The following is a 55,862-nucleotide window of genomic DNA, read 5'->3' as shown; positions in this document are numbered from 1 at the left end:
GCAGCTGATCATGGTGGACGCGCTCAAGCGGGCGAGCGCGAAGCGGATCACCGTGGTGATGCCGTTCTACCCGTACGCGCGCCAGGACAAGAAGCACAAGGGCCGCGAGCCGATCTCGGCGCGGCTGATCGCGGACCTGTTCAAGACCGCGGGCGCCGACCGGATCATGACGGTCGACCTGCACACCGCGCAGATCCAGGGCTTCTTCGACGGCCCGGTCGACCACCTGATGGCGCAGACCGTGCTGGCCGACCACATCAAGGCCACCTACGGCGACGCGGACATCACGGTCGTCTCCCCGGATTCGGGCCGCGTGCGGCTGGCCGAGAAGTGGGCCGCCCAGCTCGGTGACCGCCCGATCGCGTTCATCCACAAGACGCGCGACCCGGACAAGCCGAACCAGGCGGTGGCCAACCGCGTGGTCGGCAAGGTCGAGGGCAAGCTCTGCGTCCTGATCGACGACATGATCGACACCGGCGGCACGATCGTGAAGGCCACCGAGGCCCTGATCGACGAGGGCGCGGCGGACGTGGTCATCGCGACGACGCACGGCATCCTGTCCGACCCGGCCACCCAGCGGCTCTCGTCGTGCAAGGCGCGCGAGGTCATCGTGACGAACTCGCTGCCGATCCCCGAGGAGAAGCGGTTCCCGGGGCTGACGGTGCTGTCGATCGCCCCGATGCTGGCGGAGGCCATCCAGCAGGTCTTCGAAGACGGCTCGGTGACGTCGCTCTTCGACGGCAACGCCTGAGGTTCGAAGCGGAAAGCCCGCCTTCCCCGGCTTGGGGAGGGCGGGCTTTCCGCTGCGAACCTCAGTAAGCGACGGTGAAGCGCGCGCGGCGGTGCTTCGGCTGCTCGATCTCGTCGACGTAGGCGATCGCGAAGTCGTCGCCGCCGATGTGGGACTTGCCGTTCTCGTCGGTCAGCAGGACGTCGCCACCGATGCGGAACTCGCCCTTGCGCTCCCCGGGAGTCCACGCGCCGAACTCGGCCGCGGGGCTGACGTAGAACCAGTCGAGGCTCTCGGGCTGCTCGCGCAGCAGGCCGAGGACCTCGGCGTGGCTGCCGGCCTCGTCCTTGTACTCGGCCGGGAACTCCGGGGTGTCGAACAGCCGCGGGCCGCCCTCGGCCACGTGCAGGCTCGCCGCGCCGCCGACGAACGACAGCCGGACGCCGTTCTCGCTCGCGATCCGCGCCAGGGCCGGCACCGCGTCGATCAGCTTCTTGCCGTCGATCTCGCGGGCCGGGGTGGCCACCACGATGACGTCGGCGTCCTTCGCCAAGCCCGCCACGAACTCCTCGTCGTGCAGCGAGCCCTGCCGCTCGTCGACGCCCTCGGGCACCGAGCCGGCGTGGCGCGCCACCCCGACGACCTCGTGGCCGCGACGCAGCGCTTCGGCGCCGATCCTGCCCCCGGCGTACCCCGTCGCCCCGAAAACCACCAGCTTGGCCATGGAATCTCCTCGTCAGTCATCAGTCTGCACGACCGATGCTAGGAACGGGAGATCACCTACTTCAACGGAAGCAACACACCCGGGGGTAGGTGTCCAGGTCAGCCGCCGAGGCCGGCGAACTCCGCGGCCACCTTCTGCTTGACGGCGTCGACGTCCAGGCCCGCGCGGACCTCCGCCGTCGCGGTCGGCTTCGACAGCACCTGGTAGCTGGCCGTGCGGTTGGGCAGCTTGAACTTCACCCCGCAGGACAGCTGGATCGTCTTGTACGGCTCCGCGTCCCCGGCCGCCGTGCACGTCTGCGCACCGAGCGACTCGGCGCTGACCTCGACCGAAAGGGTGATGTGGATGACGCTCTTCTCCCCCGACGCCGGCGTGCCGACGACGCTGTTGGAGACGTCGACCGTCGTCGTGCAGGAGCCGACGAAGTCCTTGCAGTCGAGGTGGTCGTTGGTGACGAGGGCGCTGGCCTGCACCAGCCCCTCGAACGGCTGCCCCAGCCCGCCGACGGCGGCGTCGAAGTCGGTGTGGAACGTCTTCACCGCGTCCCCGGTGAGCGCGGCGACTCCGAACTCGGCGCCGTACTTCGGGCCGGCCTGCGGGTCGAGCAGCGCCGGGGCGAAGCTGACGACGCGGTTCGGCTTGGCCGTCGTGACGCGCAGGACGCTGGGCGCGGCGCCGAGCTGGTAGACCTCGGTGCCGTCCGGCAGCTTCGCCTTGACCGGCTCACTCGGCCGGTCGAGCCCGGTCAGCGCCTTGCGCAGCCCCGCGGCGAGGGCCGGCGGGGTGAGCCGGGCCGCCGGGTCGAAGGGCAGTTCGGAGCCGAGCGAGCGCACCCAGCTCGTGCCGAACTGCGTGCCCTCGTCGATGGCGTGCGCCTTCCAGTAGTCGGCGTCGGCCTGCAGGTAGAACTGGGCGGCGGCGGCCGTCACCTGGATGAAGCGGCCGTCCAGCGGCAGCCCGCCGATGGCGTAACCGCCGCGGGTGATCCGGAACTGCTGCTCGGCTCCCTGCACCGTGGACTTCAGCGCGATCGCCGGTGCTTGACCCAGCGCCGTGAGGGCCGCGTCGACCGCCGCGCGCTCCTCGGCGCGCCGGTCCGCCGTCGCCTGGTCGGCCGCGGAGACACCGGCGGTGCCCGCGACCGCCACCTGGCAGCCCGCCAGCAATCCACCCAGCAGCAGCACCGCTGCCACCTTGCTCCCTCGAGCCCGCATTTCCGCCCCCTGCTCTCCCGCTACCGAGCACACCTCGGCCGGCGTTGTCCCGCCACCGGATTTGTGTCGTCACGTACCGGGTTCCAGGAGGGTTCTAGCCTGGGCCGGGCCCCCGCCGCAACCCACCGTGATGAGGTTGGTTTACACTCTTGAGGTTGTCTCGGCGAGGTGGGGCCCTTCTGGGGTGCCCGGCGTGATCGACGCGGCGGCTCGAGTAGCCCCTGTCGTCGTGCACGCCCGGAAACTCGCCGCCGAAACTTCCTTGAACAGAACACATCGGCTTCCCCCGCCGCAGCATGCTGTCGTTGATTTGAAGGAGTGCCACACCGTGTCCGAGGTACGTCTGTCCGTCGAGCCGCGCACCGAGTTCGGCAAGGGCGCCGCGCGCCGCACGCGTCGCGCCGGCAAGATCCCCGCCGTCCTCTACGGCCACGGGTCGGACCCGCGGCACTTCGCGCTGCCGGCGATCGAGTTCGCCCGCGTCGTCCGCGAGAACGGCTCGAACGCCGTCATCACGCTGGATCTGGAGGGCGCGGTCGAGCTGGCGCTGACCAAGACCATCGTGGTCCACCCGCTGAAGAACTACATCGAGCACGTCGACCTGCTGGTCGTGAAGCGCGGCGAGAAGATCGTCGTCGACGTCCCCGTCGTCGTGACCGGCAACCCCGGCCCGGGCGGCCTGGTCAACCAGGACGTCGACACCCTGCAGGTCGAGGTCGAGGCGCTGCACATCCCGGAGCAGTTCGAGGTCTCGATCGAGGGCCTCGAGATCGGTTCCCAGGTGCTGGCCGGCCAGGTCGAGCTGCCCCAGGGCGCCACCCTGGTCACCGACCCGGAGTCGCTCGTCGTGGCCGTCAACGAGCCGCAGCGTGAAGAGGCCGGCGACGAAGCCGAAGCGGGCGAAGAGTCGGCCGAAGCCGCCGAATAACATCACCGCATGACCGAAGACCTGCCTGGGGCCGGCGAGCTGATCCTGCTCGCCGGCCTCGGCAATCCCGGACCCCAGTACGCCGGAAACCGGCACAACGTCGGGTTCATGGTGCTGGACGAGCTGGCCGCCCGCGTCGGCGGCAAGTTCAAGACGCACAAGACCGGCGGCGAAGTGCTCGAGGGCCGGCTGGCCGGCCGCCGCGTGGTGCTCGTGAAGCCGCGCTCGTACATGAACCTCTCCGGCGGTCCGGTGGCCGGCGCGGCGCGGTTCTACAAGGTCGAGCCGTCCGGCATCGTCGTGGTGCACGACGAGCTCGACGTCGACTTCGGCGCGCTGAAGCTGAAGCTCGGCGGCGGCGACAACGGCCACAACGGACTCCGCTCGATCACGAAGTCGCTGGGCACCCGCGACTACTACCGGGTGCGGTTCGGCATCGGCCGCCCGCCCGGCCGCCAGGACCCGGCGGACTTCGTGCTGAAGGACTTTTCGACGGTCGAGCGCAAGGAACTCCCGTTGGAGGTGGACCGGTGCGCGGACGCGACCGAAGCGCTGATCGGCACCGGCCTCGCGGCCGCGCAGAACTCCTTCCACGCGGGCTGACATGGGTGGCGAGGTGAAGCCATGACTCCGGACGAAGCCCGGTCGATCGCCTTCGGCAAACCCCGGTTCGGCCGTCGCGGCTACAACGAGGACGAGGTGGACGCCTTCCTCGACCTCATCGCGGAGGCGCTGGCCGGGCGGAACATCCTGACACCGGACGACATCCACTACGTCGAGTTCACGATCATGCCGGTCGGCATGCGCAGCTACGACCAGGCCCAGGTCGACCTGTTCCTCGACGAGGCCGAGGCCGCCCTGGTGGAGCTGCGCAACCCGCGGCCGGCGGCGGTCGAGGAGGAGCGGCGGCCGCAGGGCCCCCGGAAGTGGTTCGGGCGCAGCTGACGCTTCAGGTGGCGCGGGCGAAGAACCCGGATGTCACCCTGTGAACCCGGCCACACAGCGCTGCGTAGCGCAAGCTCACCCGAAGGCGGGCGTGAGGCCGCCCGTCGGGGTGAGGTTGGGGGCAGCCCCTTTCGGGCAGCCTGTTCACGGGTTAGGACGGTGTACGGGAGTTCGCACCCGCCCCATCCCGGAATCGGAGAGTTCCATGTCGTTCACCGTCGAAGACCTCGCCGACGTCACCTTCGGCAACGCCCCGATCGGCCGCCGTGGTTACGCGAAGCACGAGGTGGACGCGTTCGTCCGGCGCATCGCCAAGACGCTCGCCGACGAGGACGACCTGACCGCCGCCGAAGTGCACCACGTGATGTTCGCGAAGCCGCTGATCGGCAAGCGCGGCTACGACGAGCGAGAGGTCGACGAGTTCCTCGACGCGGTGGAGCACCAGCTCGCCGCCCGCACCGGCCAGGCCCCGGACCTGCCCGGCGCCCGCACGGCCCCGGAGGCCACGGCCGAGCGCGCCACCCCGCCGACGCTCCGCGCGGTGCGCGTCCAGCAGCGCTGACCCTCGATCAGGCGTCGGCGTTCTTCTTGATGCGGTCGGCGAACTGCTGGGCCGTCGCCGCGCGCTTGACTTTGCCCGACGGCGTCTTCGGCAGGCTGCCCGCCGGGAGCACGACCACCGCGTACGGCCGCATGTCGACGGCGTCCCGGACGCGGGCCGACACCTGCTTCATCAGGTTCTTCTCGGCCTCGGCGTCCCCCGCCAGCTTCGACTCGACGACCACCGCGAACCGCTCGCGGCGGCTGCCCGCGTCCAGCCGGACCGCCACCGCGTTGCCCGCGCGCACGCCCTCGACCGAGGTCGCCGCGCGCTCGATGTCCGTCGGGTACAGGTTGCGGCCGCCCATGATGATCACGTCCTTGCGGCGGCCGCAGATCACGATCTGGCCGTCCACCAGGTAGCCGAGGTCGCCGGTGTTCAGCCACCCCTCGGCGTCCTGCGTGTCGAGCGGCCCGTCCATGGTCAGGTAGCCGGGCGTCACGGCCTCGCCGCGCAGCCGGATCTCGCCGACCTCGCGCTCGCCGACCCGCTCGCCCGCGTCGTTGACGATCTCCGCTTCCAGCCCGTCGAGGGGCCGGCCGAGCAGCGCGAACGACCGGACGCCGTCGGTGCCGCGCCGCGGGTCGCCTTCGGGGACGGGCACCGCGCGGTTGTCCGCCTCGAGCGCGTCGGCCTCGACGACGTCGAGGGTGAGCCCGGTGAACAGCGGCGCGAACGACACGGCGAGCGTCGCTTCGGCCATGCCGTAGGCCGGGAAGACGCACTCCGCCGGCATCTTGAACCGGGCTCCGGCGTCCACGAAGGTCTGGACAGCGGTCTCGTCGATGGGCTCGGCGCCGTTCAGCGCGATGCGCAGCTTCGAGAGGTCGTAGGCGTCATCGGAGTCGACGCGGGCCATCCGGCGCCCGACGATGGCGTACGCGAAGTTCGGCGCCGCCGTTGTGGTGCCGTGGTACTTCGTGATCAGCTCCGGCCAGATCAGCGGCCCGGACAGGAATTCGACCGGCGTGATCTTGACCAGCTCGACGCCGAAGGTCATCGGCACGGTCAGGAAGCCGACCATCCCCATGTCGTGGAACGTCGGCAGCCACGACACCATCACGTCGACGTCGAAGTCGAACTCCGCGCGCTCGACCATGGCCTTGACGTTGGAGTACAGGTTCCCGTAGGTGATCCGCACGGCCTTGGGGTCGGCGGTCGAGCCGCTCGTCAGCTGCAGCAGCGCGGTGTCGCCCTCGTCGGTGGTGACGACGTCCGGCAGCGGTTCGGCGGCGGCCAGCTCGGTGATGAGCTTGAACCCGATGCCCTTCTGCTCCAGCACGGGCGCCAGCTGGTCGAACGGCTCGCCCAGCAGCACGAGGCCGGAGCCGATCATCCCGAGCACCCGCACGGTGTCCTCGGCCCATTCGGCGAGATCGGTGCGCGGGGTCGGCTGGTGCAGCATGGTGACGCTGCCACCGGCCAGCCAGACGGCCTGCACGGTCGGCGCGATCAGCACCGGCGCGGCGGCCAGCACCCCGACCGCCGTCCCGCGCTCGAACCCGCCCGCGACGAGCCCGCCGGCGATCCGCCGGGCTTCTTCGTGCACCTCGGCCCAGGTCCGCCGGACCGGCTCCTTCGGCTCCCCGGTGACCATGCCACGCTGCTGACCTCGCTCCGTCGCGGTGGCGACGAGCGTGTCCACGAACCTGCTCATGGCTGGAACATTACTGTCTCGGCGTCAACGTCCGCCGAGCAAAGCGGAAACCGGCCCCCGCAGCCAGCTGTCCACCTGGCGTTGCACGGGGGTGGTCGAGCCACACGAGCACGTCGAGGCGGGCTGTCATCCGTTCCCGGACTTCTTCGCCCTGCCACTCGATGGCCCAGACGTCGCCGTCCAGGAAGCCGAGCACCTCGGCTTCCCACGTCTCCCGCACGGTCCAGCCGGGCCCGAGGTAGAAGGATTCGAGTGACACGTACGGCACCCCAAGCGCTCGCACAGGGTCGGCACCAGGGTGGACTTGCCCGATCCCGCGGGCCCGGCCACCGCGATCCGCCGGAGCTGCCGCACGCCGAGGGGCTCGTCCGGCCCGAGGAGCCTGGTCACTCCAGCAGCTCGGACGTTTCCAGCCAGCGGCCCTCGACGTCCTCGATCTCGCCCTGGACGCCCTTCAGCTGCGCGTTGAGCTCCATCAGCTTCGCCGGGTCCGTCGCCGCTTCCAGCAGGGCCGAGTGGAGCTTCTCCTCCTTCGCGTGCAGCTGGTCGAGCTTGCGCTCCAACCGGCCGAGTTCCTTCTGCGCCGCCCGCAGATCCGCCGCCGACTTCTTCGCCTCGGTCTTGGCCGCCGTCGGGGCCGTCGCGGCCGCCGGTTCCTTGGCGAGGGCGCGGCGGTTCAGGTACTCCTCGATGCCGCCCGGGAGGTGGGTGATGCGGCCGTCGCCGAACAACGCGACGATCGTGTCGCACACCCTTTCCACCAGGTAGCGGTCGTGGGACACCACGACCATCGTGCCCGGCCAGCCGTCGAGGAGGTCCTCCAGCTGCTGCAGCGTGTCGATGTCCAGGTCGTTCGTCGGCTCGTCGAGCAGCAGCACGTTCGGCTCGGCCATCAGCAGCCGGCACAGCTGGAGCCGGCGCCGCTCGCCGCCGGAGAGGTCCGCGACCGGGGTCCACTGGCGTGCCTGCGGGAACCCGAGCTTCTCGCCCAGCTGCGACGCCGTCATCTCCTGCTTGCCGAACACCACGCGCCCGGCCACCTGCTCGATCGCCTGCAGCACGCGCAGGTCGCCGGGCAGGTCGTCGAGCTCCTGGCGCAGGTGCGCGAGCGCGACCGTCTTGCCCTCGACCCGGCGGCCGGTCGAGCCCTCGACGTCCCCGCCGAGCAGCTTCAGCAGCGACGTCTTGCCCGAGCCGTTGATGCCCACCAGGCCGATCCGGTCGCCCGGGCCGATCCGCCAGGTGACGTGGTCGAGCAGCGTCCGCTCGCCGACCCGGTAGGTCGTGTCTTCCAGCTCCAGCACGGTCTTCCCGAGCCGCCGCTTCGCGAACGCCTGCAGTTCGACGGAATCCCGCGGCGGCGGGACGTCGGCGATCAGCGCTTCGGCCGCCTCGATGCGGTAACGCGGCTTCGACGAACGCGCCTGCGGGCCGCGGCGCAGCCACGCCAGCTCCTTGCGGGCCAGGTTCTGCCGCTTCTCCTCGGCCGTCGCGGCCAGCCGCGCCCGCTCGGCGCGCGCGAAGATCCAGTCGGCGTAACCACCTTCGTACTGCTCGACGCGGCCGTTCGCGACCTCCCACGTCAGGGTGGCGACGGTGTCGAGGAACCACCGGTCGTGCGTGACGACCACGACCGCGATCCGCCGGTTCAGCAGGTGGTCGGCCAGCCACTGGACACCTTCGACGTCCAGGTGGTTGGTCGGCTCGTCGAGGACGACGAGGTCGAGCTCGCCGGTCAGCGCGGCGGCCAGGGACACTCGGCGCCGCTCACCGCCGGAGAGGTTCGCGGTGGGCGTTTCGAGCCCGATCGCGGTGATGCCCAATCCGTCCACAATGGATCGGACGCGCGCGTCGGCGGCCCATTCGTGCTCGGCTCCGTAGCGTTCGAGCACCACTTCGCCGACCGTGCTGCCGTCCGGGAGCTCGGTCCGCTGGGTGACCACGGCCATCCGCAGTCCGCCGACGTGGCTCACCCGCCCGGAATCCGGCTCGGCGAGTCCGGAAAGGACTTCCAGCAGGGTGGTCTTGCCGCCGCCGTTGAGGCCGACGACGCCGATGCGCTGCCCGGCCGCGACGCCGAGGGAAACGCCGTCCAGCAGTGGCTTCACCCCGTAGGACTTGCTCACCGACTCGAGATTGACCAGGTTGGCCATCCGTTCAGCCGATCCTCTCCACGATGACGAACCGGGTCGCCACGACCATGGTCGTGTCGTCCACGGTGAATTCCGGATCTTCCAGCGCGGCCCGCATTTCGGCGCTCTGCCAGTACTGCGTGTGGCCGGCTCGCCACTCGGCGACGCTCTTGTCGCCTTCGCCCTCGTCGAGCGCGTGCTGCAAGTCCACTTCGGACAGCGGCAGCACGCGCACCTCGGTGGTCTCGAGGATCGCGACCCCGACGCCCGCCGAGTCGATCATCAGCTCGCGCTCGCCGACGACGGGCAGTTCTTCGCCGTACTTCTCGTATTCGGCGACCAGGCCGGTGGTCGACGTCTTCTCCCCGCGCAGGATCGCCGCGACCAGCTTGTCGCGCAGCGGACCGGGGAACGCGAACTCGGCGTGCTTCACGCGTGCACCCGCGGCGGTGCCGGGCGCGGCGCGTCGTCCCCGCCGACGACGCGGGCGCCGGGGACCGGGCCGTGGGCCACGCGGACCGTCCGGCACACGCCCGCGCCCGACAGCTCGGCCGCGACCTCCACCGCCGACTGCGCGTCTTCGCAGAGGAACGCGCACGTCGGGCCGGAGCCGGACACCGTGCCCGCGAGCGCGCCCGCGTTGACGCCCGCCCGGAGCGTGCGGCGCAGGTCGGGCCGCAGCGAAACGGCGGCCGCCTGGAGGTCGTTGCCCAGCAGCAGGGCCAGCTGGCGCGGGTCACCGGAGGCCAGCGCCTCGACGACCGGCGTGTGCGAGCCGATGCGGGGCGGGTTGCCGGCCGCGCGCAGGCGGTCCAGTTCGCCGAACACCTTCGGCGTCGACAGCCCTTCGGCGGCGAAGGCCAGCACCCAGTGGAACGTGTGCCGCGAAAGCACCGGGACCAGCTGCTCACCGCGGCCGGTGCCCAGCGCGGTGCCGCCGTAGAGCGCGAACGGGACGTCGCTGCCCAGCCCGGCGGCGATTTCGGCCAGCTCGTCGCGGGTGACGTCGAGGTTCCAGAGGCTCGCCAGCCCGACGAGCGTCGCCGCCGCGTCGGCGCTGCCGCCCGCCATGCCGCCGGCCATCGGGATGCCCTTGCGCAGCACCACCCGGACCTTCGGTTCACCGGTGCGGCCGACGTGCTCGGCCAGCGCTTCGACGGCCCGCCAGGCCAGGTTCTCGGGGCCGGTCGGGACCGAACCCTCCCCCTCGCCGTAGACCTCGATGCCGGGCTCTTCGGTGACCGCGACGGTCACCTCGTCGGTCAGCGACAGCGCCTGGAACACGGTCACCAGCTCGTGGTAACCGTCTTCGCGCAGGTCGTCGACCGACAGGTGCAGGTTCACCTTGGCCGGGACCCGGACGGTGACTGGGGGCGGAACTACGGCGAGCACCCGACCAGCCTACGTGCCCACGGAAACGCCCCGATGCGACCTGCGCATCGGGGCGCTGCTGTGGCAGCCGTGGCTTCGCCCCGGGCCGGGGGCTCCGCCACCCGGAACCCCCGAAAACCCGGTCAGTCAAGCAGCCGCGACACCCTGCGGACCGCGGGCGGTGTACGTCACATGGCCACCGCGCTCGGCGACCCACGCCAGCGCCGCGTCGGCCCGCTCGCCGCGGACGCCGAGGCGGAAGCGGCCGACCGGGGTGTCGCCGATGCGGGTCAGGCCGCCGCCGATGGTGGCGAACTCGACGTCGAAGCGGCCCGCGGCCTCGGGCAGCAGCGCGCCGACCGAGGCGAAGCCGACCAGCACGACGTCGGCCGAGCGGTCGTAGCGCGCCGCCTGCGAGCGGACGGTCTCGATGGCCGGCAGCAGCGCCTGCGCGGTGCGGCTGGCCGGGTTCGAGATCAGGTCGAGAACCGTGCCGCGCTCGACGACCGTGCCGTCCTCCAGCACCGCGACGTCGTCGCAGACCCGGCGGACCACGCCCGCGTCCGGCGTCGTGATGACGACGGTGGTGCCCAGCTCGGAGCGCGCCCGGTCGAGAACGGCGAGCACCGCGCCGGCCTCCTCCGGGTCGACGCCGGCGGTCGGGTCGTCGGCGAGCAGCACGGCGGGAGCCGCCGCCAGGGCCTTCGCGACCGCGACGCGGCGCAGCTGACCGGCGGACAGCTCGCCGGGACGCTGCGCGGCGCGCGGGGTCAGGCCGACGAGGTCCAGCAGCGAGCCGACCCGGCTGCGGCGCTGCGGGCCGTCGACGCCGAGCTGCTCGAGCGGGGAGGCGATGTTGCCGGCGATGGTGCGCTCGGCGATCAGCTCCGGCTTCGTCGAGACGACGCCGAGCTGGCGGCGGATCTCGCGGAGGCGGCGGCCGTCGAGGGTTCCGGTGTTGAGGCCGTCGAGGCGGACGACGCCGCGGTCGGGGCGCTCCTGCAGCGCGATGCACCGGGCGAGGACGGACTTGCCGGACCCGGCGGGGCCGACCACGCCGAAGAGCGAGCCGGCCTGGACGTCGACGCTCACGTCCCGGAGCGCGATGACGGAGTTTCCGTTGGTGGCAAAGGTTTTGGACAGGTTTTCGACGGTGATCACGAAGGCTCCAGAAAACGGGGTGCGCGCATGGCGGCACCCGGCCGCAAGCAAGTTCCGTCCTGTTCGGACGGTGCGTGAAGAAGAGGTGGACCGGCTACGACAAGCTCAGTTGGAGCGTCGACATGCGGTCACGGAGCGGCGGCCTTCGTCGACAACGCGACGCTTGGTCAGGAGCAGGGGGCGAGCTACCCTCTTCATCGAAAACGGCCTCCATCGGTCCTGGCGGTAGCACCTGCCCTGTGGAGGGTGGTTGCTGCGACTTCGGCGAGCCAGGTCTCTCAGTCGCTCGGGATGGACGTACTGAGTAAAACCGATCCCGAGGAGCGAACGCAAGCCTGTTGGCCCAGATCACACGAGTGGCGGTGTCCGAATGGCGGGATCGGGGCCGATGGGGGCCTTTTTCACCCTTCCACTGTGGAGTTTGAACGCTGTGGATCGCTAACGCGCGGCGGCGATCCGGGCGAAGTCGTGCACGCCGAGCTGTTCACCGCGGGTCCGGGGGTCGATCCCGGCCGCCGTCAGCAGCTCGCCGGCGCGCTCGGCCGAACCCGCCCAGCCCGCGAGCGCGGCCCGGAGCGTCTTCCTGCGTTGTGAGAACGCGGCGTCCACCAGGCCGAAGAGCAGGTCCCGGTCCTCGGACGCCGTCGTGTCGCCGCGTTCGAACGCGACGAGCGCGGAATCGACGTTCGGCACCGGCCAGAACACCGAGCGTGGCACGGCGGCGACCTTGCGCGCGGAGCCGTACCAGGCGAGCTTGACGCTCGGCACGCCGTAGATCCGGCTGCCGGGGCCGGCGGCCATCCGGTCGGCGACCTCGGTCTGCACCATGACGAGCCCGGACTTCAGCGAAGGCACTTCGGCCAGCAGGTGCAGCACGACGGGCACGGCGACGTTGTACGGCAGGTTGGCGACGAGCGCGGTCGGCTCACCCAGTTCCTCCCGGGTGACGCGCATGGCGTCGGCGCCGACGACGGTGAGGTTCCCCGCGGCCTCGGGCCCGCGTTCGGCGACGGTCTTGGGCAGCCGCTCGGCGAGCTTGGGATCGATCTCGACGGCGACGACGCGGGCGCCGGTGGCGAGCAGCCCGAGGGTCAGCGACCCGAGCCCCGGCCCGACTTCGAGGACGACGTCACCGGGGGCGACGTCCGCCAGCTCGACGATCCGGCGGACGGTGTTGGGATCGTGCACGAAGTTCTGCCCGAGCTTCTTCGTCGGCCGCACGTCGAGTTCGGCCGCCAGCCCGCGGATCTCGGCAGGTCCCAGCAGTTCAACCACCGGGCGAGCCTACTTGACCGCGGAACTCGCGTGATCGGCGGCGGAACTCGCGTGATCGAGCGCGGAACTCGCGTGATTGAAGGCGGAACTCGCGTGACTGGAGGGACGACACGCGTGATGGGGAGGACGACACGCGAAACGGCCCCCGTCCACGTGGGACGGGGGCCGTTCGGGAAAGCGTCAGGCCTTCTTGCCGCAGACCGGCCAGGCGCTGTAGCTGCCGCCGCGGCCGGCCTTGACCTTCTCCGCGACCGCGATCTGCTGCTCACGCGAGGCCTGGTTCGGCAGCGCGGCGTACTCGTCGCCGCCGTAGGCGTCCCACGTGCGCTTGTCGAACTGGAGGCCGCCGTAGTAGCCGTTGCCGGTGTTGATGGCCCAGTTGCCGCCCGACTCGCACTGGGCGATGCGGTCCCACGCGGAGCCGTCGCCGATCTCCGGGTTCGGGGCCTGCTTGGAGCCGACGTGGACGATCTTCGGCTTCGGCTGGGTGATGACCTTCTCGGAGATGCTCTCCCGGCCGACCTCTTTGCCGTTCTTCTGCGTGACCTTGTAGGTCACTTCCTTTTCGCCGGGCGTGCCGGGGTCCTCGACCTGCGTCTTGCCCTTGGCCAGGTCGGGGTCGTCGACGCGCTGCTCGGGCGGGTCGATGCTCTCCTTCTGCTTGACCGTCGAGACGCCGGTGCGGCTGATGTGCACCTCGGCGCCGTCGGTCAGCTTGACGTCCAGGCCACCCTCGGCCTGGTCCTCCGGGCCCAGGGTGAGCTTGTACTCGCCCAGGAACTCCTTCGTCGTGACCGCGGTCGTCTTCACCTGCTTCGGCGCGTTGGCACCGTCGTACAGGGTGATGTTCTTCAGGGTCTTGATCTCGACGGTCGCGCCCTGCAGGGGCAGCTCACCGTCCTTCGGCATCGACATCCACGTGCCGGGCTTGTCCATGCCGGCCATGCCGAGCTGGGACAGCGCGTCGCCGAGGTGGGTCGCGCGGACCCAGGAGGTGTGCTCCGCGCCGTCGACGATCATCTTCAGCTGGCGGCCGCGCTCGAGCTTGATGACCCCGCCGTCGCCGACCTCCGCCTGCGGGGACGGGGACAGCGAGTCGTGCGCGCCGACGGACAGGCCCGCGTCCTCGAGCACCTCGCCGACGGTGTCGCCGAAGGAGTGCACGGTCTGCTGGTGGCCGTCGACGTCGACGGTGATGCTCTTGTTCATCGCCAGCGCGGCCGCGCCGCCGCCGGCGACGCTGATCATGACGCTGAGGACGGCGCCCTTGAGGAACCGGCGCTTCCAGATCTTGGTGGTCTCGCGCAGACCCTCGTCCAGCGAGGCCCGTTTGGCCTGCGGGGACATGGTCCGGTCCTCGTCGAGCCCGTCCGGGATGACGATCGGCGGCAGGAACGTCGTCTCGGCGTTGATGAGCCGGATCAGTTCGTCGACGTCGACGTCGATCTCGGCCATCATCGCGTCGGCGTCCGGGCCGAGCGCGGCGAGGATGTCCTGCTGCGTGATGTTCGGGTCGTCGGAGAAGTCGAGCTGGCCGTACGCAGTGTTCTCGAAATCGCGCTCGAGGACGGCCGCGGAGCGCGCTCCAGCCTGTCTGCTACCTGTCACCGGGTCGTTCCCTTTCCCAAGACATCGTTCGGGGCGACGTCTTTACGTCTGGGCCCGCAGCCGGCGCCATCGTCACGGTTCCGGGCCGTACCGCTCCCGGTTCCGCTTCCCCGACGTGCACTGACGTGACTGTGGGCGTAACAGTCGGCAACTGCATGCGCAGTACCGACCGGCACGATCACGGGACAGTAACGGGTCGCGGCGGGTTGCGCAAACACCCCCCGGAGTGTCGTGATCTGGGTCACTCCATCAGGTGGACGAGCGGGGAACCCGGTTGTCGCAATGCGTTCAACCCGTTGTGACACTGGGGAGTCGGTAGATCCGCTCCGCGGTGGTCCGGACCGATTCGGCGACTTCGTGGACAGCTTCGCCCCTGAGCGCCGCGAGGTGACGGACGGTGTAGGCGGCGCCGAACGGCTCGTTCGGCCGCCCACGGAACGGGTGGGGGGTCAGAAACGGCGCGTCGGTCTCGACGAGGTACTGCCCGGATGGGCAGAGGCGGGCCGCGTCGTGGAGGCCTTTCGCGTTCTTGAACGTGACGGTGCCCGCGAAGGAAAGGACATATCCCGCGTCGACGCACTTGCGGGCCATTTCCGCGTCCCCGGAAAAACAATGGAAGATTACGGCATTCGGCGCACCCTCTTCGGCCAAGATGCGCAGCACGTCGTCGTGGGCCTCGCGGTCGTGGATCATCAGCGGCTTGCCCAGCCGCTTCGCGAGGTCGATGTGCCAGCGGAACGCCTCCTGCTGGGCGTCGTGCGGCGAGTAGTCCCAGTAGTAGTCGAGGCCGGTCTCGCCGACGGCGACCACGCGGTCGCCGGCCGCCAGGCGTTCCACCTCGGCCCGCTCGGCCTCGCCGAACCCCTTGGTCCGGGTCGGGTGGATCGCGACCGCGGCGAAGACGCGCCGGTCCCAGCCCGCCGCCTCGACGGCCCAGCGGGCCGAGGCGAGGTCGTCCGCGACCGTGACGACGCGGGCGACGCCGGCGCGCTCGGCGCGGTCGACCATGGCCGTGACATCGGCCGCGGTGACCGCGCCGCACGCGTCGAGATGGGTGTGCGCGTCCACCACCGACACCGGGAGCCGGTCCGGGACCGGCGGCAGCTCGCGCTTCTCGTCACCCATGCATACCTCTTACTCCTTGATGATCGGCGCCCACTCCGGACCGGTCTCGCCGAGCGCCGGGTCGAGCTTGGTGAACAACGGCGACGGCTTGGCCAGTGGCTTGCCGACCTCGATCGGCGTCGACGCCCACTTCGCCTGCTCGGCCGCGTAGTCGCCGGTGAGGATCGGGTTGACCCGGCCGTCGATGTCGAGGTCGTCGACCTCCTTGAGCTCCGGCTGGGCGGCCCAGACGCCGGTGCCGCCGAGGGCCTCGTGCACCTTCTGCGCCGAGTGCGGCAGGAACGGCGTCAGCAGCGTGTTCGCGTCGCTGACGACCTGCAGCGCGGTGTGCAGCACGGTGTCGCGCCGCGTGGGGTCGTCCTTCAGCTTCCACGGCTCCTGGTCGGAGATGTACTTGTTCGCCGCGGTGACGACCTTCATCGCCTCGGCCGCGGCCAGCTTGAACCGGGACCGGGCCAGGTGCGCGCCGGCGGTGTCGAACGCCTTGCGGGACAACGCCTTCAGGTCCTCGTCGGCCGCCGTCGGGGCCTCCGGGCGCGGGATGGCGCCGACGTTCTTGTGCGCCATCGAGATGGACCGGTTGACCAGGTTGCCCCACTCGTTGGCCAGCTCGAAGTTGGTCCGGCGGACGAACTCGTCCCAGGTGAAGTCGGTGTCCTGGGTCTCCGGACCGGCGACCGAGATGAAGTACCGCAGCGTGTCCGGGCCGAAGTCGCGCAGGAAGTCCTCGACGTAGATGACGCGCCCGCGCGAGGTCGAGAACTTCGAGCCGCTCATGGTGAGGAACTCGCTCGAGACGATCTCGTCCGGCAGGTGCAGCTTGCCGTACTTGCCCGGCTCGCCACCCTTGTCGCCCTCGCCGTTGTGCCCGAACAGCAGCGCCGGCCAGATCTGGGCGTGGAAGGTGATGTTGTCCTTGCCCATGAAGTAGTAGGACCGGGCGTCGGCGTTGTTCCACCACTCCTGCCACGCGTCCGGGTTGCCGGAGCGCCGCGCCCACTCGACGCTGGCCGAGAAGTAGCCGATCACCGCGTCGAACCAGACGTAGAACCGCTTCAGCGGCTGGTCGCGCCAGCCGTCGAGGGGGATCTTGACGCCCCAGTCGAGGTCGCGGGTGATCGGCCGGGGCCGCATGTCGTCGATCAGGTTCTTGGTGAAGTTGAGGACGTTCGGGCGCCAGTCGTTCTTGGTGCCCAGCCAGTCGCCGAGGGTCTTGGTGAACGCCGGCAGGTCGAGGAAGTAGTGCTCGGTCTCGACGAACTTCGGAGTCTCGCCGTTGATCCGCGACTTCGGGTTGATCAGCTCCGCGGCGTCGAGCTGGTTGCCGCAGTTGTCGCACTGGTCGCCGCGCGCGCCGTCGTACCCGCAGATCGGGCAGGTGCCCTCGACGTAGCGGTCGGGCAGCGTGCGGCCGGTGGACGGGCTGATCGCGCCGCGCGTGGTCTTCGGCACGACGTAGCCGTTGCGGTGCAGCGCCAGGAAGATCTGCTGCGTCACCTCGGCGTGGTTGCCGGTGGAGGTCCGCGTGAACAGGTCGTAGGACAGCCCGAGGCCCTGCAGGTCGTTGCCGATCTGGCGGGTGTACTTGTCCGCGGTCTCCTGCGGGGTCGAGTTCTCGTTGTCCGCCTGGACGGTGATCGGGGTGCCGTGTTCGTCGGTCCCGGAGACCATGAGCACCCGGTTGCCGGCCATTCGCTGGTAGCGGGAGAAGACGTCGGACGGGACGCCGAATCCGGACACGTGGCCGATGTGGCGGGGGCCGTTGGCGTAGGGCCAGGCCACCGCGGTCAACACAGGGGTGCTCATACCTTATTAGCCTACGGAGGGCGTCACACGCTTTGTCGAGAGGGAGGCCCGGTTGTCGGCGACACGGCTGCTCGTGCTCGGGGTGGTGCGCATGTACGGCCGCGCGCACGGCTACCAGGTGCGGCGCGAGCTGCTGACCTGGTCGGCGGACAAGTGGGCGAACGTCCAGCCCGGGTCGATCTACCACGCCCTGAAGAAGATGACCGCCGAGGACCTGCTGGAGCAGGTCGACGTCGAACCGGGCGAGGGCGGCCCGGACCGGATCGCCTACCGGCTCACCGGCGAGGGCGAGCAGGAGTACCAGGTGCTGCTGTCGAAGGCGCTGTCGGACCCCCAGCTCAACCACCCCGACCTGTCGGCCGCGATCTCGCTGATGACCACCCTGCCCCGGGCGCGCGTGATCAACCTGCTCCGGCACCGGCTGGTGCACCTGGAAGCCGAGCAGCGGCAGGCGGAGCTGATGCTCGAGGAGCTGAAGGTCAACATGGGCCTCGGGACGCCTGAGCACGTGGGCGAGCTGTACCGGTTGTGGGGCGGGATCACCGACGCGAGCCTCACCTGGCTGGCGGCGCTGATCGCCCGGCTGGAGGCGGGCGAGTACGTGATGGCCGACGAGTCCGCCGAGGCGTTCGGCGAGCCACCCACCCGGTAATCAAGTTTGACTAGTGCACTCTTCTGAGGCACAGTGTGCGGCTCAGCTAGTCAAGCTTGACTACTTTTCGGGAGGGGTTCTCATGATCACGGCACGCGGTCTCGAGCGGCGGTTCCGCCGCAAGGGCCGCACTGGGGGCGAAGTCCACGCGGTGAAGGGCGTCGACCTCGACGTCGAAGCGGGCGAGCTGGTCGGCTTCCTCGGGCCCAACGGCGCCGGGAAGACGACCACACTGCGCATGCTGACCACGCTGCTGAAGCCGACCGCGGGCACCGCGACCGTCGGCGGCTGCGACCTGCTGTCCGACCCGCTGGGCGTGCGCAAGCGCATCGGGTACGTCGCCCAGGGCGGCGGCAGCGCACCGGAGAGCAAGGTCGCCGACGAGCTGGAACTGCAGGGCAGGCTCTACCGGATGAGCAAGGCCGACGCGATCGCGCGCGGCGCCGAACTCGCCGAGCAGCTCGACCTGACCGGGCTGGACCAGCGGCTGACCAAGACGCTGTCGGGCGGGCAGCGGCGGCGGCTCGACATCGCGCTCGGGCTGATCCACTCGCCGGCCCTGGTGTTCCTCGACGAGCCGTCGACCGGCCTCGACCCGCAGAGCCGCGCCAACCTGTGGGAGCACATCCGCCGGCTGCGCGCCGACCAGGGCGTCACGGTGTTCCTCACCACCCACTACCTCGACGAGGCGGACGCGCTGTCGGACCGGCTGATCGTGATCGACGACGGCCGGATCGTCGCCGAGGGGACGCCGGACGCGCTGAAGGCGCGGGTCAACGGCGACCGCGTCGAAGTGGGTGTCGACCCCGGGCAGGCCACCGACGCCGCCGAGATCGCCGGGCGGCTCACCGGCGCGCAGGAGCTGTCCACCGACGGCGGGGAGGTCCGGTTCCGGGTGCCGCGCGGCGACGTCGCACTGCCGGAGCTGCTGCGCGCCCTGGACGCCAAGGGCATCACGATGCTGTCGGTCCAGGTCCACCGGCCGACGCTCGACGACGTTTTCCTGACCCTGACCGGGCGTTCGCTGCGGGAAGCGGAGGAGGCCGGCCGTGCTGCGTGACACCTGGCTGATCTTCCGCCGCGACATGACCGCGGCGCTGCGCAATCCGACCTGGGTGCTGATCGGCATCATGCAGCCGCTGCTGTACCTGTTCCTCTTCGGGCCGCTGATGGTGCAGGCCATGCAGGGCCAGGGCCTGACCGAAGTGCAGGGCTGGATGCTGCTGACCCCGGCGCTGATCGCCCAGCTGGCCCTGTTCGGCAGCTCGTTCGTCGGCTTCGGGCTGCTGGCCGAATACCGCTCCGGCGTCGTCGAGCGGTTCCGGGTGACGCCGGTCAGCCGGATCGCGCTGCTGCTGGGCAAGGTACTGGCCAACGCGCTGCAGGCCGTGGTGCAGGCCGTGTTGATCATCGCGCTGGCCGCGCTGGTGTTTCCCCTCGACGCACCCGTCGGCGGCGTGCTGCTGTGCCTGGTGATCGTGTTCCTGCTCGCGGTGTCGCTGGCATCGTGCTCCTACGCGCTGGCGTTGACGCTGAAGAGCGAGGAGACGTTCCCCGCCCTGCTCAACGCGGTGCTCATCCCGCTGCTGCTGCTCTCCGGGATCCTGCTGCCGATCACCGCCGGGAAGGCGCCGGACTGGCTCTACACGGTCTCGCGGATCAACCCGTTCCGGCACGTCGTCGACGTCGAGCGGAACAGCTTCGGCGGTGACTTCACGATGGATGCGCTGTTCACGGGCAGTGTCGTGGTGCTGGTGATGGCGGTGTTGTCCCTGTGGTGGGGAACACGGACCTTCCAGAAGGAAAACGCCTGATCAAACCCGCGGGTGCGTTCACTGCGGGTCCGCCTCCGGCGACGTATGGTGTGCTCTCCACCGACGCGCCGGGGGCGGGACCGTGACAGAGCCGGAGAGTGAACTCGGCATCTCGCTGTCCCACCGCGAGCACGTGACCGACTGGCAGGCCGTGCGCGCCGCGCAGACCCGGTTCGTCTCGGTGACGATCAGCGAGAACGTCAACTGGAGCAACCCCGCCGCGGAGCGCAACCTGGCCGGCGCGCAGGAAGCCGGGCTGCACGCCGGCGGACGGCACTACGCCCGGCCCGGTGCGGTGCACGACCAGGCCGACTTCTTCGTGCGGACGGCGAGCAGGCTCGGCGCGTTCGCCCCCGGGTCGCTGGCGCCGGCGCTGGAGGTGGCGGCGCCGAGCGTCGACGACCGGTTCGTCAAGGCGTGGATCAAGCACGTCCGGCACGCGGCGCGCATCGAACGGGTGCTGGTCTACGCCGACCACGACTGCTGGCAGCACCGGCTGCACCCGGACCGCTGGGCCGACAGCGAGGTCGTGCTGTGGCTGGTCCGGCACAACGGCATCCCGGGGCGCGCGGGCTGGTTCCACTCGCGGCTCGGCGTGCACCAGCACGCGTACGCCCCGGACGTGCCCGGCATCGCCGCGCCGGTGGAGCAGAACGCCGTCGTGTACCCGTTCACATTGGGCGACCTGCTGCTCTGACGTGTGGTGGTATGTCGCCATGCGCGTGACGAGCAGGCCGCTCCGGACGAACCTGACGCCGTCGCGCGCTTTCTCGGTACTCGCCCACCACGCCGCCGCACGCGGCTTGCCGCCGCCCGCGATGCTGTCCGGCGAGTGGTTTTCTTCCCGGGCGGTGATCGCGCCGTCGCCGGACCTGTCGCCCGGCGCTTTTCCGGCTCTCACCGAGCAGGCCGACGCCGAGCCGGGCGTGGTCGGCGGCGGCTGGTTCGGGTACCTGGCCTACGACCTGGCCGACCCCTCGCACCGGACCGGTTCGCTGCCCGCTTCGGCGTGGAGCTGGGCGGACCACGTGCTGCGGTGGTCCGCCTCGGGCACCTGTTACCTGGAATCCCTGGACGGCGGCGGCCCCTCGCTGTCCACAATGGAGTCACTGCTGGCCGCGGCTGTTCCGGCCCGTTCGTGGACGGCGGGGCCACTGCGGCGTCCGCTGCCGTCGGAGCACCGGGACGCGGTCAAGGCGTGCGTGCACGCGATCGAGGCCGGCGAGCTGTTCCAGGCCAACATCTGCGCGCGGTTCACGGGCACGTTCTCCGGCTCGCCGTCGGCGTTGTTCGCGGCCGGAGTCCGGTCGCTGGCCCCCCGCCGCGCGGCCTTCCTGTCCGGCTCGTGGGGATCGGTGGTCTCGTTCTCTCCGGAGCTGTTCCTCGCGCGCCACGGACGTTCGGTGCGGTCGACGCCGATCAAGGGGACCCTCCCCCGCCGCGGGCCGGAGGACGACGGGAACGCCGCGTTGCTGCGCCGGTCCACCAAGGACGTCGCGGAGAACGTGATGATCACGGACCTGGTGCGCAACGACCTCGGCCGGGTGTGCGAGGTCGGCTCGGTGACGGTGCCCTCGCTGCTGGAGGTCCGGCCGGCGCCGGGGGTCTGGCACCTGGACTCGACGGTGACGGGAGTGCTGCGGCCTTCGGTCCCGGACTCCGAACTGCTCGACGCGACGTTCCCGCCGGGGTCGGTGACGGGCGCGCCGAAGATCCGCGCGCTGGACCTGATCGCCGCGCTGGAGAGCCGCGGCCGTGGGGTCTACACGGGCGCGATCGGGCTGGTGTCACCGGTGGCGGGACTGGAGCTGAACGTCGCGATCCGGACGTTCGAGATTTCCGGAGGGACGATCGCCCTCGGCGTGGGCGGCGGCATCACGGCGGATTCGGACCCGGAGGCGGAGTGGCAGGAGTGCCTCCACAAGGCGGCACCCCTGGAACACCTCCTGGCGAACCCGCTACTTGCCGGGGTCGAGCAGTAGCTTGCCGACGGTCTTGCGGGAACGCAGGGCCTCGTGCGCGCCCCGGGCGTCCGAGAGCGCGTACTCGCCGCCCGTGATCGCCTTGAGCTTGCCCGCCAGCACCAGGTCGAACAGCTCGGTGAGGGCCGTCGCGAAGACGTTGCCCGGCAGCCGGAAGACGTGCGGCAGCCACATCCCGCTGATCGTGGTGCTGTGGCCGAGGATGTTGCGCAGCTCGACCGGCTTCGGGTTCTCGCGCCCGGCCATGCCGTAGAAGGCCAGCCGGCCGAACGGGGCGAGCGCGTCGATGCTCTGGTCGGTCGTCGTGCCGCCGACCATGTCGAGCACGATGTCGACGCGGCGGCCGTTGGCGTCGAGCAGGGCCTCGGTCATGTCCCCGGCACGGGAGTCGACGGCGACGTCGGCCCCGAGCTCGAGGGCGAGCGCGCGCTTCTCGTCACTGCTCGCGGTGGCGATGACGCGCCCGGCACCCCAGGCCTTGGCGAGCTGCACGGCGACGGTCCCCACCCCACCGGCAGCCGCGTGCACCACGACCGACTCGCCGGGCTCGAGGTGGGCGTTCTTGCGGAGCAGGACCCAGGCGGTCGTGCCCTGGACCAGCATGGACAGCGCGGTGAGGTCGTCGATGCCGTCGGGAACCGGGAAGGTGGTCGCCGCCGGGGCGACGGCCTTCTCGGCGTACCCGCCACCGCCGTTGAGCAGGGCGACGACCCGCTTGCCGTCGTGGGTCCCGACGACCTCACCACCGGGAACGAGCGGCAGCTGGGACGGCGCGAGGTAGGAGTTCTCGGCCTGGTGGGTGTCGGCGTAGTTGACCCCGATGCGTTCGACGTCGATGAGCACCTCGCCGGGGCCGGCCACCGGGTCGGGCAGCTCGACGGGGGTGAGCACCTCGGGTCCGCCGAACTCGGTCACCTGCACTGCGCGCATGTCGCGTTCCCTCTCCGTCGTGGTTGTGAGACATTCTGGCATATGTCTCAGGAGTTCGAGGTGGCCCGTGAGTGGTTCCTGTCCGGCCGCCGGCTGGACATGGGCGAGCTGGCCCAGGAGCTGTCGATCAGCCGGGCGACGCTGCACCGCCGCATCGGCGGCCGCGACCGGCTGCTGGGCGAGATCCTGTGGTCCCTGTCATCGGCATCGATCACCCGGCTCTGGCCGGCCTGCGCCGGCCGCGGCGCCGCGGGGGTGGCGGACTTCGTGAGCGGCTACGTCCGGCTGGCGAACGACTCCCCGCCGTTCCGCGACTTCCTGCGCCGCGAGCCGGAGCGGGCTCTGCGGCTGCTGACGACCCGCGCAAGCGTTTGCCAGCGACGCACCACGGAGAAGCTGACCGAGCTGGTGGCCGGCGAAGTCGCCGCAGGCCGCCTGGAGCCGCCGCTGCCGGTGCCGGACCTGGCTTACCTGCTGGTGCGCATCGGCGAGTCGTTCGTCTACACGGACGTGATCACCGGCGACGCCCCGGACGCGGCGAAGGCGCATGCCGCGGTCACGGCGCTGCTCACTTGACCCCGCCGGTCAGTCGAGGTACGCGGTCACAGCTTCGGCCTCCGGCTCCGAGAAACCGGACAACTCCGCCGCGACCTCGGCCAGTTCCCCGGTCGGGTCCTCCTCCACCGGCACCTGCGTCGCGGTCGAGTCCGCCGAAACCGCCGCCATCTCGGCAGTCAGGACCGCGGACAGCTCCAGCGGAACGGACGGCCCTTCGAACGACTGGAGCGCCCGCGCCCGCGCCAGCACCGGCGCCGGAATGTCCGCGACCGGTACCGCCAACACCCGGACGCACCCGAGCACGGCGAGCGCCGCCTCATGCGGAGTAGCTACCTCGAGCCAGGCCGCGAGGTCGTCGCCGGCACCGGTCGCGAGCGGGTGGAAGGCGGGCTCGATGTCCTCCTCACCAAGCAGGTGCAGCAAGCCGCAGGCCTCCGCCAGATCCCATTCCGACTCCGGGCCCACGGTTTCTTCCAGGAACCCGCGGACTTCGGCCGCCACCGACGACGCGAGGTCGGGAGCGACCTGCGCGACGTCGAACAACATGCGCAGGGCCGCGTGCTGGTCGCGCCGGCCGGGAAAGGTCCGGAGCGCCGCTTTCTCGAACAGGAACCGGAACACGCTCCGGCCGAAGTGGGAGCCGGCCTGGACGCCGATCCGGTGCAGCACGAAAGGAACGTTGCGGAGGTCGAAGAGCTGAGCGTCGGCTACCCGGCCCTGGCAAAGCAGCAGCAGCCGCCGCCGCTCCGCCCGCGCACCGTCCGAAGCGTCGCCGTTGAGCTCGGCGTACCGGATGAGCCCGATCTGCAGTACCCGCACCGGCATGCCGACCCGCATCCAGTCGTCGAGGAGCCCGGGCGGGGCGGCCGCGATGGCCGCCCGGCGGAGGGCGAAGGGGAACCGCTGGAGCAGGACGAGCCGGTTGCCCACGAAACGGACTCGGCCATTCGCGCCCGACCACAGTGCTCCGACGAACTTTTCCCGGACCTTGGGCGAGCGAGCGATCTCCTCCGTGACGCTGCGGAACAGGGCCGCGTTGGCAGTGGCTATCCCGGTCAGGTACCGCGCGGCGAAGTGCGAGTTGCGCCGGGAGAGCAGCTCGATGACGCTCTCCGCATCCGCCGGGTGCATGACGTTCAGCACCTGACCGTAGCCCGTGAGGCCAATGCCACGCACGGCGTTGGCCAGCTTCACCGCGCCTTTCGTCGAGCTCCACGCGCACCCGAGCAGGATCGAGTGGAAGTCGTCGCGGATCGCCGATCGCAGCGGTTCCAGCGGCAGGCCCGCCTTGCGGACGAGGATGACCAGCTCGGCGATGGTCCGCAGCGAGCCGAGCGTCACGATGTGGCGGTAGAGCGGGGCAGGCTCGGCGAGCAGCGCTGCCCGCTCGGCCCGCCCGAGCTTCGCCAGCACGGTCACCAGCACTCGCGCCTTGACCGTGTGCCAATGCTCGCCCAGCCAGTCGACGTCGAGTACCGGGACTTTCCCGTACTTCAGGCTCGTGGGACGCCGCTGCAACGCCTCGGTGAAGGACACGAGCGTCGCCAGCGACTGGGTCGCCGTCAGCTCGTCCGCGCCCGCGTGCAGCGAGAAGTGCGCTCCCCAGTTCCGGAGCCGCCGCGCGTGGTGAGCCACGCCCCGACCGCTCAACGACATCGTGTCCGGCGGCAGGATCCCGCGCTGGGCCGCCGTCTTGATGAGCCGCCCGAGTTCGAGACCACCGACCGTCGACGGCTCCATTCCCCGTTCGACGAGCGTCGCCTTCAGCACGCCTTCCGCCATGCGACCGGCCAGCGCGATCACGGCCGTCCACAAGCCGGCGCCCTCCGCGGCCCACAGCTCTGCCAGGTTGCGGTCGAGCTGCACCAGGCCGGCCTGCGGGAAGTGGTAGTCCTCGAGCCGGTACCGGGCCCGTACCTGTCGGCGGATCTCGGCGTAAGCCTCGCCCGGTTCCACGTTCCACCTCCTCGGCGGGATCTTCCGCGGGGCGGAGGATCACCACTCACCAAGGTCGGCGGGTGACGCGCCGCTGTTACGCGGTCACGAGTCAGCTGCCGAGGTCACGGCGCTGCTCACTTGACCCGGGACGCCAGCACGGCGTCGTAGAGCTCCTTTTTGGACACTCCGGTCGCCTCGGCGACCTCGGCCGCCGCTGACTTCAAGCGCTCGCCGGCGGCCACCCGGGCCGCGACCTCGTCCACCAGGTCCACCACCGAAACCGCCCGCGGCTCGGCACCCGAGAGCACCACTGTGATCTCGCCGCGCACCCCGTCCGCGGCCCACGAAGCCAGCTCCGCGAGCGTTCCCCGCTTCACCTCTTCATACGTCTTCGTCAGCTCCCGGCAGACCGCGGCGGGGCGGTCCGGGCCCAGCACCGCGGCCGCATCGGACAAAAGGGATGCCAGCCGGTGCGGGGACTCGAAGAACACCGCGGTCCGGGGTTCGGCGCGCAACGACGTCAGCCACTTCGTCCGCTCGCCCGGCTTGCGTGGCGCGAACCCCTCGAAACAGAACCGGTCACACGGCAATCCGGACAACGCGAGCGCCGTCGTCACCGCGGACGGGCCCGGCAGGCACGTCACCGGCAGGTCTTCCGCCACACAGGCCGCGACCAGGCGGAAGCCCGGGTCGGACACGCTCGGCATCCCGGCGTCCGTCACCAGGACCACCGTCTCGCCCGCGTGCAGCGCCTCGAGCAGCTTGGGCAGGCGCGCCGTTTCCACGTCCTCGTAGAAGCTCACCACCCGGCCGCGCGGGGTCACTTCCAGCGCGGAAGCCAGCGATCGCAGCCGCCGCGTGTCCTCCGCCGCGATGACGTCGGCTTCCGCCAGTGCGGAAACCAGGCGCGGTGAAGCGTCGCGGACGTCGCCGAGCGGGGTGGCGGCGAGGATGAGGCGGCCCGAAGTCACCCGGCCAGCCTAGGCTGATCAGCGGATCCGGACGACGGACGCCCCGTCCCGCCCGTAGGATCGCCCCGTGACCGCCGTGCTGACCCGTCCCGACGACGAAAGCGTCCGGCCGGACCCGGTCGAGGCGCTCCGGCCGCCCACCGACCGCGAGCTGACCCTGCTCGGCCGAGGCATGCCGGCCGACCGGCTGCGCGGCTGGGTCGTCACCCTCGTGCTGACCGTGATCGGCGGCATCGTCCGGCTGCAGAACCTCGGCGTGCCGACCGACAAGGGCAGTCCCGTCTTCGACGAGAAGCACTACGTGCCGCAGGCGTGGCAGGTGCTGCGCAACGGCGGTTACGAGGACAACTACGGCTACGAACTGGTCGTCCACCCGCCGCTGGCGAAGCAGCTGATCGCGATCGGCGAATGGCTGTTCGGCTACAACGGCTGGGGCTGGCGCATCATGCCCGCGCTGGCCGGCACGCTGATGGTGCTGCTGGTCGTCCGCATCGCCCGCCGCCTGACGCGCTCGACGCTGCTCGGCGGCATCGCCGGCATCCTGGTGATCAGCGACGGCGTCCTGCACCTGCAGTCGCGCATGGGCATGCTCGACATCTTCATCGCGCTGTTCGTGCTCGCCGCGTTCGCCTGCCTGCTCGCCGACCGCGACCAGGTGCGCGAGCGGCTCGCGACGGCGGTCCGCGAGGGCTGGGTCAACGAGTCCGTCTGGGGCCCCAAGCTCGGGTTCCGCTGGTGGCGGTTCGCGACCGGCCTGATGATCGGGCTCACCTTCGGCGTCAAGTGGTCGGCGCTGTACTACATCGTCGCGTTCGGGCTGCTCTGCGTCGGCTTCGACGTCGCCGCCCGGCGCGCGGCCGGCGTCGAACGGCCCTGGCTGGGCACGATCCGCCGGGACGTGCTGCCCGCGCTGTGGGCGATCCTGATCATCCCGTTCCTGATGTACTTCGCCGCGTACTGGGCCTGGTTCGCCAGCGAGACCGCCACCGACCGGCACTACACCGAGATCAAGGACATCGCCCCGGGCTTCTGGTCGTGGGTGCCGCCGGCGCTGCGCTCGCTCGGCGACTACACGGGCAACGTCCTGCACTTCCACGAAACGCTGGTCACGCCCAAGGACAACCCGCACCCGTGGGAGTCGAAGCCGTGGACGTGGCCGATGGGCCTGCGCCCGATGCTCTACAGCTACAACGGCGAAGTCACCGGCTGCGGCGAGGCCCGCTGCATCAGCGCGACGATGCTGATCGGCACCCCGGCGATGTGGTGGCTGGCGATCCCGATGCTCGGCTGGGCGGCGTGGCGCTCGATCTTCCGCGCGGACTGGCGCTACGCGGCCGTGCTGGTCGGCTACCTCGGCGGGTACGTCTTCTGGTTCACCAACATCGACCGCCAGATGTACTTCTTCTACGCGACGCCGCTGGCGGCGTTCCTGGTGCTGGGGCTGACGTTGTGCCTGGGCCAGATCCTCGGCAGCGCCCGGCGCGGCTTCGAGAGACGCGGCACGGGCCTGCTGGTGGTGTCGCTGTACGTCGGGCTGGTGGTGGCGAACTTCGCCTGGCTGTGGCCGATCCTGAACGGCATCGCGATCACGAACGGCCAGTGGGAGGCCGAGCGCTGGCTGCCGTCCTGGCGCTAGTCAGCCCGCGAAGTACGCCCCGGGCGTGACCCCGACGGCCCGCCGGAAGGCCGCGACGAACGCGCTCGCCGAGCTGTACCCGACGCGGCAGGCCACCGTCTCCAACGGCGTCGCCTCGGCCAGCAGCGGCAACGCCGCACGCAGCCGCGCCTGGGTGCGCCAGGTCCCGAACGGCATCCGGCACTCGCGGACGAAGATCCGCGCCAGCGTCCGTTCCGCGGCCCCGACGTCGCGGCCGAACTCGGCCAGGGTCCGCGGATCGGCCGGGTTCGCGAACACGGCCGCCGCCACGTCGAGCGCGCGCGGGTCGGACGGCGACGGCACCACGATCGGCACCACGTCCAGGGGCTCCAGCAGGTCGAAGGCCACGGCTTCGGCACGCAGCCGGGCCGCGGGCGCGACGCCGTCGCCGGTCAGGTACTCCAGCAGTTCCCGCAGCAGCGGCCGGACGACGACCATCCGCGGCTCCGGCCACGACACCGGCGAGCGCGCCGGGTCGGCATAGATGCCGCGCAGGGCCGCCCGCCCGAGCGCGCCGGTGCGGTGCCGGACGCCGGCGGGCATCCAGAGGGCCCGCGTCGGCGGCAGCACCCAGCCGGCGTCGCCCGCCTTGACCGCGACGACGCCGCGGGCCGACCAGACCAGCTGGTGCGCCGGGTGCTCGTGCCAGGGGAACCAGGTGCCGGCGGGCAGGTCGAACGCGCCGAGCAGCATGGCTTGACCGGTTCGCGACATCAGTTGGCAGCGTATCGGCTACCGGTCACCGGCGTACCGAAATACCGTCAGAGGCATGCCGATGAACCTCATCCACCGCAAGATCTGCAGCTCCCCCAAGTGGGCGGACACCGTCGAGGAACGCCTGACGCCCTGGCTGGCCCGCCACGACCTCGGCGACGACGTCCTCGAGCTCGGCCCCGGCTTCGGCGCGACGACGAAGGTGCTGCTCGACGTGGTGCCGAAGCTGACGGTCCTCGAGATCGACCCGGCCTCGACCGAGCTCCTGCGCGCGAAGTTCGGCACCCGCGCCGACGTCGTGGCGGGCAGCGGCGCGGAGATGCCGTTCGAAGCCGGCCGTTTCTCGGCGGTCGTCTGCTTCACGATGCTGCACCACGTCCCGACGGTGCCGTTGCAGGACGCGATCTTCGCCGAAGCCGCCCGGGTGCTGCGCCCGGGCGGGCGGTTCTGCGGGACCGACAGCCAGCTCAGCTTCCGCTTCCGGCTCCTGCACATCGGCGACACGATGAACGTGGTCGACGCGTCGACGCTGCCGGAACGCCTGGTGAAGGCCGGCTTCGAGCAGGTCGAGGTGAAGGCGCGGCCGAAGGAGATCGTGACCTTCTCGGCGACCAAGCCCGGTCAGCGGCGGGGCAGCCCGCTCCCCGGCTGACGCGGCACGACCCGCGTCACCGGGCCGTCCGCAGACTTGCCCGCCCGCGACAGCCAGCCCTCGACCTCGCGCCGCACCGCGTTCAACGTCGGGCGGCGGCGGGGTTCCGGGTCCAGTGAGGCCGCCAGCAAGCGGGCGTGCGCGCTGCGCTGGGGCAGCCGCGACACCGGCTCGGCCCGGGCCGCCGCCATCAGGGCCGCCATCGGCGTCTCCCGCGTTCCGCGCGGCGGCTGGCCGGACAGCGCGTAGCTGATCGTCGCCGCCAGCTGCCACGCGTCGGACGCCGGGGACGCCGCCGACCCCATTGCCTGCTCCGGGGCGACGAAGTCGGGCGTGCCGATCATCATCCCGGTGGCCGTCATCTTCGAATCGCCCTGGCTGCGGGCGATGCCGAAGTCGATCAGGTGGGCCAGGCCGCTGCGGTCGAGGACGACGTTCGACGGCTTGATGTCGCGGTGCAGGACACCCTTCTCGTGCGCCGCCGCCAGGGCACCCGCCATCGTCGCCCACAGGCGGCCCGCCGCGACGTCGTCGAGCGGGCCCTGGCCGTCGACCAGCTCGGCCAGCGGACGGCCTTCGAGGTACTCCATCACCAGCGCGAGGCCGTCCGGCTCCTCGGCGAGGTCGTACACCTTGACGCAGTTCGGGTGGCTGACCACGGCCAGCGCGCGGGCCTCGCGCTGCATGCGCTCGGCCGTGTCGCGGTCCGGCGCGTGCGCGATCTTCAGCGCGACCGTGCGGTTCAGCTGCGTGTCGACGGCCTGCCAGACCGTGCCGAAGCCGCCCGCGCCGAGCTGCTTGACGCGGCGGTAGCGGCTGCCGCCGGCGTTGCGGGAGCCGGGCGGCGGCGGGATCGGGCCCGGCGCCGCGGCCAGCGCGCCGAGCGGCGGGGACGGCGGCTCGGGCGCGGAAGCCAGCGCCGTCTTCGGGTACGGCCGGTTGACCGGCGGCGGCGGGGGCGGCGGGGTGGGGCGCGGCTGGACCTGCGAGGGCGGCGGCCCCTGGGGCTCCTGCTGGCGGCGCGGCGGCGGCTCGTCCGACCGGTCGGATCGGTTGATCACCGACCACGGCGGCGGCCCGACCATCGCGACCGGGATCAGGCCCAGCACGCTGAACGGCAGGAAGCCGAGGAAGAAGTGCAGCGCGGTGTTCGCCTCCATGCCGACGCTGAACACGAGCATCGCGGCGAACGGGATCCAGAAGAACCGCGACGGCCACTTCGGGCCGCGGCGGAAGGCCGTGCGGCCCTGCAGCATCACGAAGAACAGCGAGCCCGCGCCCAGGACGGCGAACGCCAGCAGGTAGACGAAGAACGGGATCTCCTTGCCGTGCTGCGAGGACAGCACGTCGAAGACGGTCTGACCGCCGCCCAGGTACTCCCGCTGGTTGTCCACCCAGCAGCCGCCGGCGCCGTTGAGCGTCTTGAGCTCGTCCGCCGACAGCCCGGTCTTCCTGTTGCCGAACGCCGCCTGGAAGACGCCCGAGACGCCGATGGCCAGCAGCCACGGCAGCACCAGCGTGCTGAACAGGCCGATCACCCCGAAGACGCCCAGCGTCGTGGCGTCGTAGCGGTTGCCGGTGCCCTTCCGGATGATCGACACGGCGACCGCGCCGATCGGCGGAAGCAGCGCGACGAGCGCGCCGGCCGCACTCGTGGCCCATACCCAGTCGCCGGGGCAGAAGCCCGGGCCGAACAAGGAATGGGCTAGCGAGAGCAACGCGCTCGCGAGTCCGTTCACCGCCGGGCTCCCCTCACTGTCCGTGTTCACTTCGTGGCCGTCACGCGGCGTTTTCCCGCGGTCCAGCTTAGGACGCTCCCGGGCTCCGTGAGGTTGCCGGGTCTTTCCGCGGTGGAATCCGGCGCGGCCGCCGCTCCCGCGCCATGATGGGGAACGGCGGAACCTCCGACCCGAAGGAGCGGAGCATGGGCGCGTACTCCGAAGCCTACCGGCGCAGCCTGGCCGAGCCGGACGCGTTCTGGCTGGCCGCGGCGGAGTCGATCAGCTGGACCAGGCGGCCGGAGCGGGCCCTGGACGACTCGAACCCGCCCTTCCACCGGTGGTTCCCGGACGCCGAGCTGAACACCTCGTACAACGCGCTGGACCGGCACGTCGAGGCCGGCCGCGGCGGCCAGGCCGCGCTGATCTGGGACTCTCCCGTGACCGGACGGAAACGCACGTACTCGTACGAGGAGCTGCGGGACACGGTCGCCCGCTTCGCCGGCGCGCTCAGCTCGCTGGGGGTCACGAAGGGTGACCGGGTGATCGTCTACCTCCCGATGGTGCCGGAGGCCGCGATCGCGATGCTGGCCTGCGCGCGGATCGGCGCCGTGCACTCGGTGGTCTTCGGCGGGTTCGCGCCGAAGGAGCTGGCCGCGCGGATCGAAGACGCGAAGCCGAAGGTCATCCTGGCGGCGTCCTGCGGCATCGAGCCGACGCGGGTGGTCGAGTACCAGCCGATCATCGAAGCCGCGCTGGGGATGACCGAGCACCAGCCCGACCACGTCGTCGTGCTGCAGCGCGAGCAGGCACCGGCCGTGCTGACCGGCCGCGACCTCGACTGGCGCGAGCTGGCGGTGGGCGCCGACCCGGCCGACCCGGTCCCGGTCGCGGCCACCGATCCGCTGTACATCCTCTACACGTCCGGGACGACCGGAAAGCCGAAGGGCGTCGTGCGCGACACCGGCGGTCACGCCGTCGCGCTCGCCTACTCGATGGAAGCCGTCTACGACGTCCACGCCGGTGACGTCTGGTGGACGGCGTCCGACGTCGGCTGGGTCGTCGGGCACTCCTACATCGTGTACGCGCCGCTGCTGGTCGGCGCGACGACGGTGATGTACGAAGGCAAGCCGGTCGGCACACCGGATGCGGGCGCGTTCTGGCGGGTCATCGCCGAGCACGAGGTCCAGGCGCTGTTCACCGCGCCGACCGCGCTGCGGGCCGTCAAGAAGGTCGACCCGGACGCCCGTGAGCTGGAGAAGTACGAGCTGAAGCAGTTCCGGACGCTGTTCATGGCCGGCGAGCGGCTCGACCCGGAGACCTACCACTGGGCGCACGAGAAGCTCGGGGTGCCGGTCGTCGACCACTGGTGGCAGACCGAGACCGGCTGGCCGATCGCCGCCAACCCGCGCGGCCTGGAGCCGATGGACGTCAAGGCGGGGTCGGCGACCAAGCCCGTCCCCGGCTGGGACGTCCGGATCCTCGACCAGGCGGGCGAGGAGCTGCCGGCCGGGCGCGAAGGCGCCATCACCGTGAAGCTGCCGCTGCCGCCGGGATCGCTGCCGACGCTGTGGGGTGACGACGAGCGGTACCGCGAGGCCTACCTCTCGCGCTACGAAGGTCATTACCTGACCGGCGACTCCGGCTACTTCGACGAAGACGGCTACCTGTTCGTCATGGGCCGGACCGACGACGTCATCAACGTCGCCGGGCACCGGCTGTCCACCGGGTCGATGGAGGCCGTGCTGGCTTCGCACCCGGCGGTCGCCGAGTGCGCCGTGATCGGCGTGGCCGACCAGCTCAAGGGCCAGCTGCCGCGCGGGTTCGTGGTGCTCAAGGCGGGCGTGGACGTCCCGGCGGACCAGCTTCGGGACGAACTCGTGGCGCTGGTCCGGCGGGACATCGGCCCGGTCGCCGCGTTCCGCGATGTGTCCATTGTGGACGCCCTGCCGAAGACGCGGTCGGGGAAGATCCTGCGCAAGACGATGCGCGCGATCGCCGACGGCCGCGACGAGGCGGTGCCCTCGACGATCGAGGACCCGAGCGTCCTGGAGGCGATCCGGAAAGCCCTTCGTTAAGAAATGTTCCAAATGCTCCGGCTGGTCTGTACCTTTGCAGGGAGTCCCCCGACCGGAGGTGCTTCGATGCGCTTGTCCAGAGCCGTCCTGACCGCGGCCGTCGTGAGTCTCACGGCCGCCGGCCTGCCCGCGTCCGCGGTGGCCGCCGCGGACGCTCCCGAACGGAGCGTGACCGACCTCGTCCCGGCGCCCGTCTCGGCGAAGGCCGACCCGCGCGGCGAATTCCGGCTCACGCCGTCGACCGTGATCGCCGCCGACCGCGGGGCCGGCCAGGTCGCGGACTACCTGCGCGGCCTGCTCCGCCCGGCCACCGGCTTCCCGCTGCCGGTCGTGCCGCACGCCGCCGGCCTGCCCGCGCTCTCGCTGAAGCTGGGCCACGACCCGCGGATCGGCACCGAGGGTTACGAACTGAGGGTCGCGCGCGACGGCGTCACGGTGAAAGCCAACACCGCCGACGGGCTCTTCGAAGGCGTGCAGTCGCTGCGGCAGCTGCTGCCGTCGGCGATCGACGCCCAGCGCGTCCAGCACCGGACCTGGACCGTCGCCGGCGGCACGATCCTCGACTACCCGCGCTTCGCCGAGCGTGGCGCGATGCTCGACGTCGCCCGGCACTTCTTCAAGCCGGACCAGGTGAAGACCTACATCGACCAGATCGCCCAGTACAAGGTCAACACGCTGCACCTGCACCTGGCCGACGACCAGGGCTGGCGGATCGAGATCAAGAGCTGGCCGAAGCTGGCGACGGTCGGCGGCAAGACCGCGGTCGACGGCGACCCGGGCGGCTACTACACGCAGGCGCAGTACCGGGACATCGTCGCGTACGCGGCTTCGCGGCACATCACGGTGATCCCGGAGATCGACATGCCGGGCCACACGAACGCGGCGCAGTCGACGTACGCCGAGCTGAACTGCGACGGGAAGGCCGTCCCGCCACGCACGGACACCGAGGTCGGCTACAGCTCGCTGTGCATCTCCTCGCCGATCACGTATAAGTTCGTCGAGGACGTCGTGCGCGAGCTGGCGGCCCTCACGCCGGGCCCGTACCTGCACATCGGGGGCGACGAAGCCCATTCGACGCCGCCCGCGGACTACCTCACCTTCGAGCACAAGGTGCAGCCGATCGTCGCGAAGTACGGCAAGAAGGTCACCGGCTGGCACGAGATCGCCAAGTCGGTCCCGCCGGTGTCGGCGGTCCCGCAGTACTGGGACTTCGGCGGCGACAACCCGGACGTCGCGGCGGCCGCGGCGCGCGGCAACAAGATCTTGATGTCGCCGGCGAACTACGCCTACCTCGACATGAAGTACACCCCGCAGACGCCGCTCGGCCAGGACTGGGCCGCGTTGATCGAGGTTCGCGACGGGTACGGCTGGGACCCGGCGACGCTGGTCAAGGGCGTCGGCGAGAGCCAGGTCGCGGGCGTCGAAGCGCCGCTGTGGACCGAGACCATCCGCACCAGCGACGACATCGAGTACATGGCGTTCCCGCGGCTGCCGGGGATCGCGGAGATCGGCTGGTCCCCGAAGTCGACGCACAACTGGGACGCCTACCGCGCGCGGCTGGCGAAGCAGGCCCCGCGCTGGGTGGCGCAGGGCATCGACTTCTACCGCTCCCCGCAGGTCGACTGGAAGTGACGTGTCCGGGGCGGGCATCCCTCCGCGCCGAACGGCGGGTCGTACGGCCCGACCGCCCGTCCGCCGATGGTCCCCGACCCGGCATACGGCCGGTCGGGTTCCTCGCCACACCCGGCCAGCATCAGCGCAGCCGCCACCACGGCGACGATCGGTACTCTCACGCGTTCCCCTCAAGCCCGCGCGACGGCCCCAAGCCGGGCGCGGATCGCCCGCCTGGCCAGTTCGTAGGCCCAGGTTCCGCCGTGGAGGACGGCGTCCGCGTTGGCCGCGCGGCCCAGCGCGTGGAGTTCGAACGCCAGGACCTCGGCGTCCGCGTCGACTTCGCCACGGGCCACCGCGTCGGACGCCGTTTCCCGGAGGAAGGCGGCGAACGAGCCGCTCGCCGCCGCCACCGCGTCGTGCACGCGGCCCGGGCGCGCGTCGAACTCCGCGCCGACGTTGAAGAAGAAGCAGCCGCCCGGGAAGACCCGCCGTTCCGAGTAATCCAGCCACTTCTCGCACACCGCGCGCAGCCGGGGCAGGCCGGGCGCCACCGCCCGCGCCGGCGTCACGACGTGCGACCGGAAGATCTCCAGCGCGGCGTCGATCGTCGCGAGCTGCAGTTCCTCCTTGGAACCGAACAGCGCGAACACCCCGCTCTTGCTCAGCTCCAGCTCGGTGGCCAGCCGGCCGAGGGACAGCCCCGCGAGGCCGTCGACCGAAGCGACGTCCACGGCCCGGCGCAGCACCAGGCGCCGGGTCGCGTCGCCGCGGGCGATCCGGCCGTCACCCGGCACGCCGCGCCCGCCAGCGGTCCACTGTGGACTGGACGCCGTCGCGGTAGGAGGCCGAAAGCGCGGGCGTGGCCAGCACCCGGTCGGCGAGGTCCAGCGCCGCCTCGACCTTGTCCTCCGGCAGCTGCCCGTAGTTGGCGAAGGAGACCAGGTACACCTCGGTGATCGTCGGGCCGTCCGCGCGCTCGGCCAGCTCGATCGGCCCGGACGTCGGCACCGTGCCGGGCCGCAGCACGCGCAGGTACCAACCGCACCGCCCGCTGTCGATCATCAGCGGCGTGACGTCCTTGCGGCCGGTCTTCATGGCCAGCTTGAAGCACGGCTGCCGCGGCTGGGACACCTGGACCAGCGCCGTGCCCCAGGACCAGACGTCCCCGATCCGGACGTCGTCCTCGGTGACGCCGGTCAGCGAGACGTTCTCGCCGAAGCCGCCCGGCTCGGCCTCGAGACCGTCGGCCGCCCACGCCGGGTAGTGCTCGGCCGGGTAGACGTAGACCGCTTTGTCGACGCCGCCGTGCACGGTGAGGTCGGCCTGCCGGTCACCGTCGAGGTTCAGCTCGGTCAGGGTCAGCTCCGGCGCCGTGACCCGCGCCTTCGTGATCGCGCTCCGCACCGGCCGGTCCCGCCGGTACCCCAGGACGCTCGGTTCCCCCACAAACACGCCGTCGACGTTCATGAGGCCGAAGGTAGCACGATCGTTCGTACAGTTCGGGGCCTTTAGCCTGGCGGTCATGGAACTGCTCGACAAGGCCCGCACCCACGTCGACTCCGGCGCCCTCTTCGCCGAACTGGCCGGGCTGGTCGCCTACCGCACGGTCAGCGACGCTCCCGAAGGCCGCGCCGCGATCCAGGCGTACCTGGACGAGGTCCTGACGCCCGCGCTGACCGGACTCGGCTGCGAAGTCACCCAGCACGCGAACCCCGATCCGGCGGGCGGGCCGTTCCTCGTCGGCGTCCGCACCGAGTCGGCCGAGCTGCCGACACTGCTCTGCTACGGCCACGCCGACGTCGTCGGGGAAGCCGGCCGGTGGGGCGACGGCCGGGACCCGTGGACGCTCACCGCGGACGGCGATCGCTGGTACGGCCGCGGGACCGCGGACAACAAGGGCCAGCACCTGATCAACCTGACCGCGTTGCGGCTGGTGCTGGCCGAGCGCGGGCGGCTGGGCTTCAACCTCGCGTTCCTGTTCGAGACCGGCGAGGAGATCGGCTCACCGGGGCTCGCGGAGTTCGCCGCGCGGGAGAAGGCCTTGCTGCGGGCGGACGTCCTGATCGCCTCCGACGGCCCGCGCCTCGACGCGGCGACCCCGACGTTGTTCCTCGGCGCGCGCGGCGGCGTCCGGATCGACCTGGACGTCGACCTCCGTCCGGGCGGCCACCACTCCGGCAACTGGGGCGGCATCCTGCGCAACCCGGCCACGACGCTGGCCGGCGCGATCGCGAGCCTGGTCGACGGCCACGGCCGCATCCGGGTCCCGGAACTGCTGCCGCCGGAGCTGCCGGAGTCCGTGCGCGCGGCCTTGGCGGACGTCGTCGTCGGCGCCACGCCGGGCGACCCGGACCTCGACGAGACGTGGGGCGACCCGCGGCTGACGCCCGCCGAGCGGCTCTACGGCTGGAACACCCTGGAGGTGCTCTCACTCGGCGCGGCGGACGTCGACCGCCCGGTCAACGCGATCCCCGGCCGCGCGCGAGCGGTGCTGCAGCTGCGGTACGTGGCGGGAACGGACGTCGAGGGCGTCGCTCCGGTCATTCGCAAACATCTTGCCGCACAAGGGTTTCCGATGGTTTCGGTGCGCACGGAAGCCAGTTTCCCGGCGAGCCGCACACCGGTCGGCGACCCGTGGGTGAGCTGGGCGCGGGCGAGGCTGAACTCGGTCTCGGACCGCCCGGTGGCGGTGCTGCCGAACTTCGGCGGCGGCCTGCCGAACCACGTGTTCACCGACATCCTCGGGCTGGCGACGCTGTGGCTGCCGCACTCGTACCCGGGTTGCCACCAGCACGCGCCGGACGAGCACCTGCTCGCCCCGGTCGCCCGGGACGGGCTGGTGCTCGCCACGGCGCTGTTCGACGCCCTCGGTTCGACGCCGCCCACGGCTTGAGACCTCAGGGTTCGAGGTCGGTCACGCCCCGGCCGCTCGCCACGTCGAACGGCACGGACGCCTGGTCGTGGACGATCACCCAGCCGTCGCCGCGGTACCGGAAGACGAAGGTGGCCCGGACCCACATGCCGGTCACGGCTTCCCCGCTCGGCAGCGTGCCGCTGATCCGGCCGAAGCCGTGGCCGACGGCCAAGCCGGCGCTCACGGTGACGGTCAGGTCGCGCAGCTCGTAGTCCACCTTTTCGAAGATGGTGAACACCTTCGCCCAGTTCTTCAGCTTCGCTTCGACCCCGGCGTGCTGCAGCGGCGGTTCGACGTCGAAGGACACCACGTCCGGCGCGTAGACCCCGCGCAGGGCCTCGAGATCCTTGGCCCGGAGCGCCTCGACGACCTCGTCGAGCCGGCACCTGATCGCGGCTTCCGCCTCCCCGCCCCGCAGCGGCGCCAGCGCGGTGCTCCAGGCGACGACGTGGTCGAGCAGCGTGTCCAGGGCGGCGAGCTGGTGGTCGCCCGGCGCGAAGACCGTGCGGTTCTCGAACTCGGTCGCCAGCGGGAGCGTGACCTGCGGGGAAACGTCGGCGAGCTGCAGTGCCCCGCAGACGAGCCGCAGCTGCTCGACCGAGCGGGCGCCGCCCGCACCGCCGTACGAGACGAACCCGGCCGCCTTGGTGTTCCATTCGATGTGGACGTGGTCCATGGCGTTCTTGAGCACGCCGGGAACGGAGTGGTTGTACTCCGGCGTGACGAAGACGAACCCGTCGCACGACGCGACGAGGGCGGCGAAGGCCCGGGTGCGCTCGTCCTGGTACTGCCCCGAGAAGCCCGGCGGCTCCTCGAGGTGGGGCAGCGGGTGGTCACGCAGGTCGATCACGGCGAACTCGGCGTCACCCCGGCGCGCGGCCCGCTCGTGTACCCAGCGGGCCACCTGGTCTCCGACGCGGCCCGGGCGGGTGCTGCCGAGCACGATTCCGATCTTCATCGTCGTTCTCCCCTGTTCGGTTGGCTTCGAGCAGTACGACGAAGCAGGCCACGGGAATGTCAGGCCTGACGTTCGGGCAGGCTGTGTCGTCGGAGGAGTCATGACGACGCCATCGGAACTTCCCGTCGCCGAACGGCGGCACCTGGTCAACCTCGCCTACCGGCTGCTCGGCTCGCTGACCGAAGCCGAGGACGCCGTCCAGGAGACCTACACCCGCTGGTACGCCTTGTCCCCGGCTCAGCAGGACGCGATCTCCTCGCCCGGCGCCTGGCTGACGACGGTGGCCGGCCGCATCTGCCTGGACGTCCTGGGCTCGGCGCGGGTGCGGCGGGAGCGGTACGTGGGCCAGTGGCTGCCCGAGCCGCTGCCCGACCAGCCCGACCCGGCCGACCGGATCACCCTGGACGAGTCGGTGAGCATGGCCTTCCTCGTCGCGCTCGAAGCGATGACCCCGCCGCAGCGCGTGGCACTCGTCCTGCACGACGTCTTCGGGTACTCCTTCGCCGAGGTCGCCGAAATCACCGGCCGGACGCCGGCCGCGTGCCGGGAACTGGCGTCCGCGGCCCGCCGCCGGATCCGCGCCGCCCGGCCCGCCGCGCCGGCCGCCCGGCAGGCCGCCCTGGTGCGGGACTTCAAGGAGGCTTGGGCCGCCGGGGACATCGGCACCCTGATCGGGCTGCTCGACCCCGGCGCGACCTTGACCGCGGACGGCGGCGGCCGGGTCCGCGCCGCGATCGCGCCGATCGAAGGCGCCGAACCCGTCGCCCGGTACGTGGCCGAGCTGGCCGCGTTCGGTGCGCTGACGCTCGAAGAGCGCACCGTCAACGGCCTGCCCGGCCTGGTCCTGCGCCGCGGGGACGAGCTGGCCGCCGTCTACGCCTTCGCCGTCGCGGACGACCGGATCACGCACCTGTGGGCCGTCCGGAACCCCGACAAGCTCGGCCCCTGGCTCGGGTGAACCCCGAAGTAGACACCGTCTACAGAAGTTTGATAGACAGTGTCCACAAGGTGAACCACGGGTTACGGAGATCGGGATGAGCTACCACCGTTTCGTCGTCCTCGGCGACAGCTGTGCCGAAGGCCTCGACGACCCGTACCCGGACCAGCGCCACTACCGCGGCTGGGCCGACTTCGTCGCCGCTCGCCTGGCGGAGGACGAGCCCGGCTTCCGCTACGCCAACCTCGCCGTCCGCGGGCGCCGGCTCGACCAGATCGTGCCCGAGCAGATCCCGGCGGCCACCCGGCTCGAACCCGACCTGGTCGCCCTCTTCGGCGGCGGCAACGACATCATGAGCCGCGGCTGGGACGCCCGGACCGTCGCCCGCCGGGTCGACGCCGCCATCCGCGCCTGCACCGAGATCTCGCCGGTGGTCGTCACGTTCACACTCAGCGACGTCTCCCGCCGGATGCCGCTGGGCGGCCGGATGCGGCCGCGGATCGTCGCGCTCAACGAAGCCATCCGCGAAGCGGCCGTCAGCTACGGGGCCCAGCTCATCGACCTGTGGCCCGACCCGGCCGTCACCGATTCACGCTACTTCGGCGCCGACCGGCTCCACCTGTCCGCCCACGGCCACCGCCGGCTCGCCGCCCACGTCCTCGCCCGGCTCGGCCTCGGCCACGACCCGGCCTGGCTCGAGCCGCTGCCCGGCACCGCGGCGCCCGGCAGCCGGCGCGCCGACCTGCAGTGGCTGCTCCGGGAGGTGCTGCCGGTCGCCGTGACCCGCACGCGCAACCGGCTGATCGGCCGCGAGCCCGGCGACGGCTTCTTCCCGAAGCGCCCCGACCTGCTCCCGATGGCACTGGACGAGGCGTGGGCACCCGGCAACGCCTGATCACGACGGCGTCGGAACTGCTGGCCGGCGAAGGCGTCGGCGCGGTCACGCTGCGCGGGATCGCCAAGGCCGCCGGGGTTTCGCACGGCGCGCCGCTGCGGCACTTCTCGGGCCGCGCCGAACTCCTCTCGGCCGTGGCCACCCAGGGCTTCACCGAGCTGCTGGAACGCCGCACTCGCCTGCCGGACGGCGGCCCGCGGGAGCGGCTCACGGCGGCGTGTCACAGCTACGTCGACTTCGCGCTGCAGAACCCGGCGATGTTCGAGCTGATGTTCCGCCGCGACCTGATCGACCCGGGCGAGCCGGCGCTCGCGGCGGCGTCCAGCGCGGTGTTCGACGAGTTCGCGGCACTGGTCGCGGCGGCCGGCACCCACCGCGCCGACCCGCGGCTGGTCGCCGCGTCGCTGTGGGCGGCCCTGCACGGCCTCGCCCAGTTGTGGCTGTGGGGCGGTCTGGCCGGGGCGAGCTTCGCGCCGTCACCCGAAGCGGCGCTGGCCGTCACGCTCGACGCGTACCTCGACACGCCGACCCGGTCCACGCGCCCGAACACCTGATCGAATACCCTCTCGGCATGACCGAGTCAGACCCGCAGCTCGAGCGCATCCGCAAGCTGCTGGCCAAGGCCGAAGACCCGGCGGTCACCGAGGCGGAAGCCGAGGCGTACAACCAGAAGGCCGCCGAACTCGTCGCGCGGTACGGCATCGACCAGGCGATGCTCGCCGCGTCCGGGGCCGGCACCGACGAGATCGGCACGCTCAAGATCCCCATCGCCGACCCGTACAGCCGCGAGAAGGCGAGCCTGCTCACCTCGGTCGCGTACCCGCTGCGCTGCCGGACACTGCTGCACCGCCTCGGCCAGAAGGTCGAGAGCGTCACGGTGTTCGGGTTCCGCTCCGACCTCGGCCGGGTGGAACTGCTGTTCACCAGCCTCCTGCTGCAGGCGAGCACGCAGCTGACCCGCGTCCGGCCGGGCGGGTTCTTCCCCGGCGAATCCCTGGCCGCGTACCGGCGAACGTGGCTGCACGGCTTCGCCCGCGCGGTCCACGAACGGCTTTCCCACGCCGAACAGGAAGCCGTCCGCACAGCGGTGCCCGGCGAGCGGTCGGCGGCCCTGGTGGTCCGCGACCGCGCGCAGATGGTGCAGCACGCGTTCGACTCGGAGTACGGCGACCTGCGCGCCGCTTCGCCCCGGCGGCTGTCCGGCAGCGGCTACCTCGACGGCCACGACGCCGGCACCCGGGCGAACCTCGACCCGGCCGCGCTGACCCGCCGCCGGAAAGCCCTGCGCTGAGCGCGAATTCCCTCCCGGGCGGCACGTCTGGCCCGAACCTCCCGATGTGATCTCGGGGAGCACCCCGATGGCCATCCGGGCCGATACCTGCTAACTTTTGTTTGCATGTGGACGACCGGCGACGAGCTCCTGCGGCAGCTGGGCGCCCTCGGCAACCCGCACCGGCTGCGGATCGTCGCGGCCCTGCACGCGGAACGCACCTACGTCAGCAAGCTGGCCCGCGAGCTGCGGATCAGCCGGGCGCTGCTGCAGGTCCACCTGCGCAAGCTGGAAGCCGCCGGCCTCGTCACCGCCAGCTCCGAGGTCGGCGAAGACGGCAAGACTATGCGGTTCTACGAGGTCACGCCGTTCTCCACCGTGCTGACGCCGCAGGCGATCGCGGCCGCCGTGCCGACGCTCACCACACCGGAATCCGTCCAGGGGGACGGCGAGGAGGGACGGAAATGAACTGGCACCAGTGGCAGGAGATCATCGGCGTGACCGGGGTCTTCGTCCTGATCACCGTCGTGCTGTCGATCGCGATCGTGCAGCTGGCTTCGACCTGGCGCGCCAAGGCGAAGCTGGCGCGGGAGGACGAATACCGGTCGCTGGCCGAGAAAGCCGTCCGGACCCAGGAAGAGACCGAGCGGCAGCTCAAGGACGTCCAGGACCGGCTGCGGTCCATCGAACGCGTGCTCAAGGAGGTCGACTGAGCTGTGACACCGGGGCTCCGCCACCCGGAACCCCCAAACGCAGTTGAGGCCCTGGACCGCCGAGCGGCAACTCGGCGGCCCAGGAGGAAGAAGCAACCACCTCGCCCGAGGGCGAGTTCTCATCGGATCACCCCTTCACGAAAAGGACCTTAGTTCATGCTGCCTGCAGGCACCCCGGCTCACCGGCGGGGACCGGTGGTCGAAGCCGTCACGAACTGGTCGCTGCGGCACCGCGCCGCCGCGATCCTCGGCTGGCTGGCGCTCGTCGCGCTGGCCTGGGCCGTCGGCACGTTCGCCCCCGGCACCGACGCACGGTCGAGCCCCGCCGGTGACGCCGGTACCGGCCAAGCCGTCCTCGACCGCCAGCACACCCGCGAACCCTTCTGGGAGAACGTCCTCGTCCAGCCCCTGTCCCGAGCGGCCGCGGCCGACCTGGTGACCACGCTGACGACGTCGGGCGCGGCCGCGGACATCCGCTCCCAGGTCTCCGCCGACAGCCGGTCGGAACTGGTCACCTTCCGGATCACCGGCACCGGCACCGAAATCCGGTCGAGCCTGGCGACGGCGACCGCGGCCGTCGACGCGGTCGCCGGCCGGCACCCGGACGTCCGCCTGGCCCAGGCCGGCGACCTCACCGTGTCCGGTGCGGTCGACAAGAGCATCAAGGAGGACATCGGGCGGTCGGAAGCCCGCTCGCTCCCGATCACCGTGCTGATCCTGCTGGTGGTGTTCGGCTCGCTGGTCGCCGCCGCGGTCCCGGTCCTGCTGGCGGGCACGGCGGTGTTCGCCACCTTCGGCTTCCTGTCCGTTGTGGACAACTGGATCCCGGTCAACAGCGCGACTTCCGCGATCACGCTGCTGATCGGGATGGCCGTCGGCGTCGACTACTCGCTGTTCTTCCTGCGCCGGGTCCGGGAGGAACGCGCCCACGGCGTCGACGAGTCGATCCGGATCGCCGCGCGGACGTCGGGGCACGTGATCGTCGTGTCGGGACTGACCGTCCTGCTGTGCGTGACCGGCCTGCTGTTCACCGGTCTCGACAACCTCCAAGGCCTGACCGCGGGCACGATCATCGTCGTCGCCCTGGCCGTGCTGGCGGCGGTGACCGTGCTTCCCGCGACGCTTTCCCTGCTCGGCTCCCGGGTGGACCGCGGCCGCATCCCGTGGCTGGGCCGCCGTTCGACGCGCTCCCGCTTCTGGGCCGCCGTGGCGACCGTCGTCACCCGGCGGCCCGCACTGTGGAGCGGGCTCGCCACCGCACTGCTCGTGCTGCTCACCCTGCCCGCGCTGGGCATGCGGCTGCAGGACCCGGCGCCGGCCGAAAGCCTGCCGCGCAGCATCCCGGTGATCGACGCGGCCGTGCGCGTCCAGGAAGCGTTTCCCGGCCTGACCATGCCCGCGCACGTCGTCCTCTGGAACACCCGCGGCGGCCCGGTCGACACGCCCGCGCTGCGCCGGGCGATCGGGGAGCTCACCGCGGCGGTACCGCGACCGGCCGTCGTCGTGCCGGTGGACCAGGCGCTCGTCGTCCGGATCCCGCTCGGCGGCACCGGCAACGACGAAGCGGCGAGCCGCACCCTCACGACGTTGCGCGAAACCCTGCTGCCGCAGACGGTCGGGCGGATCGACGGAGTCGGCTACGCGGTGGCCGGCCGGACCGCCGAAGCGCACGACTTCACCACGCAGGTGCTCGCCCGGGCGCCGTACACCTTCGGGTCCATCCTGCTGCTCGCGTTCGTGCTGCTGCTCGTGGTGTTCCGGTCGGTCGCGGTGCCGGTGGTGTCGATCCTGCTCAACCTGCTGTCGGCCGGCGCGGCCTACGGCGTGCTCACCCTCGTGTTCCAGGGCGGCTTTCTGGCTCCGCTGCTGGGTTTCACGCCCTACGGCGGAGTGCTCGGCTGGCTGCCGATGTTCCTCTTCGTGCTGCTGTTCGGCCTGAGCACCGACTACCACGTGTTCATCCTCAGCCGGATCCGCGAACGCCGGCGCCGGGGGGTGCCGGCCCGGCAGGCGATCATCGAAGGCACCGCGAGCAGTTCCGGCGTGGTGACGAGCGCCGCGCTGATCATGACCGGGGTGTTCAGCGTCTTCCTCAGCCTCGCCGCGATCGAGTACAAGATGCTCGGCCTCGGCATGGCGTTCGCGATCCTGCTCGACGCGACGGTCGTCCGCGGAGTCCTGCTGCCCGCCGCGCTGGCGCTGTTCGGCGACCGGCTTTGGCGCCAAGACACTGTAGAAACCCTTAAAGCTCCCTCCAGAACTCTTCGCTTGTCCTGACGGATCTTGTTCGGCACCGTTGCTCTCATGAACGGTGGACGGGGCGCCTCGGCGCGCATGGTGGTGCTGGCCCTGCTGTGGGGCTCGGGTTTCCTCTGGATCAAGCTGGCCTTGACCGGCTTGAGCCCCGTCCACTTGACCCTCGTCCGGTGCGCCCTCGGCGCGCTGACGCTCCTGGTCATGGCCGTCGCGGCTCGGCAGCGGCTGCCACGGGACCGCGGGACCTGGGGCCGGCTGATCATCGCCGCGTTCTTCTGCAACGCGCTGCCGTTCGCGCTGTTCGGCATCGGGGAACGCACCGTCGACTCCGGGGTCGCCGGCGTCATGAACGCCACCACCCCGCTGTGGTCCCTGCTGATCGGCGTCGCGCTCGGGACGGAACGGCGGCTCAACCCCGCACGGCTGCTCGGGCTGGCCCTCGGCTTCGCCGGCATCGTGGTGATCTTCGCGCCGTGGCAGCAGTCGGGGCTGCTGAGCACGGGTGCGCTCGCCCTGCTCGGCGCCGGCCTCAGCTACGCGATCGCGTTCGCGTACATGGCGCGGAAACTGCCGGCGGACGGCGCTCCGGTCGCGTTGTCGGCCGCGCAGCTGATGACGGCCACCGCGCTGACCGCGCTGGCACTGCCGGTCGCGTCCACCGCGCCGCACCTGACGCTCACCGCCGTCGTCGCGGTGACGATCCTGGGCGTCTTCGGGACCGGGATCACCTTCTACCTCAACTACCGGCTCATCGCGGACGAAGGCCCGACCGCAGCGGCCACGGTCGGCTACCTGCTGCCTGTGGTGTCGGTCGCGCTCGGCGCGCTCTTCCTCGGCGAACCGCTGACGCCCCGGGTGCTCGGCGGCATGGCGGTCGTGCTGGTCGCCGTCGGGCTGACCCGGTGGCAGCCTCAGGCCCGGGCGAACTGCCCGGCGAGCTCGGCCGGCGGCCTGGCCACCCCGAAGTAGTCGCCGGTCGCCAGCTCCGCGCCGGCCGTGCGCCACCAGTTCGCCTGGTCCTCGGTGTGGATCCCGTCGACGACGAGCGTCGCGCCGACCTGCCGGACCAGGGGCACCAGGGCGCCGAGGAACGTCGAGTCCGACCACGCCTGCCACTCCGCGAGCCGCCGGTCGACGCGCACGATGTCCACCGGCAGCTCCTCGATCGCCCGCAGGTCGTCGGGCCCCAGCCCGAACTCGTCGAGCATGACGCGCACGCCGAGGTCGGCCAGCGCGGTGACGTTCTCGATGACGCCGGACACCGGCAGCGCCCCGGCCGGGACGCCGAGCATCAGCTGCCCGGGCGGCAGGCCGGTGTCGCGCAGCAGGCGCGTCACCCGCGTGCCGAGCGCCTCGTCGGCCACCTGGTGCCCGGTCAGGGCGGCGACCATCGGGAGGCCGAACCCGGCGCGCTGCCGCCACCATTCGCCCTGCCGGCCGGCCGCGCGCAGCACCCAGTCGCCGAGCGGCAGCACGAGCCCGGTCGACTCGGCGAGCTCCACGCAGCACTCGTGCGAAAGGGCCGTGTCGACCGGCCGGTTCCAGTGCAGGCGGGCTTCGACGCCGGCGGCTTCGCCGTCCGCCAGCCGCGCCATCGGCCGGTACCGCACACCGATCTCGCCGTGTTCCCAGGCGCCGGCCATGCCGACGGCCACCGCCTGCGTCCGCCGGTCGTGGGCATCGGCCTCCCGGTCGAAAACCTTCCACTGGCCGCGCCGCCGCTCCTTGGCGCGCCACAACGTCTGGTCCGCCTGGCGCAGCAGCTCCAGCGGGTCGATGCCCTTCGCCGGCCGGTGCACCACCCCGGCGCTGGCCGACAGCGCGAGCCCGTGCCCGTCGACGAAGAACGGCTCGGCGAGCTCGTCGTTGATCGCGCGCACGATGGTGTCGATGTCGGGCGTCGACTCGGTGTTCTCGATCAGGATGCCGAACTCGTCGCTGTGGAACCGCGCGATCATCGCCTTTTCGCGGGCCATCACCGCCTTGAGCCGCTGCGCGAAGTGCACGAGCAGCTGCTCGCCGACCCGGCGGCCGAGGCTGTTGCAGACCATGCCGAACGCGTCGAGGTCGACGTGGAACAGCGTGACGCCGTACGCGGGGTCGGCGCGCCGCAGCGCCGTCTCCAGGTGGGTGCCGAAGTACTGGCGGTTGGGCAGCCCGGTGAGGACGTCGTGCAGCGCCTGGCGGCTCAGCTCGCCCTGCAGGAGCATCAGCTCGGTGCCGTCCTCGATCACGACGACGAAGTGGGAGGGGCGGTCTTCGGCGTCGCGCAGCAGCGAGGCGGTGAGCGAGATGCGGACGACGTCGCCGTCCCGGCGCAGCAGCCGCTCCGACTGCCGGATCCGCTCCTTGCCGCCGTCCAGGAGCGCCATCATCGTGTCGCGGAGGACCTCGACGGAGTCGGGGTGGACGACGTCGTACAGCACCGAGCCGGCCAGCTCGCCGACCGGGTGCCCGAGCATCTCGGCCAGCGCCGCGTTGGCCCGCACGATCCGGCCGTCGAGGGCGACGACGGCGATCCCGCTCGCCGACGACGTCACCACTTCTTCGAAGCGCGCTTCACTCTGCTTCAGGTTCCACTGGGCATCCCGCACCGCCTTGAGCAGCGACAGGTGCATGATCTCCTGCTGGTCGAGGACACTGCGCTCGTGCGCGAGCAGGAAGCCGCAGGACAGCGCGCCCAGCGCCGCGACGACCCGGTCCGCGACGCCCGGCACCGCCTGGAATTCGGGCAGCGCGGGCAGGCCCTTCCCGAGGACCTCGAGCGTGCACCGCAGCCCGGGCTCGCCGACGTAGCCGAGGGCGACCAGCCGCGCACCGATCCGCTCGGCCGGGGTCAGGTCCGGGGGCGTGCGGTGCGGGGAATCGCCGCGGTGCAGCGAATCGCAGAGCATGCCCAGCAGGCCGCCGAGCTCCACGTCGAGCTCCTCCCGGCTCAGCGACACGACGGTCACGCCGCTGAGCAGGTACGCCCATTTCCGGGTGAGCCGGGTCCGCCCGCGGTCCGCATCGGGTGCGGCGGGCTGGTCCGGCTGGGGTTCGATCATCGGCATGGGAGAGGTCCGCATCAGATCTTGCGACCGCTTCCGCCGGAAAGCGCGGAAACCGCAACGTGCGTCCGCAGGTATCCCCGATCGGGGCTGCGCTTTTCCTTGATCACCACTTCTTCGACGGCGCCGCCGGAGCCGGGTGCCCGGGCGCTGCCGGGCACGGGGATATCGGCACCCGGTGGAACCCAAGCCGGTAATCGTGTCACGAAGAACACCTTCTCAGTGAGGCTTGGTCAGCCGTAGGATCGGAAAGAGCTTAGCGATTCCCCGTGGTTCGGCTACTGGGCCATCCGCGTGAGCCCACACCACCCGATCGGGCACTGTCCCGTTCGACCGGACGCGCCTACCCTAAGCCGTCTCCTTGGGGAATCCGCACAATGGCGCAACGAGGAGTATGCATGAGCGTCCCGGTCGCACCGGGCCGGTGGCCTTTTCTCGGGCACACTCCGGCACTCCTCCGGCGACGCTTCGCATTCACCGATACATTGCCCGGGCACGGCGAAGTCGTCAAACTCTATCTCGGCCCGGCACCGGTCTACTTCGTCGCGAGCCCGCGATTGGTGCACGAAGTGCTGGTGAACGAGGGTCCGAAGTTCCGCAAGGGCGCCATGTTCGACAAGTTCCGGCCGTTCGTCGGAAATGGCTTGGTGCTTTCGAACGGGGACTTCCACCTGCGGCAGCGCCGGCTGATGCAACCGGCGTTCCACCGCGACCGCCTGGCGGCGTACGCGGAGATCATGCGGCGCGCGGCGGCGGAGATGAGCGGCTCGTGGCGAGCCGGTGAAGTGCGGCCGATCGACGACGACATGCAGAGCCTGGCGGTGACGATCGTCGGCGAAGCGCTGTTTTCCACCGAGCTGGGAAAAGCGGCGATCGCCGAAGCCCGCCGGTCGATTTACGTGATCATCCAGCAGGGGATGATTCGCGCGTTGTCGCCCAAGTTCGTCGAAAAGCTCCCGGTGCCCGGGAACCGGCGGTTCGACGAGGCGATCGCCCGGATGCAGGGAATCGTCATGGAGGTGATCCGCGACTGGCGGCGCGAAGGTACCGACCGCGGCGACCTGCTGTCGACGTTGCTGCTGGCCGGCATGACCGACGAGCAGGCGCGGGACGAGGTGCTCACCCTGCTCACCGCCGGCATCGAGACGACCGCGCTGGCGCTGGCCTGGACGTTCCACGAGCTCGGCCGGCACCCGGACATCGAGGCACGGGTGCACGCCGAGCTCGACGAGGTACTGGGCGGCCGCCCGGTCACCGTCGACGACCTCCCCCGGCTGACCTACGTCCGGCAGGTGGTCGACGAGGTGCTGCGCCAGTACCCGCTGTGGATGCTGATGCGCCGCACCCTCACCGAAGTCGACCTCGGCGGCATCCGGCTGCCGGAGGGCGCCGAGGTGATCGTCAGCCCGCACGCGCTCCACCACGACCCCACGTCGTTCACCGACCCGGACCGCTTCGATCCGGACCGCTGGACCCCGGACCGGGCGGCCACGGTGCCCAAGGGCGCGTTCGTGCCGTTCGGGGCGGGCACCCGGCAGTGCATCGGAAACCGCTTCGCCCAGAACGAAATCGTCATCACACTGGCCACGGTGGCCGCCCGCTGGCGGCTGGTCCCGGTGGCGGGCAAGCCGGTCCGGGTGAAGTTCACTTCAGCCGCCTATCCCGACAACCTCCCGATGACGGCGGTTCCCCGGTAGCCCTCGCCCGGCGGCACCGGCCGGATCGTGGACAGTTCCCGGACAGTTGACGGCGATCCGTACCGGTCCGCCCGCCCGCGTAATACAAACGGGCCCCAGGCACGAGCACCGGGAGGGCGCATGCGGGTCGTGGCGGTCATGAACTACAAGGGCGGGGTGGGCAAGACGACGCTGACCGCGAACCTCGGGGCGGTGGCCGCGAGCCGCGGCCTGCGGGTCCTCCTGCTCGACCTCGATCCGCAGACCAACCTCACCTTCTCGTTCTTCTCGATCGACGATTGGCACGAACGCCTCGCGGACAAGCGCACGATCAAGCAGTGGTACGGCGCCGAGCTGCCCGGGCGGGACATCCCGCTGCCCCAGCTCGTCGTCTCGCCGGAACGGGTGAACGACGTCCTCGGTGGCACCGGTGGGCGGCTCGACCTGATCTCCTCCCACCTCGGCCTCATCGACATCGACCTCGAACTCGCCGCGCTGCTCGGCGGGACGACGACCCTCGACGGCTCGAAGCGGCGGTTCCTGGACCTGCACGGTTGCCTGCGACAGGCACTGCAGGACAGTTTCTTCGCCGAGTACGACCTGGTCCTCATCGACTGCGCCCCGAACTTCGGCCTCGTCACCAAGACCGCAATCGTCGCGAGCGAGCGCATCCTCGTCCCGGCCAAGGCGGACTACCTGTCCACCTTGGGGCTGGACTACCTGGTGGGCAACTGCACCGGCCTGGTGCAGCAGTTCAACGACTTCGTCCACCACAAGGGCGGCGACCGCGACCACGAGCCGATCGAGCCGGATTTCCTCGGCGTGGTTTTCACCATGGTGCAGATCTACGCCGAGCAGCTGACGGCAGCCCAGCACCGCTACCGCGAGGAAGTGCAGGCGAACTCCCAGGTCCCGGTACTGAAGAGCCACGTCCGCAACAGCAACACCCATTTCGGCGACGCGGGCGAAACCGGCGTGCCAGCCATGCTGCGCGCCACCAGCCGGGACAAGGTCGTGCAGGAGTTCGACGCACTCACCGACGAGGTACTCGGGGCCCTTTCCCTGTCCGGTGATCGCCGGTGACCGGCCTGAAGAAGGTCGCAGCTCTCCAGGCCCGGGTGTACGAGTTCCTGGCGCAGCAGGACGAGGCCACACTGGAAGCGATCCTCGCCGGAACGGCACAGCTGGCGGTGGCCGGCGCGGCCCAGCCTCCCCGAGCGCCGGAGGATCTGTCGGTATTGACGGTGAAAGAACTGCACACACTGGCCAGGAACCGCCGCTTGCGCGGGTACAGCAAGCTCACCCGCGCCAAGCTCATCGAACTGCTCACCGGCCGCGGCCCCGAGGCACTGCCTGCCGAGCCGGCACCTCCTGCTCCACAGCCGGTCACCACTCCACCGCCCGCCACCGCGAGACCGGGCGTGGACGCGGCCGCCATCGCTGCCCACCTGCGGGAAACCGAAACCGAAGCGGAAGGCGCTTCCTACCTGGAGGCCCAGCGCCTCGATCGGGAGAGTCTGCTCGCCGTCGCCGCCGAGCTGCAGCTCACCCGGGTGGACCGCCTGAGCCAGCCGGAACTGAAGCGGCGGGTGCTCAAGCAGGCCATCGGTGCCCGGCGCAAGTTCGCCGGGCTGCGGAAGTGGTGACCGGCGACGGCCGTTCGATGCACTTGAACGACGGCCGCCGCGTCACGGTGGGGGACTTGCTGGAAGCCGGCCTGCTCAAGGCCGGGGCGAAACTCAGGTTCAAGCGCAAGCGCATCGGCGCGACCTTCGATGCGACCGTCACCGGCACCGGCCGGATCCGGCTCGAACCCGACGGTGAGGAGTTCCGGTCGCCCTCCCGCGCGGCGATGGTGGCCGCCGGGATGCGCGCGGTCGACGGATGGCGGGCCTGGGTTGTGGTCGACGAGAGCCGCCTGCTGGATTCGGTGCGCCAGGAGTTCCTCGACCAAGCGATCTCGACCGCGAACCGGCAGACCGAAGATCGAGCACCGCAGCGCGTCCACGAGCGCTTGAGGCAGGCCCGCGCCCGCGCCGACCAGGGTGATCCCGAGCGCATCACCGTCCGCGAGCTGCTGAAGCTGTGGGGTGTGGCGGATCGCGGCGACCAGATCAGCCGGATCGAAGCGGACCTGGCCAACCACGGGCTGGTGACGTCCCCCGGGTTCCGCGCGGTCACGCTCGACACCGTGGTCACCTTGACCACGCCCCCGGACGAAACGGAGGGGCCGGCGACACCCGACCCCCTGCCGGCCACCGAAGACGACGAGGGCGGCGACGACCTGAACGTCCGTCTGACGGTGGGCAACCTGACACCGCTCGACGGCGTCGGGTCGGTCGGGCCCAACAGCTCGCTCGAAGAAGCGATCACCACCATGCTCCTCAACGACTTCTCACAGCTCGCCGTGCTGAGCGGGCCGCGCAACCCCCGCGGAGCCGTGACGTGGCGTTCGATCGCCCAGGCGATGCACCGCAAACCCGACGCCGCCGTCGCCGACGCGATCGTCCGGGCCGAAGTCGTCGCCTACGACCGCGACCTCTTCGAAGTCCTGCCCACCCTGCAGCAGCGCGAGTTCGTCCTCGTCACGGACGAGAGCAAGATCGTGAATGGCATCGTCACGACCGCCGATGTCGCCCGGCGCTACGGCGAGATGGCCACTCCGTTCTTCCAGCTGGGCGAGCTGGACCAGACGCTCCGCTGGATCCTGAGGTGCTCACTGGACATCCCGACCGTCCGGCCGCTGTGCGGCCGACCGATCGAGAAGTTCGACGAGCTGGGCTTCGGTGACTACCAGCGCATCCTGGCGAACAAAGACGTCTGGGACCGGCTCGGCTGGCCGCTGGACCGACAGAAGTTCGGCGACCGCCTGAACGAGATCCGGCAGATCCGCAACGGCGTGATGCACTTCCACCCGGATCCGGTGTCCGAAGACGCGGTCGAAAAGCTGCGGAACTTCACCATGCTGCTGCATCGGTACCGCGTCCCGGTCTAGCCGGCCATCAGGCCGCGTACAGCTGACCGACCGCGTCGAGCACCGACGTCGAGTACGCCGGGTCGTAGTTGTGCTGGCCGACGTTCACCGCACCGTTCCCCCGGCTGAACGTCCACCCGCCCGTGGTTTCGAAATCGGGGTTCGCGACGTGGCAGCCGGTCAGCGAAACGTCGTCGAAGCGGGCCACGACCTCGTAGTCCGCCACCGCCTTCGCCTCGAACAGCCGCAGTGTCAAGGTGGCCGATCCGCCGGTCAGCCGGGAGGTCAGGTCGATCGGCGCCGAGGTGTACCAGTCCGTGTCCTCGGTGGCGACGTCGCGCTGCCAGACCTGCGTGCCGCCGACCTGGGCCTGCTTGAAGTGGTACCCGGCCGGGCTGGTGCCGGCCCGGTCGTCGCTGTGCCACAGCACCAGCCGGCACGAGCTCGAGCCTTCGTCCAGCCGGATGGTCGTGCTCGCCGCGGCGAAGTCGCCGGCCTTGGTGGCCGTGTCCGGGTGCACGGTGAAGACGAGTCCGCCGGTTCCGGTGTGCGCGAACGATTCGTCCGACTTCTGCGGGCGGCCGGGCGTGAGCGGCAGCGCGTACTGGATGACCCCGGCGATCTTGCCCGCGGCGGCGTACTGCACGCCGACGGCGGTCACCGCGCGCACGTAAGCGACGTCCGGAGCGACCGTGGTGGCCGACAGCGTCGATGCGTACACCATCAGGATCAGCTTGCGGTTCTTCGCGGCCAGCCGGGCGATGAGGGTGTCCAGCTGGGTGCTCAAGCCGCCGGTCCACAGCGTGTCGCGGTGCGGGTCGTCCCGGAACGGCATGATCAGGCTGTCGATGATCCCGCCGTACGTGTCCACAAAGGACGATGTGATCGCGTCCGCGTAGACCACGGGGTAGAACTCCAGGCCCGGGGCCGCGGCGCGGCCGGCGTCGCGGATCTGCTTGGTGTAGGTCGCCGTGAAGAACGGCAGGTTGTGGTTGAAGTCGTCGATCGCCAACGCCCTGAGCGCCGGGTAGCGCTGCGCCAGCGCACCGATGCCCTTCGCCCAGGCGACGTAGTCCTTCTTGAAGGGAAGGTATTCGGCGCAGCTCGTCCCGCCGGGGCATTCGGTCGGCGGCACGAGGTAGGTCCAGACGGTCAGCCCGGCCGTTTGCGCCTCGGGCAGGAACGCCTCGAGATCGTGCCAGTCGGTCTCGTTCTGGACGAGGAAGGCGTAGGTGCCGGCGTTCATCGCCCGCAGCCGGTCGATCGTGGCGGCGGCGTCGACGTGGCCGTCGGTCCGCACCGGGTTCGCGTAGCTGGCGCGCACGCCCGGCGCGGGCGCGGCGTCCGCCGTCGCCGGGAGCAGCACCGCGCACAGGGCGGCGATCAGGGTGGACAAGCCCGTTCTCAGCATGCGGCGGACGATCCGGCGGAGGCGTACAGAGGACGTACAACCCGCCGCTCAGCCGAGCCGCCGCCGGAGGGTGGCGAGTGCGGCGTCCAGCTCGGGCGAGGACTGTTCGAGCTCGAAGTCCGCGTCCAGCATCAGCAGGTTGAGCGCGAGCGCGGCCGGGGACTCGCCCGTCGCGTGCACGCGGCAGCGCTCGTCGTCCACCAGCTCGACGGGCACGGTCGAGGGCAGCCTGGCCGTGATCCGCGCGGCCGGCGCGTCGACCAGGACGACGGCGCGGTGGCGGGCGAAGACGGCGTCGATGCCGTGCACCACGTCGGCCGCGGAAGGTGCCTCGCGGGGGACGAACCTCGCCCCTTCCGGGCGCTTCACCGTCATCCGGTCGAGGCGGAACTGCCGCCAGCCGTCGCGGGCCGGGTCGAAGGCGACGAGGTACCACCGCCGCCCCACCTGGACGACGCGGTGCGGCTCCACCTCGCGACGAGCCTCCTTGTAGTCGAACCGGACCCGGCGGTGGTCGCGGCAGGCGCCGGCGAGGAAGATCAGCAGGTCGGGGTCGACACCGCCCGGAGCTCGCGCGGCCTCCGTGTACTGACGCATGGCCGCGACCCGCCCCCGCAGCCGCCGCGGCAGCACCTGTTCGAGCTTCACCAGTGCGGTGCCCGCGGCTTCACCCAGCTCGGCACTGCCGGTGGCCGTCCGCAACGCGATGACGATGGCCACGGCCTCGTCGTCGCCGAGCTGCAGTGGCGGCATGGAGGTCCCGGCACTCAGCCGGTAGCCGCCGGCGACCCCGGGAATCGCCTCGACCGGATAGCCGAGGTCACGCAGCTTCTGGATGTCGTAGCGCACGGTCCGGGGGCTGACCTCGAGCCGCTCGACCAGTTCGGCGCCGGTCCACGACGGGCGGGTCTGCAGCAGGGTCAGCAGCGCCAGCAGGCGGGAAGTCGGATTCGGCATGGCTTCACAATGCGCTGGATTGAGGCAAGGATCTTGCCGCAATACCTTGCACGATGGGTCTCATGAACACCACCACCACGAAGGCCAAGACCGTCCTCGTCACCGGCGCGACCGGCACCGTCGGCCGCCACCTGGTCGGCGAACTGCTCGCCGGCGGGCACCACGTGCGAGCGCTGACCCGCTCCCCCGAAGCGGCCGGCCTGCCCGCGGACGTCGAGCTGATCGCCGGTGACCTGGCCGCGGCGCCGCCGGAGGGCCTGTTCGACGGCGTCGACAGCGTGTTCGTCTTCCCGGCCGCCGAGGTGGCCGGCTTCGTCAAGGCGGCGGCCGCCGAATCCGGGCACCTGGTGCTGCTTTCCTCGCTCGCCGCCGCTCTCGAACACGAGCGTGACCGCGGGTCGGCCAGCCAGGTCCACCATTCCGCGATCGAGGACGCCGTCCGCGACAGCGGGGCGAGCTGGACGATCCTGCGGCCCGGCACCTTCGCCGGCAACCTGCTGCCCTGGGCCCGGCCGATCCGGTTCACCGGCGGCGTCCGCGGGCCGTACCCGACGTCCGCGCAGGCCCCGATCCACGAGGCCGACATCGCCGCCGTCGCCGCGGTGGCGCTCACCGAGCCGGGCCACGCGGGCAAGACCTACCCGATGACCGGCCCGCAGGCGCTGACCAGGATCGAGCAGCTCGCCGCGATCGGCGCGGCCGTCGGCCGGGAGCTGCACTTCACCGAGATCACGCCGGACGAGTTCCGCACCGAAATGCGCTCCTACGGCGTCGGCGACGACATCGTCAAGATGCTCCTCGACTACTGGGCGGACACGGTCGAGACGCCCGACGTGGTGCGCCCGACCGTGCAGGAGGTCACCGGCCGGCCCGCCCGCACGCTCGCGGAATGGGCTCGTGACCACGCGGCGGTCTTCGGCGGGTGACTACCGCGTCCGCGGATCCTGTGACGGATCGGCGTACATGGGCGGGCACCCGTGTTCGACGGCTTCGGGCCGCAGTTCGTAGTGCCACGGTTCGTTGCGGTAGATCTGGCACAGCCCGTACCGGGCGCCGTGTTCGGCCAGCCACTTCCGGGCGGCGGGCGGTCCGATGTCGACCGCCTGCCCCCGCACGTGCGCCGACCTGTCCGGGGTCGTCACCCAGCGGGCCGCGGCCGCTTCCGAGCCGTGCTTCGCGATCCCCTGACGCCGCAGCTGTTCCTGGTACGCCCAGGAACGCCAGCCACCGTTGACGACGAACGCCACCCCGTCGGGGGGGGGGGGGGGGCGCGGGCCCCCCCCCCCCCCCCCCCCC

Annotated in this window: 54 protein-coding genes and 1 riboswitch (1 of these 55 running past the window's edge); of the genes, 29 read left to right on the top strand and 25 right to left on the bottom strand. The window is 71.3% G+C overall.

The window, feature by feature from the left end; translation table 11 throughout:
* Positions 1-751, top strand: the 3' portion of a protein-coding gene (locus tag ACFVYA_RS29455) for a ribose-phosphate diphosphokinase (RefSeq protein ID WP_387049559.1). Its footprint begins 230 nt before the window's first position; the window shows 751 of its 981 coding nt (coding positions 231-981); its start codon lies off the left edge, out of view; its stop codon occupies positions 749-751.
* Positions 752-812: 61 nt separating this feature from the next.
* Here the strand turns inward: ACFVYA_RS29455 and ACFVYA_RS29450 are convergent, their stop codons facing one another.
* Both ACFVYA_RS29450 and ACFVYA_RS29445 read right to left on the bottom strand, forming a co-directional pair.
* Positions 813-1,454: an NAD(P)-dependent oxidoreductase gene (locus ACFVYA_RS29450; RefSeq protein ID WP_387049557.1), complete on the bottom strand. Its 642-nt coding sequence runs from the start codon at positions 1,452-1,454 to the stop codon at positions 813-815.
* Between the two features lie 98 nt (positions 1,455-1,552).
* Positions 1,553-2,647, bottom strand: a complete 1,095-nt coding sequence (locus ACFVYA_RS29445) for a hypothetical protein (protein ID WP_285986314.1) — start codon at positions 2,645-2,647, stop codon at positions 1,553-1,555.
* Positions 2,648-2,996: 349 nt separating this feature from the next.
* Here ACFVYA_RS29445 and ACFVYA_RS29440 point away from each other — a divergent pair, with 349 nt between their 5' ends.
* The 4 genes from ACFVYA_RS29440 (at position 2,997) to ACFVYA_RS29425 (ending at position 5,103) form a co-directional block, all read left to right on the top strand.
* On the top strand, positions 2,997-3,596 hold the full coding sequence (locus ACFVYA_RS29440) for a 50S ribosomal protein L25/general stress protein Ctc (protein WP_285986315.1): 600 nt from the start codon (positions 2,997-2,999) through the stop codon (positions 3,594-3,596).
* Positions 3,597-3,605: 9 nt separating this feature from the next.
* The gene (pth, locus tag ACFVYA_RS29435; protein WP_387049555.1) at positions 3,606-4,199 is read left to right on the top strand and encodes an aminoacyl-tRNA hydrolase; all 594 of its coding nucleotides are present in this window, start codon (positions 3,606-3,608) and stop codon (positions 4,197-4,199) included.
* 21 nt (positions 4,200-4,220) lie between these two features.
* Entirely contained in the window at positions 4,221-4,541 is a 321-nt protein-coding gene (locus ACFVYA_RS29430) for a DivIVA domain-containing protein (RefSeq protein WP_285986317.1), read from the top strand.
* Between the two features lie 205 nt (positions 4,542-4,746).
* Complete coding sequence (locus ACFVYA_RS29425; protein ID WP_285986318.1) at positions 4,747-5,103, top strand: DivIVA domain-containing protein; 357 nt, start codon at positions 4,747-4,749, stop codon at positions 5,101-5,103.
* 7 nt (positions 5,104-5,110) lie between these two features.
* Here the strand turns inward: ACFVYA_RS29425 and ACFVYA_RS29420 are convergent, their stop codons facing one another.
* The 10 genes from ACFVYA_RS29420 to metG form a co-directional block, all read right to left on the bottom strand.
* Entirely contained in the window at positions 5,111-6,799 is a 1,689-nt protein-coding gene (locus ACFVYA_RS29420; protein WP_387049553.1) for a fatty acyl-AMP ligase, read from the bottom strand.
* 10 nt (positions 6,800-6,809) lie between these two features.
* Positions 6,810-7,058: a hypothetical protein gene (locus ACFVYA_RS29415; RefSeq protein ID WP_387049552.1), complete on the bottom strand. Its 249-nt coding sequence runs from the start codon at positions 7,056-7,058 to the stop codon at positions 6,810-6,812.
* A gap of 127 nt (positions 7,059-7,185) precedes the next feature.
* A complete protein-coding gene (locus ACFVYA_RS29410) occupies positions 7,186-8,952 on the bottom strand; it encodes an ABC-F family ATP-binding cassette domain-containing protein (RefSeq protein ID WP_387049550.1) in 1,767 nt (588 codons plus the stop codon).
* A gap of 4 nt (positions 8,953-8,956) precedes the next feature.
* Positions 8,957-9,364, bottom strand: coding sequence for an ASCH domain-containing protein (locus tag ACFVYA_RS29405; RefSeq protein WP_285986322.1), 408 nt, complete (start codon positions 9,362-9,364; stop codon positions 8,957-8,959).
* Positions 9,361-10,323, bottom strand: coding sequence for a 4-(cytidine 5'-diphospho)-2-C-methyl-D-erythritol kinase (locus tag ACFVYA_RS29400; RefSeq protein WP_285986323.1), 963 nt, complete (start codon positions 10,321-10,323; stop codon positions 9,361-9,363). Before ACFVYA_RS29400 ends, ACFVYA_RS29405 begins: the two co-directional genes overlap by 4 nt.
* Before the next feature lie 126 nt (positions 10,324-10,449).
* Positions 10,450-11,463, bottom strand: coding sequence for a methionine ABC transporter ATP-binding protein (locus tag ACFVYA_RS29395; protein WP_285986324.1), 1,014 nt, complete (start codon positions 11,461-11,463; stop codon positions 10,450-10,452).
* Positions 11,464-11,670: 207 nt separating this feature from the next.
* Positions 11,671-11,761, bottom strand: a riboswitch (SAM riboswitch).
* Between the two features lie 140 nt (positions 11,762-11,901).
* Positions 11,902-12,738 (bottom strand): 16S rRNA (adenine(1518)-N(6)/adenine(1519)-N(6))-dimethyltransferase RsmA, encoded by an 837-nt coding sequence (gene rsmA / locus ACFVYA_RS29390; RefSeq protein WP_387049547.1) that lies wholly within the window; start codon positions 12,736-12,738, stop codon positions 11,902-11,904.
* A gap of 180 nt (positions 12,739-12,918) precedes the next feature.
* Positions 12,919-14,346, bottom strand: coding sequence for a transglycosylase family protein (locus tag ACFVYA_RS29385; RefSeq protein ID WP_387049545.1), 1,428 nt, complete (start codon positions 14,344-14,346; stop codon positions 12,919-12,921).
* A 288-nt stretch (positions 14,347-14,634) separates the two neighbouring features.
* Positions 14,635-15,471 carry a TatD family hydrolase gene (locus ACFVYA_RS29380; RefSeq protein WP_387049542.1) on the bottom strand — a complete coding sequence of 279 codons (837 nt, stop codon included), beginning with the start codon at positions 15,469-15,471 and terminating at the stop codon, positions 14,635-14,637.
* A 9-nt stretch (positions 15,472-15,480) separates the two neighbouring features.
* Complete coding sequence (gene metG / locus ACFVYA_RS29375) at positions 15,481-17,277, bottom strand: methionine--tRNA ligase (protein WP_387049540.1); 1,797 nt, start codon at positions 17,275-17,277, stop codon at positions 15,481-15,483.
* A gap of 52 nt (positions 17,278-17,329) precedes the next feature.
* Between metG and ACFVYA_RS29370 the strand changes: the two genes are divergently transcribed.
* The 5 genes from ACFVYA_RS29370 (at position 17,330) to ACFVYA_RS29350 (ending at position 21,725) form a co-directional block, all read left to right on the top strand.
* Positions 17,330-17,929, top strand: coding sequence for a PadR family transcriptional regulator (locus tag ACFVYA_RS29370; protein WP_387049538.1), 600 nt, complete (start codon positions 17,330-17,332; stop codon positions 17,927-17,929).
* An 82-nt stretch (positions 17,930-18,011) separates the two neighbouring features.
* On the top strand, positions 18,012-18,989 hold the full coding sequence (locus ACFVYA_RS29365) for an ATP-binding cassette domain-containing protein (RefSeq protein WP_387049536.1): 978 nt from the start codon (positions 18,012-18,014) through the stop codon (positions 18,987-18,989).
* Entirely contained in the window at positions 18,979-19,743 is a 765-nt protein-coding gene (locus ACFVYA_RS29360; protein ID WP_387049534.1) for an ABC transporter permease, read from the top strand. Before ACFVYA_RS29365 ends, ACFVYA_RS29360 begins: the two co-directional genes overlap by 11 nt.
* Before the next feature lie 82 nt (positions 19,744-19,825).
* A complete protein-coding gene (locus tag ACFVYA_RS29355) occupies positions 19,826-20,440 on the top strand; it encodes a glycoside hydrolase family 25 protein (RefSeq protein ID WP_285986332.1) in 615 nt (204 codons plus the stop codon).
* A gap of 19 nt (positions 20,441-20,459) precedes the next feature.
* On the top strand, positions 20,460-21,725 hold the full coding sequence (locus ACFVYA_RS29350) for an aminodeoxychorismate synthase component I (RefSeq protein WP_387049532.1): 1,266 nt from the start codon (positions 20,460-20,462) through the stop codon (positions 21,723-21,725).
* Here the strand turns inward: ACFVYA_RS29350 and ACFVYA_RS29345 are convergent.
* A complete protein-coding gene (locus tag ACFVYA_RS29345; protein ID WP_387049529.1) occupies positions 21,702-22,655 on the bottom strand; it encodes a zinc-binding alcohol dehydrogenase family protein in 954 nt (317 codons plus the stop codon). The genes ACFVYA_RS29350 and ACFVYA_RS29345 overlap by 24 nt on opposite strands.
* 42 nt (positions 22,656-22,697) lie before the next feature.
* Here ACFVYA_RS29345 and ACFVYA_RS29340 point away from each other — a divergent pair, with 42 nt between their 5' ends.
* Positions 22,698-23,231, top strand: a complete 534-nt coding sequence (locus ACFVYA_RS29340) for a QsdR family transcriptional regulator (RefSeq protein WP_387049527.1) — start codon at positions 22,698-22,700, stop codon at positions 23,229-23,231.
* Positions 23,232-23,240: 9 nt separating this feature from the next.
* Here ACFVYA_RS29340 and ACFVYA_RS29335 read toward each other — a convergent pair whose 3' ends face one another.
* Both ACFVYA_RS29335 and rsmI read right to left on the bottom strand, forming a co-directional pair.
* On the bottom strand, positions 23,241-25,169 hold the full coding sequence (locus tag ACFVYA_RS29335) for a hypothetical protein (RefSeq protein WP_387049525.1): 1,929 nt from the start codon (positions 25,167-25,169) through the stop codon (positions 23,241-23,243).
* Between the two features lie 116 nt (positions 25,170-25,285).
* A complete protein-coding gene (rsmI, locus tag ACFVYA_RS29330) occupies positions 25,286-26,122 on the bottom strand; it encodes a 16S rRNA (cytidine(1402)-2'-O)-methyltransferase (protein WP_387049523.1) in 837 nt (278 codons plus the stop codon).
* 67 nt (positions 26,123-26,189) lie between these two features.
* On the opposite strand from rsmI, the gene ACFVYA_RS29325 reads away from it, so the two are divergent.
* Positions 26,190-27,758: a dolichyl-phosphate-mannose--protein mannosyltransferase gene (locus ACFVYA_RS29325; RefSeq protein WP_285986337.1), complete on the top strand. Its 1,569-nt coding sequence runs from the start codon at positions 26,190-26,192 to the stop codon at positions 27,756-27,758.
* Here ACFVYA_RS29325 and ACFVYA_RS29320 read toward each other — a convergent pair whose 3' ends face one another.
* Positions 27,759-28,472, bottom strand: coding sequence for an AraC family transcriptional regulator (locus ACFVYA_RS29320; RefSeq protein WP_387049562.1), 714 nt, complete (start codon positions 28,470-28,472; stop codon positions 27,759-27,761).
* Between the two features lie 76 nt (positions 28,473-28,548).
* Here ACFVYA_RS29320 and ACFVYA_RS29315 point away from each other — a divergent pair, with 76 nt between their 5' ends.
* On the top strand, positions 28,549-29,145 hold the full coding sequence (locus ACFVYA_RS29315) for a class I SAM-dependent methyltransferase (protein WP_387049520.1): 597 nt from the start codon (positions 28,549-28,551) through the stop codon (positions 29,143-29,145).
* Here the strand turns inward: ACFVYA_RS29315 and ACFVYA_RS29310 are convergent.
* Positions 29,115-30,884, bottom strand: a complete 1,770-nt coding sequence (locus ACFVYA_RS29310; RefSeq protein ID WP_387049518.1) for a serine/threonine-protein kinase — start codon at positions 30,882-30,884, stop codon at positions 29,115-29,117. The two genes, ACFVYA_RS29315 and ACFVYA_RS29310, sit on opposite strands and share 31 nt — an antisense overlap.
* A gap of 185 nt (positions 30,885-31,069) precedes the next feature.
* Here ACFVYA_RS29310 and ACFVYA_RS29305 point away from each other — a divergent pair, with 185 nt between their 5' ends.
* A complete protein-coding gene (locus ACFVYA_RS29305) occupies positions 31,070-32,941 on the top strand; it encodes a propionyl-CoA synthetase (RefSeq protein ID WP_285986341.1) in 1,872 nt (623 codons plus the stop codon).
* A 66-nt stretch (positions 32,942-33,007) separates the two neighbouring features.
* The gene (locus ACFVYA_RS29300; RefSeq protein ID WP_387049516.1) at positions 33,008-34,573 is read left to right on the top strand and encodes a beta-N-acetylhexosaminidase; all 1,566 of its coding nucleotides are present in this window, start codon (positions 33,008-33,010) and stop codon (positions 34,571-34,573) included.
* Positions 34,574-34,743: 170 nt separating this feature from the next.
* On the opposite strand, the gene ACFVYA_RS29295 is transcribed toward ACFVYA_RS29300, so the two are convergent.
* Together ACFVYA_RS29295 and ACFVYA_RS29290 are read right to left on the bottom strand one after the other, a co-directional pair.
* The gene (locus ACFVYA_RS29295) at positions 34,744-35,349 is read right to left on the bottom strand and encodes a TetR/AcrR family transcriptional regulator (protein WP_387049514.1); all 606 of its coding nucleotides are present in this window, start codon (positions 35,347-35,349) and stop codon (positions 34,744-34,746) included.
* Positions 35,339-36,022: an MOSC domain-containing protein gene (locus ACFVYA_RS29290; protein WP_387049513.1), complete on the bottom strand. Its 684-nt coding sequence runs from the start codon at positions 36,020-36,022 to the stop codon at positions 35,339-35,341. The genes ACFVYA_RS29295 and ACFVYA_RS29290 overlap by 11 nt, the downstream gene beginning before the upstream one ends.
* Positions 36,023-36,077: 55 nt before the next feature.
* Between ACFVYA_RS29290 and ACFVYA_RS29285 the strand changes: the two genes are divergently transcribed.
* Entirely contained in the window at positions 36,078-37,448 is a 1,371-nt protein-coding gene (locus ACFVYA_RS29285; RefSeq protein ID WP_387049511.1) for a M20 family metallopeptidase, read from the top strand.
* Positions 37,449-37,452: 4 nt separating this feature from the next.
* Here the strand turns inward: ACFVYA_RS29285 and ACFVYA_RS29280 are convergent, their stop codons facing one another.
* Positions 37,453-38,427, bottom strand: coding sequence for an NAD(P)H-dependent oxidoreductase (locus ACFVYA_RS29280; protein ID WP_387049509.1), 975 nt, complete (start codon positions 38,425-38,427; stop codon positions 37,453-37,455).
* A gap of 100 nt (positions 38,428-38,527) precedes the next feature.
* On the opposite strand from ACFVYA_RS29280, the gene sigJ reads away from it, so the two are divergent.
* The 8 genes from sigJ to ACFVYA_RS29240 all read left to right on the top strand — a co-directional run bounded on the left by sigJ (position 38,528) and on the right by ACFVYA_RS29240 (position 45,467).
* Positions 38,528-39,385, top strand: a complete 858-nt coding sequence (gene sigJ / locus ACFVYA_RS29275) for an RNA polymerase sigma factor SigJ (protein ID WP_387049507.1) — start codon at positions 38,528-38,530, stop codon at positions 39,383-39,385.
* 76 nt (positions 39,386-39,461) lie between these two features.
* Positions 39,462-40,259 carry an SGNH/GDSL hydrolase family protein gene (locus ACFVYA_RS29270; RefSeq protein WP_387049505.1) on the top strand — a complete coding sequence of 266 codons (798 nt, stop codon included), beginning with the start codon at positions 39,462-39,464 and terminating at the stop codon, positions 40,257-40,259.
* Positions 40,238-40,813, top strand: a complete 576-nt coding sequence (locus tag ACFVYA_RS29265) for a TetR/AcrR family transcriptional regulator (protein ID WP_387049504.1) — start codon at positions 40,238-40,240, stop codon at positions 40,811-40,813. The genes ACFVYA_RS29270 and ACFVYA_RS29265 overlap by 22 nt, the downstream gene beginning before the upstream one ends.
* Positions 40,814-40,830: 17 nt before the next feature.
* Positions 40,831-41,550: a DUF2786 domain-containing protein gene (locus ACFVYA_RS29260; RefSeq protein ID WP_285986351.1), complete on the top strand. Its 720-nt coding sequence runs from the start codon at positions 40,831-40,833 to the stop codon at positions 41,548-41,550.
* 105 nt (positions 41,551-41,655) lie between these two features.
* Positions 41,656-41,997: a winged helix-turn-helix domain-containing protein gene (locus ACFVYA_RS29255; RefSeq protein WP_285986352.1), complete on the top strand. Its 342-nt coding sequence runs from the start codon at positions 41,656-41,658 to the stop codon at positions 41,995-41,997.
* On the top strand, positions 41,994-42,242 hold the full coding sequence (locus ACFVYA_RS29250; protein WP_285986353.1) for a hypothetical protein: 249 nt from the start codon (positions 41,994-41,996) through the stop codon (positions 42,240-42,242). Before ACFVYA_RS29255 ends, ACFVYA_RS29250 begins: the two co-directional genes overlap by 4 nt.
* Before the next feature lie 156 nt (positions 42,243-42,398).
* Positions 42,399-44,519, top strand: a complete 2,121-nt coding sequence (locus tag ACFVYA_RS29245; protein ID WP_387049502.1) for an MMPL family transporter — start codon at positions 42,399-42,401, stop codon at positions 44,517-44,519.
* 27 nt (positions 44,520-44,546) lie between these two features.
* A complete protein-coding gene (locus tag ACFVYA_RS29240) occupies positions 44,547-45,467 on the top strand; it encodes a DMT family transporter (protein WP_387049500.1) in 921 nt (306 codons plus the stop codon).
* Here the strand turns inward: ACFVYA_RS29240 and ACFVYA_RS29235 are convergent.
* Together ACFVYA_RS29235 and ACFVYA_RS29230 are read right to left on the bottom strand one after the other, a co-directional pair.
* Positions 45,410-47,551 (bottom strand): putative bifunctional diguanylate cyclase/phosphodiesterase, encoded by a 2,142-nt coding sequence (locus tag ACFVYA_RS29235; RefSeq protein WP_387049498.1) that lies wholly within the window; start codon positions 47,549-47,551, stop codon positions 45,410-45,412. The genes ACFVYA_RS29240 and ACFVYA_RS29235 overlap by 58 nt on opposite strands.
* Positions 47,552-47,565: 14 nt before the next feature.
* Complete coding sequence (locus ACFVYA_RS29230) at positions 47,566-47,763, bottom strand: hypothetical protein (RefSeq protein ID WP_285986357.1); 198 nt, start codon at positions 47,761-47,763, stop codon at positions 47,566-47,568.
* Between the two features lie 183 nt (positions 47,764-47,946).
* Here ACFVYA_RS29230 and ACFVYA_RS29225 point away from each other — a divergent pair, with 183 nt between their 5' ends.
* The 4 genes from ACFVYA_RS29225 to ACFVYA_RS29210 all read left to right on the top strand — a co-directional run bounded on the left by ACFVYA_RS29225 (position 47,947) and on the right by ACFVYA_RS29210 (position 52,219).
* On the top strand, positions 47,947-49,245 hold the full coding sequence (locus ACFVYA_RS29225; RefSeq protein WP_387049497.1) for a cytochrome P450: 1,299 nt from the start codon (positions 47,947-47,949) through the stop codon (positions 49,243-49,245).
* A 120-nt stretch (positions 49,246-49,365) separates the two neighbouring features.
* Positions 49,366-50,307, top strand: coding sequence for a ParA family protein (locus ACFVYA_RS29220; protein WP_387049495.1), 942 nt, complete (start codon positions 49,366-49,368; stop codon positions 50,305-50,307).
* A complete protein-coding gene (locus ACFVYA_RS29215; RefSeq protein WP_387049494.1) occupies positions 50,304-50,870 on the top strand; it encodes a hypothetical protein in 567 nt (188 codons plus the stop codon). Before ACFVYA_RS29220 ends, ACFVYA_RS29215 begins: the two co-directional genes overlap by 4 nt.
* A 17-nt stretch (positions 50,871-50,887) precedes the next feature.
* The gene (locus ACFVYA_RS29210; protein WP_387049492.1) at positions 50,888-52,219 is read left to right on the top strand and encodes a CBS domain-containing protein; all 1,332 of its coding nucleotides are present in this window, start codon (positions 50,888-50,890) and stop codon (positions 52,217-52,219) included.
* Positions 52,220-52,226: 7 nt separating this feature from the next.
* Here ACFVYA_RS29210 and ACFVYA_RS29205 read toward each other — a convergent pair whose 3' ends face one another.
* Both ACFVYA_RS29205 and ACFVYA_RS29200 read right to left on the bottom strand, forming a co-directional pair.
* Positions 52,227-53,609 carry a hypothetical protein gene (locus ACFVYA_RS29205; protein ID WP_387049491.1) on the bottom strand — a complete coding sequence of 461 codons (1,383 nt, stop codon included), beginning with the start codon at positions 53,607-53,609 and terminating at the stop codon, positions 52,227-52,229.
* Between the two features lie 48 nt (positions 53,610-53,657).
* Entirely contained in the window at positions 53,658-54,566 is a 909-nt protein-coding gene (locus ACFVYA_RS29200) for a helix-turn-helix transcriptional regulator (protein ID WP_387049489.1), read from the bottom strand.
* A gap of 62 nt (positions 54,567-54,628) precedes the next feature.
* On the opposite strand from ACFVYA_RS29200, the gene ACFVYA_RS29195 reads away from it, so the two are divergent.
* Complete coding sequence (locus ACFVYA_RS29195) at positions 54,629-55,492, top strand: NAD(P)H-binding protein (protein WP_387049487.1); 864 nt, start codon at positions 54,629-54,631, stop codon at positions 55,490-55,492.
* On the opposite strand, the gene ACFVYA_RS29190 is transcribed toward ACFVYA_RS29195, so the two are convergent.
* On the bottom strand, positions 55,493-55,862 hold a 370-nt coding region (locus ACFVYA_RS29190; protein WP_387049486.1), incomplete at its 5' end, for a D-alanyl-D-alanine carboxypeptidase family protein. It lies immediately after the preceding gene.

It is taken from the genome of Amycolatopsis sp. NPDC058278 (assembly GCF_042881395.1).
Classification (GTDB): domain Bacteria; phylum Actinomycetota; class Actinomycetes; order Mycobacteriales; family Pseudonocardiaceae; genus Amycolatopsis.
Note: the sequence above shows the minus strand (reverse complement) of the source record. Positions and strands in the feature narration are given on the sequence as shown.

What these genes read in the sequence shown, in the direction of transcription:
- ACFVYA_RS29450 (WP_387049557.1), bottom strand. Translation starts at nt 1,454, where the DNA reads ATGGCCAAGCTGGTGGTTTTCGGGGCGACGGGGTACGCCGGGGGCAGG.
- pth (WP_387049555.1), top strand. Translation starts at nt 3,606, where the DNA reads ATGACCGAAGACCTGCCTGGGGCCGGCGAGCTGATCCTGCTCGCCGGC.
- ACFVYA_RS29430 (WP_285986317.1), top strand. Translation starts at nt 4,221, where the DNA reads ATGACTCCGGACGAAGCCCGGTCGATCGCCTTCGGCAAACCCCGGTTC.
- ACFVYA_RS29425 (WP_285986318.1), top strand. Translation starts at nt 4,747, where the DNA reads ATGTCGTTCACCGTCGAAGACCTCGCCGACGTCACCTTCGGCAACGCC.
- ACFVYA_RS29420 (WP_387049553.1), bottom strand. Translation starts at nt 6,799, where the DNA reads ATGAGCAGGTTCGTGGACACGCTCGTCGCCACCGCGACGGAGCGAGGT.
- ACFVYA_RS29410 (WP_387049550.1), bottom strand. Translation starts at nt 8,952, where the DNA reads ATGGCCAACCTGGTCAATCTCGAGTCGGTGAGCAAGTCCTACGGGGTG.
- ACFVYA_RS29380 (WP_387049542.1), bottom strand. Translation starts at nt 15,471, where the DNA reads ATGGGTGACGAGAAGCGCGAGCTGCCGCCGGTCCCGGACCGGCTCCCG.
- metG (WP_387049540.1), bottom strand. Translation starts at nt 17,277, where the DNA reads ATGAGCACCCCTGTGTTGACCGCGGTGGCCTGGCCCTACGCCAACGGC.
- ACFVYA_RS29365 (WP_387049536.1), top strand. Translation starts at nt 18,012, where the DNA reads ATGATCACGGCACGCGGTCTCGAGCGGCGGTTCCGCCGCAAGGGCCGC.
- ACFVYA_RS29350 (WP_387049532.1), top strand. Translation starts at nt 20,460, where the DNA reads ATGCGCGTGACGAGCAGGCCGCTCCGGACGAACCTGACGCCGTCGCGC.
- ACFVYA_RS29345 (WP_387049529.1), bottom strand. Translation starts at nt 22,655, where the DNA reads ATGCGCGCAGTGCAGGTGACCGAGTTCGGCGGACCCGAGGTGCTCACC.
- ACFVYA_RS29340 (WP_387049527.1), top strand. Translation starts at nt 22,698, where the DNA reads ATGTCTCAGGAGTTCGAGGTGGCCCGTGAGTGGTTCCTGTCCGGCCGC.
- ACFVYA_RS29320 (WP_387049562.1), bottom strand. Translation starts at nt 28,472, where the DNA reads ATGCTGCTCGGCGCGTTCGACCTGCCCGCCGGCACCTGGTTCCCCTGG.
- ACFVYA_RS29315 (WP_387049520.1), top strand. Translation starts at nt 28,549, where the DNA reads ATGCCGATGAACCTCATCCACCGCAAGATCTGCAGCTCCCCCAAGTGG.
- ACFVYA_RS29305 (WP_285986341.1), top strand. Translation starts at nt 31,070, where the DNA reads ATGGGCGCGTACTCCGAAGCCTACCGGCGCAGCCTGGCCGAGCCGGAC.
- ACFVYA_RS29300 (WP_387049516.1), top strand. Translation starts at nt 33,008, where the DNA reads ATGCGCTTGTCCAGAGCCGTCCTGACCGCGGCCGTCGTGAGTCTCACG.
- ACFVYA_RS29290 (WP_387049513.1), bottom strand. Translation starts at nt 36,022, where the DNA reads ATGAACGTCGACGGCGTGTTTGTGGGGGAACCGAGCGTCCTGGGGTAC.
- ACFVYA_RS29285 (WP_387049511.1), top strand. Translation starts at nt 36,078, where the DNA reads ATGGAACTGCTCGACAAGGCCCGCACCCACGTCGACTCCGGCGCCCTC.
- ACFVYA_RS29280 (WP_387049509.1), bottom strand. Translation starts at nt 38,427, where the DNA reads ATGAAGATCGGAATCGTGCTCGGCAGCACCCGCCCGGGCCGCGTCGGA.
- sigJ (WP_387049507.1), top strand. Translation starts at nt 38,528, where the DNA reads ATGACGACGCCATCGGAACTTCCCGTCGCCGAACGGCGGCACCTGGTC.
- ACFVYA_RS29270 (WP_387049505.1), top strand. Translation starts at nt 39,462, where the DNA reads ATGAGCTACCACCGTTTCGTCGTCCTCGGCGACAGCTGTGCCGAAGGC.
- ACFVYA_RS29260 (WP_285986351.1), top strand. Translation starts at nt 40,831, where the DNA reads ATGACCGAGTCAGACCCGCAGCTCGAGCGCATCCGCAAGCTGCTGGCC.
- ACFVYA_RS29255 (WP_285986352.1), top strand. Translation starts at nt 41,656, where the DNA reads ATGTGGACGACCGGCGACGAGCTCCTGCGGCAGCTGGGCGCCCTCGGC.
- ACFVYA_RS29250 (WP_285986353.1), top strand. Translation starts at nt 41,994, where the DNA reads ATGAACTGGCACCAGTGGCAGGAGATCATCGGCGTGACCGGGGTCTTC.
- ACFVYA_RS29245 (WP_387049502.1), top strand. Translation starts at nt 42,399, where the DNA reads ATGCTGCCTGCAGGCACCCCGGCTCACCGGCGGGGACCGGTGGTCGAA.
- ACFVYA_RS29240 (WP_387049500.1), top strand. Translation starts at nt 44,547, where the DNA reads ATGAACGGTGGACGGGGCGCCTCGGCGCGCATGGTGGTGCTGGCCCTG.
- ACFVYA_RS29235 (WP_387049498.1), bottom strand. Translation starts at nt 47,551, where the DNA reads ATGCCGATGATCGAACCCCAGCCGGACCAGCCCGCCGCACCCGATGCG.
- ACFVYA_RS29225 (WP_387049497.1), top strand. Translation starts at nt 47,947, where the DNA reads ATGAGCGTCCCGGTCGCACCGGGCCGGTGGCCTTTTCTCGGGCACACT.
- ACFVYA_RS29220 (WP_387049495.1), top strand. Translation starts at nt 49,366, where the DNA reads ATGCGGGTCGTGGCGGTCATGAACTACAAGGGCGGGGTGGGCAAGACG.
- ACFVYA_RS29210 (WP_387049492.1), top strand. Translation starts at nt 50,888, where the DNA reads ATGCACTTGAACGACGGCCGCCGCGTCACGGTGGGGGACTTGCTGGAA.
- ACFVYA_RS29205 (WP_387049491.1), bottom strand. Translation starts at nt 53,609, where the DNA reads ATGCTGAGAACGGGCTTGTCCACCCTGATCGCCGCCCTGTGCGCGGTG.
- ACFVYA_RS29200 (WP_387049489.1), bottom strand. Translation starts at nt 54,566, where the DNA reads ATGCCGAATCCGACTTCCCGCCTGCTGGCGCTGCTGACCCTGCTGCAG.
- ACFVYA_RS29195 (WP_387049487.1), top strand. Translation starts at nt 54,629, where the DNA reads ATGAACACCACCACCACGAAGGCCAAGACCGTCCTCGTCACCGGCGCG.